58 protein-coding genes and 1 pseudogene (1 of these 59 running past the window's edge) are annotated in these 54215 nt (G+C 68.2%); 35 read left to right on the top strand and 24 right to left on the bottom strand.

All coding sequences use genetic code 11. The features are described 5' to 3' along the window. Positions 1-156: 156 nt before the first annotated feature. The gene (locus ACFQI8_RS04165) at positions 157-636 is read right to left on the bottom strand and encodes a PUA domain-containing protein (protein WP_390242982.1); all 480 of its coding nucleotides are present in this window, start codon (positions 634-636) and stop codon (positions 157-159) included. A 119-nt stretch (positions 637-755) separates the two neighbouring features. Here ACFQI8_RS04165 and ACFQI8_RS04170 point away from each other — a divergent pair, with 119 nt between their 5' ends. Then, on the top strand, positions 756-923 hold the full coding sequence (locus ACFQI8_RS04170; protein ID WP_390243762.1) for a hypothetical protein: 168 nt from the start codon (positions 756-758) through the stop codon (positions 921-923). Positions 924-1015: 92 nt separating this feature from the next. Next, positions 1016-1927 carry a DUF7847 domain-containing protein gene (locus ACFQI8_RS04175; RefSeq protein ID WP_390242983.1) on the top strand — a complete coding sequence of 304 codons (912 nt, stop codon included), beginning with the start codon at positions 1016-1018 and terminating at the stop codon, positions 1925-1927. 10 nt (positions 1928-1937) lie between these two features. Here ACFQI8_RS04175 and ACFQI8_RS04180 read toward each other — a convergent pair whose 3' ends face one another. After that, positions 1938-2435 (bottom strand): LabA-like NYN domain-containing protein, encoded by a 498-nt coding sequence (locus ACFQI8_RS04180; protein WP_390242984.1) that lies wholly within the window; start codon positions 2433-2435, stop codon positions 1938-1940. A 390-nt stretch (positions 2436-2825) separates the two neighbouring features. Between ACFQI8_RS04180 and dapA the strand changes: the two genes are divergently transcribed. The 11 genes from dapA (at position 2826) to psmA (ending at position 11887) form a co-directional block, all read left to right on the top strand. Next, on the top strand, positions 2826-3740 hold the full coding sequence (gene dapA, locus ACFQI8_RS04185) for a 4-hydroxy-tetrahydrodipicolinate synthase (RefSeq protein WP_390242985.1): 915 nt from the start codon (positions 2826-2828) through the stop codon (positions 3738-3740). Further along, entirely contained in the window at positions 3737-4543 is an 807-nt protein-coding gene (dapB, locus tag ACFQI8_RS04190; protein WP_390242986.1) for a 4-hydroxy-tetrahydrodipicolinate reductase, read from the top strand. Before dapA ends, dapB begins: the two co-directional genes overlap by 4 nt. After that, complete coding sequence (locus tag ACFQI8_RS04195; protein WP_390242987.1) at positions 4540-5382, top strand: 2,3,4,5-tetrahydropyridine-2,6-dicarboxylate N-succinyltransferase; 843 nt, start codon at positions 4540-4542, stop codon at positions 5380-5382. Before dapB ends, ACFQI8_RS04195 begins: the two co-directional genes overlap by 4 nt. Then, positions 5379-6626 carry a diaminopimelate decarboxylase gene (gene lysA, locus ACFQI8_RS04200; RefSeq protein WP_390242988.1) on the top strand — a complete coding sequence of 416 codons (1248 nt, stop codon included), beginning with the start codon at positions 5379-5381 and terminating at the stop codon, positions 6624-6626. The genes ACFQI8_RS04195 and lysA overlap by 4 nt, the downstream gene beginning before the upstream one ends. Positions 6627-6646: 20 nt before the next feature. Continuing rightward, positions 6647-7513 carry a diaminopimelate epimerase gene (gene dapF / locus ACFQI8_RS04205; protein WP_390242989.1) on the top strand — a complete coding sequence of 289 codons (867 nt, stop codon included), beginning with the start codon at positions 6647-6649 and terminating at the stop codon, positions 7511-7513. Beyond that, positions 7510-8607, top strand: a complete 1098-nt coding sequence (locus ACFQI8_RS04210) for a M20 family metallopeptidase (RefSeq protein ID WP_390242990.1) — start codon at positions 7510-7512, stop codon at positions 8605-8607. The genes dapF and ACFQI8_RS04210 overlap by 4 nt, the downstream gene beginning before the upstream one ends. Positions 8608-8657: 50 nt before the next feature. Beyond that, positions 8658-9212: a BGTF surface domain-containing protein gene (locus ACFQI8_RS04215; RefSeq protein ID WP_390242991.1), complete on the top strand. Its 555-nt coding sequence runs from the start codon at positions 8658-8660 to the stop codon at positions 9210-9212. A gap of 118 nt (positions 9213-9330) precedes the next feature. Further along, positions 9331-10026: an RNase P subunit p30 family protein gene (locus ACFQI8_RS04220; RefSeq protein WP_390242992.1), complete on the top strand. Its 696-nt coding sequence runs from the start codon at positions 9331-9333 to the stop codon at positions 10024-10026. Beyond that, positions 10010-10633, top strand: coding sequence for a class I SAM-dependent methyltransferase (locus ACFQI8_RS04225; protein WP_390242993.1), 624 nt, complete (start codon positions 10010-10012; stop codon positions 10631-10633). Before ACFQI8_RS04220 ends, ACFQI8_RS04225 begins: the two co-directional genes overlap by 17 nt. A gap of 9 nt (positions 10634-10642) precedes the next feature. Beyond that, on the top strand, positions 10643-11122 hold the full coding sequence (locus ACFQI8_RS04230) for an Rpp14/Pop5 family protein (protein ID WP_390242994.1): 480 nt from the start codon (positions 10643-10645) through the stop codon (positions 11120-11122). A 6-nt stretch (positions 11123-11128) separates the two neighbouring features. Further along, complete coding sequence (gene psmA, locus ACFQI8_RS04235; protein WP_390242996.1) at positions 11129-11887, top strand: archaeal proteasome endopeptidase complex subunit alpha; 759 nt, start codon at positions 11129-11131, stop codon at positions 11885-11887. Positions 11888-12106: 219 nt separating this feature from the next. Here psmA and ACFQI8_RS04240 read toward each other — a convergent pair whose 3' ends face one another. From ACFQI8_RS04240 to purH, 5 genes are all read right to left on the bottom strand, one after another. Then, complete coding sequence (locus ACFQI8_RS04240; RefSeq protein WP_390242997.1) at positions 12107-12460, bottom strand: helix-turn-helix transcriptional regulator; 354 nt, start codon at positions 12458-12460, stop codon at positions 12107-12109. Between the two features lie 25 nt (positions 12461-12485). After that, on the bottom strand, positions 12486-13238 hold the full coding sequence (locus ACFQI8_RS04245) for an NRDE family protein (protein WP_390242998.1): 753 nt from the start codon (positions 13236-13238) through the stop codon (positions 12486-12488). Positions 13239-13304: 66 nt separating this feature from the next. After that, complete coding sequence (folP, locus tag ACFQI8_RS04250; RefSeq protein WP_390242999.1) at positions 13305-15833, bottom strand: dihydropteroate synthase; 2529 nt, start codon at positions 15831-15833, stop codon at positions 13305-13307. A 125-nt stretch (positions 15834-15958) separates the two neighbouring features. Further along, positions 15959-16384 carry a universal stress protein gene (locus tag ACFQI8_RS04255; RefSeq protein WP_390243000.1) on the bottom strand — a complete coding sequence of 142 codons (426 nt, stop codon included), beginning with the start codon at positions 16382-16384 and terminating at the stop codon, positions 15959-15961. A 246-nt stretch (positions 16385-16630) separates the two neighbouring features. Beyond that, on the bottom strand, positions 16631-18208 hold the full coding sequence (gene purH / locus ACFQI8_RS04260) for a bifunctional phosphoribosylaminoimidazolecarboxamide formyltransferase/IMP cyclohydrolase (protein ID WP_390243001.1): 1578 nt from the start codon (positions 18206-18208) through the stop codon (positions 16631-16633). A gap of 189 nt (positions 18209-18397) precedes the next feature. Between purH and purB the strand changes: the two genes are divergently transcribed. The 8 genes and pseudogenes from purB to ACFQI8_RS04300 all read left to right on the top strand — a co-directional run bounded on the left by purB (position 18398) and on the right by ACFQI8_RS04300 (position 25476). Beyond that, positions 18398-19789: an adenylosuccinate lyase gene (gene purB / locus ACFQI8_RS04265; protein ID WP_390243002.1), complete on the top strand. Its 1392-nt coding sequence runs from the start codon at positions 18398-18400 to the stop codon at positions 19787-19789. A 325-nt stretch (positions 19790-20114) separates the two neighbouring features. Then, complete coding sequence (locus ACFQI8_RS04270; RefSeq protein WP_390243003.1) at positions 20115-21188, top strand: glucose 1-dehydrogenase; 1074 nt, start codon at positions 20115-20117, stop codon at positions 21186-21188. Next, complete coding sequence (gene gfcR / locus ACFQI8_RS04275; RefSeq protein ID WP_390243004.1) at positions 21185-21817, top strand: transcriptional regulator GfcR; 633 nt, start codon at positions 21185-21187, stop codon at positions 21815-21817. Before ACFQI8_RS04270 ends, gfcR begins: the two co-directional genes overlap by 4 nt. Before the next feature lie 83 nt (positions 21818-21900). Beyond that, entirely contained in the window at positions 21901-22245 is a 345-nt protein-coding gene (locus ACFQI8_RS04280; protein ID WP_390243005.1) for a glutaredoxin family protein, read from the top strand. Positions 22246-22413: 168 nt separating this feature from the next. Then, complete coding sequence (locus ACFQI8_RS04285) at positions 22414-22980, top strand: DUF7110 family protein (protein WP_004043858.1); 567 nt, start codon at positions 22414-22416, stop codon at positions 22978-22980. A 137-nt stretch (positions 22981-23117) separates the two neighbouring features. After that, positions 23118-24095: a phosphoadenosine phosphosulfate reductase family protein gene (locus ACFQI8_RS04290; RefSeq protein WP_390243006.1), complete on the top strand. Its 978-nt coding sequence runs from the start codon at positions 23118-23120 to the stop codon at positions 24093-24095. A gap of 121 nt (positions 24096-24216) precedes the next feature. Further along, positions 24217-24627: pseudogene (locus ACFQI8_RS04295) on the top strand (phosphoadenosine phosphosulfate reductase domain-containing protein); the annotation flags it as partial. Between the two features lie 138 nt (positions 24628-24765). Then, positions 24766-25476, top strand: a complete 711-nt coding sequence (locus tag ACFQI8_RS04300) for a diphthine--ammonia ligase (protein WP_390243007.1) — start codon at positions 24766-24768, stop codon at positions 25474-25476. A 41-nt stretch (positions 25477-25517) separates the two neighbouring features. Here ACFQI8_RS04300 and ACFQI8_RS04305 read toward each other — a convergent pair whose 3' ends face one another. Next, positions 25518-26486, bottom strand: a complete 969-nt coding sequence (locus ACFQI8_RS04305) for a sugar phosphate nucleotidyltransferase (RefSeq protein WP_390243009.1) — start codon at positions 26484-26486, stop codon at positions 25518-25520. A gap of 113 nt (positions 26487-26599) precedes the next feature. Between ACFQI8_RS04305 and ACFQI8_RS04310 the strand changes: the two genes are divergently transcribed. Then, entirely contained in the window at positions 26600-26899 is a 300-nt protein-coding gene (locus ACFQI8_RS04310) for a transcriptional regulator (protein WP_390243011.1), read from the top strand. Between the two features lie 9 nt (positions 26900-26908). Here ACFQI8_RS04310 and ACFQI8_RS04315 read toward each other — a convergent pair whose 3' ends face one another. From ACFQI8_RS04315 to ACFQI8_RS04335, 5 genes are all read right to left on the bottom strand, one after another. After that, complete coding sequence (locus ACFQI8_RS04315) at positions 26909-27754, bottom strand: HNH endonuclease (protein ID WP_390243013.1); 846 nt, start codon at positions 27752-27754, stop codon at positions 26909-26911. Positions 27755-27823: 69 nt separating this feature from the next. Further along, the gene (locus ACFQI8_RS04320) at positions 27824-28507 is read right to left on the bottom strand and encodes a type 1 glutamine amidotransferase domain-containing protein (protein ID WP_390243015.1); all 684 of its coding nucleotides are present in this window, start codon (positions 28505-28507) and stop codon (positions 27824-27826) included. A 114-nt stretch (positions 28508-28621) separates the two neighbouring features. After that, positions 28622-29188, bottom strand: coding sequence for a hypoxanthine/guanine phosphoribosyltransferase (hpt, locus tag ACFQI8_RS04325; RefSeq protein WP_390243016.1), 567 nt, complete (start codon positions 29186-29188; stop codon positions 28622-28624). 167 nt (positions 29189-29355) lie between these two features. Further along, positions 29356-29757 carry a hypothetical protein gene (locus ACFQI8_RS04330; RefSeq protein ID WP_390243742.1) on the bottom strand — a complete coding sequence of 134 codons (402 nt, stop codon included), beginning with the start codon at positions 29755-29757 and terminating at the stop codon, positions 29356-29358. A 263-nt stretch (positions 29758-30020) separates the two neighbouring features. Further along, entirely contained in the window at positions 30021-30359 is a 339-nt protein-coding gene (locus ACFQI8_RS04335) for a MarR family transcriptional regulator (protein ID WP_390243018.1), read from the bottom strand. 480 nt (positions 30360-30839) lie between these two features. Between ACFQI8_RS04335 and mbhE the strand changes: the two genes are divergently transcribed. The 7 genes from mbhE to mnhG are packed head-to-tail and all read left to right on the top strand — an operon-like array spanning position 30840 to position 37048. Next, complete coding sequence (gene mbhE, locus ACFQI8_RS04340; RefSeq protein WP_390243019.1) at positions 30840-33245, top strand: hydrogen gas-evolving membrane-bound hydrogenase subunit E; 2406 nt, start codon at positions 30840-30842, stop codon at positions 33243-33245. Further along, positions 33242-33715, top strand: coding sequence for an MnhB domain-containing protein (locus tag ACFQI8_RS04345; protein WP_390243020.1), 474 nt, complete (start codon positions 33242-33244; stop codon positions 33713-33715). Before mbhE ends, ACFQI8_RS04345 begins: the two co-directional genes overlap by 4 nt. Continuing rightward, a complete protein-coding gene (locus ACFQI8_RS04350; RefSeq protein ID WP_004970950.1) occupies positions 33712-34053 on the top strand; it encodes a sodium:proton antiporter in 342 nt (113 codons plus the stop codon). Before ACFQI8_RS04345 ends, ACFQI8_RS04350 begins: the two co-directional genes overlap by 4 nt. Next, the gene (locus tag ACFQI8_RS04355) at positions 34050-35747 is read left to right on the top strand and encodes a complex I subunit 5 family protein (RefSeq protein WP_390243022.1); all 1698 of its coding nucleotides are present in this window, start codon (positions 34050-34052) and stop codon (positions 35745-35747) included. The genes ACFQI8_RS04350 and ACFQI8_RS04355 overlap by 4 nt, the downstream gene beginning before the upstream one ends. After that, entirely contained in the window at positions 35747-36349 is a 603-nt protein-coding gene (locus ACFQI8_RS04360) for a Na+/H+ antiporter subunit E (RefSeq protein ID WP_390243023.1), read from the top strand. Before ACFQI8_RS04355 ends, ACFQI8_RS04360 begins: the two co-directional genes overlap by 1 nt. Then, positions 36342-36635 (top strand): MrpF/PhaF family protein, encoded by a 294-nt coding sequence (locus ACFQI8_RS04365; protein WP_004970953.1) that lies wholly within the window; start codon positions 36342-36344, stop codon positions 36633-36635. Before ACFQI8_RS04360 ends, ACFQI8_RS04365 begins: the two co-directional genes overlap by 8 nt. Continuing rightward, positions 36632-37048 (top strand): monovalent cation/H(+) antiporter subunit G, encoded by a 417-nt coding sequence (mnhG, locus tag ACFQI8_RS04370; protein ID WP_390243026.1) that lies wholly within the window; start codon positions 36632-36634, stop codon positions 37046-37048. The genes ACFQI8_RS04365 and mnhG overlap by 4 nt, the downstream gene beginning before the upstream one ends. Before the next feature lie 15 nt (positions 37049-37063). Here mnhG and coaBC read toward each other — a convergent pair whose 3' ends face one another. From coaBC to ACFQI8_RS04385, 3 genes are all read right to left on the bottom strand, one after another. Then, positions 37064-38224 carry a bifunctional phosphopantothenoylcysteine decarboxylase/phosphopantothenate--cysteine ligase CoaBC gene (gene coaBC / locus ACFQI8_RS04375; protein WP_390243028.1) on the bottom strand — a complete coding sequence of 387 codons (1161 nt, stop codon included), beginning with the start codon at positions 38222-38224 and terminating at the stop codon, positions 37064-37066. Positions 38225-38311: 87 nt separating this feature from the next. After that, a complete protein-coding gene (locus tag ACFQI8_RS04380; protein ID WP_390243030.1) occupies positions 38312-39091 on the bottom strand; it encodes an FAD-dependent oxidoreductase in 780 nt (259 codons plus the stop codon). A 77-nt stretch (positions 39092-39168) separates the two neighbouring features. Further along, positions 39169-40155, bottom strand: a complete 987-nt coding sequence (locus ACFQI8_RS04385) for a DUF7551 domain-containing protein (protein ID WP_390243032.1) — start codon at positions 40153-40155, stop codon at positions 39169-39171. Positions 40156-40275: 120 nt separating this feature from the next. On the opposite strand from ACFQI8_RS04385, the gene ACFQI8_RS04390 reads away from it, so the two are divergent. The 3 genes from ACFQI8_RS04390 to ACFQI8_RS04400 all read left to right on the top strand — a co-directional run bounded on the left by ACFQI8_RS04390 (position 40276) and on the right by ACFQI8_RS04400 (position 43988). After that, positions 40276-40812 carry an SRPBCC family protein gene (locus tag ACFQI8_RS04390; RefSeq protein WP_390243034.1) on the top strand — a complete coding sequence of 179 codons (537 nt, stop codon included), beginning with the start codon at positions 40276-40278 and terminating at the stop codon, positions 40810-40812. Between the two features lie 85 nt (positions 40813-40897). Then, positions 40898-42235 carry a Trk system potassium transporter TrkA gene (gene trkA, locus ACFQI8_RS04395; RefSeq protein WP_390243036.1) on the top strand — a complete coding sequence of 446 codons (1338 nt, stop codon included), beginning with the start codon at positions 40898-40900 and terminating at the stop codon, positions 42233-42235. Positions 42236-42383: 148 nt separating this feature from the next. Further along, entirely contained in the window at positions 42384-43988 is a 1605-nt protein-coding gene (locus ACFQI8_RS04400) for a TrkH family potassium uptake protein (RefSeq protein ID WP_390243038.1), read from the top strand. 33 nt (positions 43989-44021) lie between these two features. On the opposite strand, the gene ACFQI8_RS04405 is transcribed toward ACFQI8_RS04400, so the two are convergent. The 4 genes from ACFQI8_RS04405 to gatC all read right to left on the bottom strand — a co-directional run bounded on the left by ACFQI8_RS04405 (position 44022) and on the right by gatC (position 48041). After that, positions 44022-45683: a TrkH family potassium uptake protein gene (locus ACFQI8_RS04405; protein WP_390243040.1), complete on the bottom strand. Its 1662-nt coding sequence runs from the start codon at positions 45681-45683 to the stop codon at positions 44022-44024. Then, complete coding sequence (locus tag ACFQI8_RS04410) at positions 45683-46363, bottom strand: potassium channel family protein (RefSeq protein ID WP_390243042.1); 681 nt, start codon at positions 46361-46363, stop codon at positions 45683-45685. Before ACFQI8_RS04410 ends, ACFQI8_RS04405 begins: the two co-directional genes overlap by 1 nt. A 128-nt stretch (positions 46364-46491) precedes the next feature. Beyond that, the gene (gene gatA / locus ACFQI8_RS04415; protein WP_390243044.1) at positions 46492-47763 is read right to left on the bottom strand and encodes an Asp-tRNA(Asn)/Glu-tRNA(Gln) amidotransferase subunit GatA; all 1272 of its coding nucleotides are present in this window, start codon (positions 47761-47763) and stop codon (positions 46492-46494) included. Then, a complete protein-coding gene (gene gatC, locus ACFQI8_RS04420; RefSeq protein WP_390243046.1) occupies positions 47763-48041 on the bottom strand; it encodes an Asp-tRNA(Asn)/Glu-tRNA(Gln) amidotransferase subunit GatC in 279 nt (92 codons plus the stop codon). The genes gatA and gatC overlap by 1 nt, the downstream gene beginning before the upstream one ends. A gap of 262 nt (positions 48042-48303) precedes the next feature. Here gatC and ACFQI8_RS04425 point away from each other — a divergent pair, with 262 nt between their 5' ends. Both ACFQI8_RS04425 and ACFQI8_RS04430 read left to right on the top strand, forming a co-directional pair. Next, positions 48304-49260, top strand: coding sequence for a transcription initiation factor IIB (locus tag ACFQI8_RS04425; RefSeq protein WP_390243743.1), 957 nt, complete (start codon positions 48304-48306; stop codon positions 49258-49260). Between the two features lie 90 nt (positions 49261-49350). Then, the gene (locus ACFQI8_RS04430) at positions 49351-49833 is read left to right on the top strand and encodes an NUDIX hydrolase (protein WP_390243047.1); all 483 of its coding nucleotides are present in this window, start codon (positions 49351-49353) and stop codon (positions 49831-49833) included. 39 nt (positions 49834-49872) lie between these two features. Here the strand turns inward: ACFQI8_RS04430 and ACFQI8_RS04435 are convergent, their stop codons facing one another. The 3 genes from ACFQI8_RS04435 to ACFQI8_RS04445 are packed head-to-tail and all read right to left on the bottom strand — an operon-like array spanning position 49873 to position 51808. After that, a complete protein-coding gene (locus ACFQI8_RS04435; RefSeq protein ID WP_390243048.1) occupies positions 49873-50964 on the bottom strand; it encodes an asparagine synthase C-terminal domain-containing protein in 1092 nt (363 codons plus the stop codon). Beyond that, positions 50964-51647 (bottom strand): PHP domain-containing protein, encoded by a 684-nt coding sequence (locus tag ACFQI8_RS04440; RefSeq protein ID WP_390243049.1) that lies wholly within the window; start codon positions 51645-51647, stop codon positions 50964-50966. The genes ACFQI8_RS04435 and ACFQI8_RS04440 overlap by 1 nt, the downstream gene beginning before the upstream one ends. An 8-nt stretch (positions 51648-51655) precedes the next feature. Beyond that, on the bottom strand, positions 51656-51808 hold the full coding sequence (locus ACFQI8_RS04445; RefSeq protein ID WP_390243050.1) for a hypothetical protein: 153 nt from the start codon (positions 51806-51808) through the stop codon (positions 51656-51658). Between the two features lie 62 nt (positions 51809-51870). On the opposite strand from ACFQI8_RS04445, the gene purL reads away from it, so the two are divergent. Continuing rightward, positions 51871-53979: a phosphoribosylformylglycinamidine synthase subunit PurL gene (purL, locus tag ACFQI8_RS04450; protein WP_390243051.1), complete on the top strand. Its 2109-nt coding sequence runs from the start codon at positions 51871-51873 to the stop codon at positions 53977-53979. 48 nt (positions 53980-54027) lie between these two features. Here the strand turns inward: purL and ACFQI8_RS04455 are convergent, their stop codons facing one another. Next, on the bottom strand, positions 54028-54215 hold the 3' portion of the coding sequence (locus tag ACFQI8_RS04455) for a quinone oxidoreductase family protein (RefSeq protein WP_390243052.1). It continues 784 nt past the right edge of the window; the window shows 188 of its 972 coding nt (coding positions 785-972); the start codon falls outside the window, past its right edge; it ends in the stop codon at positions 54028-54030.

Raw genomic sequence — 54215 nt, forward strand, 5'->3', positions numbered from 1 at the left:
TGGGCCTGCAACAGAACAGTGTACGAACAGATGATGACGGCGCTGTATCCCCGCCCTACTGCGCTACTCGGGCTACGCCCTGCGTTGCTCGTTGAGGACGGGGGCTTAGCGCCTGCATTCAGCTAAAATCAGCTTCCGTCGCCCACCTCCGCTCTTCTACAGCTCGTCCGCGCCCTCGCGGACGCGAACCGCCATCCCCGCTTGGAAGTCGCGCATCGCGTCCGCGGAGAGCTCCGCGCGACCGACGCCCAGCAGGTCGCCCTCGGGGCCGACGACGCACACCTCGTCGCCCGAGCGAACCACGGGGTCGGCCTCGGTGACGAACTTGGCGAACGCGTTCTTGCCGTCGCGGACGAACGGGACCGACTCGTCGCCGACGCGGACGACGTAGGCGTCGCCGCCGAGCTCGTCGTAGAGGCGGCGACCCCCGGCGACGCCGAGGGTGAACCGCCCGTCGGTGCCGTAGGAGGTGACGCGGTCGCCCCCGACGTACACCTGTCGCGGGCGGCCGCTCCGCGAGCGTGAGAGCTCGACGTCCGCGTCGGCCGGGAACAGCGCGTCGCCCGCGCCGGCCCCGAACTGGTAGTCGGCGACGACCCGGAGGTCGTCCAAATCGGTCGCGTGGCCTTCGGTCATACTCCGCCCTTTGCCCCGCCGGCTAAAGTGGGTCGCGGTCCCGTCCGACCGCGTGCGCCGAGCTACCACGCACGCCCGAGACGGAAAGTCCTAAGTACGGGACTGACCGCCCTCGGAGTATGTCCGTGGACGTTCGACTCGCCGCCGTGGGAACCGCGCTACTGCTCGGGAGCAGTATGCTTCTCACGCAGACGGCGCTCGACTGGCGGCTCCCGACGGTGCTCGCCGCCATCGCGGCGCTCGGCGCGGTCGCGACCGTCGCTCGGCTGGCGACGCCGACGGCCTGATTCTCACTCGCGGGCCGGCCGCGACCCCGACCCCGACCACGCCGTATCTCGACCCTCACATTTTACGTATTAGCGTGTCGACAGGTCGAGGTATGGCCGCGATTAGCTCCCTCCAGACCGCCCTCCGAGGCATCCGGTCGAACCCGGTGTTGTTCCTCGGCGGCCTCGCCTTGGGCCTCCTCACGCTCCCGCAACTCGCAACGCAGTTGGCACAGATACCGTTCGTCCCGACCGTCCTCGCGGCGGTGACGTTCTTCGTCACGCCGTTCGTCGCCGCCGGTCTCTACGGCATGGCCGACGAGGCGGTCGACCGCGGGCCCGGAGACTCGACCTCGCTGTCGACGCTCACCGTCGTCGGCCGCGAGAAGTACGTCTCGATGCTCCTCGCGAACATCGTCCAACTCGGCATCGTCCTCGCGTTCGGTATCCTGTTCGTCATCGTCGCGGTCGCCATGGCCGTCTCGGTCGGTGTCGGCGGCCTCGCAGCGGGCGGAAGTGACCTCGCCCTCGGCGGCGGCCTCCTCGTCGGCATCGCCGTCCTCGGCCTCCTCGGACTGGCGTACCTCGTCGTCATCTTCCTCGTGCAGTTCTACCCCGTCGCGGTCGTCGTCGGCGACGCGGGCGCAATCGAGTCGTTCGGCGAGAGCTACCGACTCGTCCGGAACAACGTCGTCGCCTCGCTCGGCTACTCCGTCATCCGGTTCGTCGTCGGCCTCGTCGTCAGCATCCCCGCGACCGGCTTTATCGTCTTTCGGACGGTACAGAGCGTCCAGCAGGTACAGAACGCGGCGGACCCGGCGGCGATGCAGGCCGGCCTCGGCTTCTCGCCGACGGAAATCGCCGCCGTCGCCGCCCTCTCGCTGGTGACCCAGACGATTCTCGCGACGTTCCAGTACGCCTACGCGGTCGCGTTCTTCGAGGCCCACGACGCGGGGACCGACGGACCGACCGGGACGGCCGGCCCCGACCTCGACGGCGACTCGGCGATTCCGCAGTTCGAGTAGTCGGTCGGAACTACAGCAGGAACGTCTCTTTTCGCTCCGAGAGGTCGATGAACGTGTCCGCCGCCGCGACGAGTTCCTCGGCGGTGGACTCCCTGAACGCCATCACCTCGACGCGGACGCCCTCGTGGCGGAGGTGGGTACAGAGCCGCTCGAAGTCGCCGTCGCCCGAACAGAGGACGACCGTGTCCACGTGGTCGGCGAGACTGACCGCGTCGAGCGCGATGCCGAGGTCCCAGTCGGCCTTCTTCGAGCCGTCGCCGAACGTCTTGATGTCCTTGATTTTCGTCTCGAAACCGATGTCGACGAGTGCATCGAAAAAGCTCCCCTCGTCGGGCGAGTCCGCACGGATGACGTAGGCGATGGCGCGGGTGAGCGCGCGGCCCGCCGTCCCCTTCTGGAGGAGCGACGAGTAGTCGATGTTCTGCGAGTACAGGCTCTGTGCCGTGTGGTAGAGGTTCTGCGCGTCGGCGAGGATGGCGACGCGTTGGTCGGAGTGTATCTCGGTCATTCGTACGACGCTTGGGCGGCGCGGGCTAATAACCGTCCGGGGAGAGGGCGATGCGGTTGACGGGAGTCCATCCCCGTGGCGGAGAACCGGACGGAGAGCGCCGCGAAGCGCGCCTCAGCCCGCCCGTTCGCTCCGGCAGGACCTGCAGACGACGCAAGTTATATTATCCTTCCGGCACCTGCATCCGGTGTGAACAACGCGACGCGGCCCTCGCAGGTCACCACGCCTTCGACAGCGTCGCGTGCCGCTTTCTTTTCGAAAAAACGTGCGTACTGAATCGCTCGTTGCGGGAGTAGCGACCCCGTCTCGGGCGGCCTTCGGCTGACGCACGTTCCGGTCACACGACCGATATCGACGCTTCCACGACCGTCACCATACCCACCAACCACAATGACATCACTCGACTTCCGCGGCGTCTATCCCGCGATGACCACGCCGTTCCACGAGGACGGCAGTATCGACTTCGAACAGTTCCAGGCCGACGTGCGACGCCTCGAAGCGGCCGGCGTCGACGGCATCGTGCCCGTCGGCTCGACCGGCGAGTCGGCGACGCTGTCTCACGACGAACACGTCGAAGTCGTCGAAGCGGCCGTCGAGGCCGTCGATGACGTGCCCGTCATCGCCGGCTCCGGCTCGAACTCGACCCGCGAGGCGCTCGAACTCTCCCGGCGCTCCGCCGACGCCGGAGCCGACGCATTGCTCCTCATCTCGCCGTACTACAACAAGCCCGAGCAGGCCGGTCTCGTCGACCACTACCGGACCATCGCCGACGAAATCGACCTGCCGCAAATCGTCTACAACGTCCCCGGCCGCACCGGGAGCAACATCCTGCCCGAGACGGCCGCGACGCTCGCCGAGCATCCGAACATCACCGCCTACAAGGCCGCAAGCGGCGACCTCGGCCAGATTTCGGAGGTCGTCGAGCGGACCCGCGACGAGGAGTTCGCGGTGCTGTCCGGCGACGACGCGCTCACGCTCCCGATTCTCTCGGTCGGCGGCGCTGGGGCCATCTCGGTCACGGCGAACGTCGAGCCCGCCCGCGTCGGCGCGATGGTCCACTCGGCGCTACAGGGCGACTACGAGCGCGCCCGCGGCATCCACCACGACCTCGCCCCGCTGAACCGTCACCTGTTCGCCGAGACGAACCCCATCCCGGTCAAGGAGGCCATGGAGATTCGGGGCTACGGCCCGGCGCGCCTGCGCCCGCCGCTCACCCGACTCACGGAGGACAACACTGAGGAACTGCGCCGCCTGCTGTCCGACCTCGAAGCCGAACAGGCGGTTCCGGGAGGTGCGGGCGAGTGACGGTCTCCGTCGGCGTCACCGGCGCGACCGGCCGCATGGGCGGGGAAGTCCTCGCCGCGGCCGCCGACCGCGACGACCTCTCTGTCGCCTTCGCGGTCAGTCGCTCGCCCGGTGCGTCAGTCGAAGGAGTCGCCGTCGCGGACGCGGCCGACTTCGCCGACCTGCTCGCCTCGCACGCCCCCGACGTCGTGGTCGACTTCACCGGCCCGGCGTCCTGCATCGAGTACGCGTCGGCCTGCGCGGCGGCGGGCGTCGCCTTCGTCACCGGCACGACCGGCCTGAGCGAAGGCGGCTTCGACGCGCTCCGCGAGGCCGCGTCCGAGGTGCCGGTGCTGTACGCGTCGAACTTCTCGCGCGGCATCGCGGCGCTCCGCCGGGCCGTCCGCGAGGCGGTCCCCGCCCTCGACGGCTACGACATCGAACTCACGGAGACGCACCACAACGCCAAGCGCGACGCACCGAGCGGGACGGCACTGACCCTCCTCGACGACATCGACGAAGCACGTTCGTCGGTCCGTCAGACGCGGTCTGACGACATCGACGACGTGCGCGGTGCGTCCCCGCGCGTCCACGGCCGCGAGGGCGAAGCGCCCCGAACCGAGGGCGAGGTCGGCGTCCACGCTCGCCGGGCGGGGGATATTGCCGGTGAGCACGAGATATTACTGGCTGGAAATCACGAGTCTCTTTCACTGACGCACCGCGCGGGGTCGCGGGGGGTGTTCGCCGCCGGCGCGCTCGACGCCGCGGCGTGGCTCGCCGACCGCGACGCCGGGTGGTACGACTTCACCGAGGTACTCGAATGAATCTGGAATCCGACGTACGAGACCTGTGGCAGCGATACGACGACGGCGACGTCGACGCCGAATCGGCGACCGTCGACGACCTCGACACGCTCGACGCGTTCCTCGACGCCCTCGAAGCGGGCGAGGTGCGCGCCGCCGAGAAGACCGGCTCCGATGTGACCTCGTGGGCGGCCAACGAGTGGGTCAAACGGGGCATCCTGCTCAACTTCGGCCTGCGCGAGACGCTCCCCCGCGAGTACGGCGACGTCCGCTACCACGACGTGCTCCCCCTGCGCGACACCGAGGACCTCGGCGACCGCGGCACGCGCAACACCCCCGACGGTACCGCCATCCGCCGCGGCGCGTACCTCGGCTCCGACTGCATCATGATGAGCCCCTCGTTCGTGAACGTCGGCGCGCACGTCGGCGACGGCACGCTCGTGGACTCCTGTGACACCGTCGGCTCCTGCGCGCAGATCGGCGCGAACGTCAAGCTCGGCGCGAACACGCTCATCGGCGGCGTGCTCGAACCCGTCGAGGACGCACCGGTCGTCGTCGAAGACGGCGCGGCGCTCGGCGCGGGCTGTCGGGTCACCTCCGGCTTCGTCGTCGGCGAGAACTCCATCGTCGGCGAGAACACCCTTCTGACGCCCCGCATCCCCGTCTACGACCTCGTCGACGAGGAGATTTACTACGGCCACCTGCCCGCGAACCGCCGCGCCTTCACGCGGTTCGTGGAGTCGTCGCTCGGCGACCACGACCTGTTCGCCGGCGGCGCGTACAAGCCCGCGGTCGTCGCCCTCGACATCGAGGACGACACCCTCGACGCGACCCGTCGAGAGGAGGCGCTGCGCGAATGAGCGGCGGCGGGCCGGCCGTCCGGCGGCTCTCGGACTGGGACCGCGAGCGCCTGCTGTCGCTCGCCGACGAGTTCGGCTCGCCGCTGTACGTGACCGACCTCCGTCGCGTCCGCGAGAACTGTCTCCGACTCCGCGAGGCGTTCCCCGAGGCGCACGTCAGCTACGCCGTCAAGGCCCACGCCGGGCGAGCGGTGCTCGAAACCGTCCGCGAGGCCGGCGTCGACGCCGAGTGCGCCTCCGCGGGCGAGGTCGAACGCGCCCTCGACGCGGGCTTCCCCGGCGAGCGCGTCCGATACACGGCGGTCAACCCGCCGGACGCCGACCTCGACCACGTCGTCTCGCGCTGGGAGTCGAACCCCGAGATGACCGTCACGGTCGGCGCGGCGGACACTATCGACCGCCTGCGCGAGCGCGGCTTCGACGGGCGGCTCTGCCTCCGGGCGAACCCCGGCGTCGGCGCGGGCCACCACGAGAAGGTCCGCACCGGCGCGCACGCGAAGTTCGGCATCCCCATCGACCGCGTCCCCGACCTCGCCGCCGACGTGCGCGAGGAGTTCGACCTCGTCGGCGTCCACGCCCACGCGGGAAGCGGTATTTCCGGCGACGACCTCTCGGCGCACCGCGAACTTGTCCGCCGGATGGGCGACCTCGCCCGCGAGGTCGGCGACCTCGAATTCGTGGACGTGGGCGGCGGCTTCGGCGTCCCCTACCGCGAGGACGAACCGCCGCTCGACCTCAACTCGGTCGCCGACGCGACCCGCGAGGCGCTCGGCGAGGTTGACGCCCGACTCGCAATCGAACCCGGCCGCTACGTCGTCGCCGACGCGGGCGTCCTCCTCTCGGAAGTCAACACCGTGAAGGACGCCTCCGAGACGACCGTCGTCGGCATCGACGCCGGCATGACGACGCTACTCCGACCGGCGATGTACGACGCGTACCACGCGATTTCGAATCTCTCTCGGCCCGACGCCGACCCGGTTTCGACCATCGTCGCGGGCCCCGTCTGCGAGACGAGCGACGTGTTCGCCGACGGCCGCGACCTCCCCGCCCCCGAGCGCGGCGACTGCCTCGCGCTCGGCAACGCGGGGGCGTACGGCTACGAGATGGCCAGCACCTACAACTCTCGACCGCGCCCCCCGGAAGTCGTCCTCGACGCCGACGGCCCCAGACTGGCCCGTCGGCGCGAGACCCTCGACGACGTCACCGCACTCGAACGAACCGCACCCGAGCACATCCCCAACTGACCAAGCACCCACACAGAACCATGAGCGTACTCAACACCGTTCCCTTCGAAAAGTTCCACGGCACTGGAAACGACTTCTTCGTCGTCGACGCAGACGACCCGGTCCCGGACCGCCCCGCCTTCGCCCGCACCCACTGCGACCGCGAGGCCGGAATCACCCTGAGCGAGAGCGAGCGACGCGGCGCAGACGGCGTCCTGTTTCTCGCGCTCGAATCGCGCTACGACCCGCCGCGGGTCGTCATGACGCTCGTCCAGCCCGACGGCTCCGTCGCCGCCATGTGCGGCAACGGCGCTCGCGTCGCGGCCGCGTGGGCCGCCGAGCGAACCGGCACGAACGAGGTCATGATAGACACGCCCGCCGGCACCCGCCGCGCGAGCCTCGACGGCACCGACGTGACCGTCGAGATGGGCGTCCCCTCGTTCGCGCCCCGGGACGTGCCGCTCGCGGCCGACGACGAACTCGTCGAGACCGACGTCGAGGGACTGACCGTCACGGTCGTCAACACGGGCGTCCCCCACGCCGTCGCCTTCGTCGACGACGTGGACGACGTGGACCTCGAATCGGTCGCGCCCGCGGTCCGTCACGCACCCGTGTTCCCGGAGGGCGCGAACGTCACGCTCGCCTCGCCCGACGGCGAGGGTGGCTTCCGACAGCGCACCTTCGAGCGCGGCGTCGAAGGCGAGACGCGCTCTTGCGGCACCGGCGCGGTCGCCGTCGTCGCGGCCGCGAAGCGACTCGGGCGCGTCTCCGGCGACGACCCCGTGACCGTCTCCCCGCCGGGCGGCGCGCTCTCCGTGACCGTCCCCGACGAGGGCTCGGCGCTCCTCGGCGGCCCGGCCGTCTACGAGGGCGACGGCCGAGCCGACATCGTCTTCCGCGAGCGATGAGCGGCGACGCCGACGGGTTCGACCCCGTCGCGTTCCTCGAACGGGCCGTCCCCGTCGCGTCGAACGACGACGTGAGCGAGATGCGCGAGCTACTGGTCGAGACGCTCGAAGCCGAGGGTGCCGACCCGACCGTGGACGACGCCGGCAACACCGTCGCCTCGAAGGGAGCGACGGAGCCGGCGACGCACCTCGTCCTCAACACGCACATCGACACCGTCTCGCCGCACGTCCCGTACGAACGCGAGAACGGCGTCATCCGCGGGCGCGGTTCCTGCGACGCCAAAGGCCCGCTCGCGGCCCTGCTGTCGGCCTTCTTCGCCGCCGACCCCGGGCCGGACAGCCGGGTCACGCTGGCCGTCACGCCCGACGAGGAACTCCTCTCGACGGGCGCGGCCGCTCTCGACGTGGACGGTGACATGTACATCGTCGGCGAGCCGACCGGCCTCGACGTCTGTACGGCCGCGAAGGGCCGGTTCGAGGGGACGGTCTCGCTGTCGGGGGTCGCCGCGCACGCGGCCGAACCGCAGTCGGGGAGCAACGCCGTGGACGCGCTCGCGTCGGTCCTCGACGCCCTCCGGTCGTTCGACGACGACCGCGAGGCACACCCCGACCTCGGGCCGGCGACGCTGACGCCGACGATGGTCGACGGCGGGGCGAGCTCGAATCAGGTGCCCGCCGACTGCCGACTCGTGGTCGACCGCCGGAGCGTCCCCCCGGAGACGGCCGACGGCTTCCGCGACGAACTCGAATCGACGCTCCGGACCGCGGTGCCGGACGACGTGGGCGTCGATTTCGCGCTCACCGAGCGCCCGACGCCGTTCCTCGAAGCGTTCGCGACCGACCCCGACCACGAGCTCGTGACGACGCTCGCGGCGGCCTCGCGAGACGCCGGCGGACGGGCGGACGTCCGACCTTTCACCGCCGCGACCGAGGCCTCCTACTTCTCTCCCGCGCCCGTCGTCGTCTTCGGACCCGGCCACCTCGCCGACGACGAGGGCGCGGTCGCGCACGCCGAACGAGAGTACGTGCGCACCGACGACGTGCGGACCGCGGCCGCCGCGCTCGAAGCCGCGGTCGCCGCAATCGTCGCCTAAGTGTCGGCTAATCACAACGTACTTGTTGTCCGAACGATACGTTCCGGACGATGCGCCCTCCCCACCTCAGCGTCGCTCTCCTCGTCGTGGTCGCCCTGTCGCTGTCCGGCGTCGCCGCGGCCGACAGCGGCACCGTCATCGACCACGCGGGCGACGAACTGACGCTCGACGCGGTCGACGGCGAGCACGTCCACGGGACGACCCCGTACGCGCCCGGGACGCTCATCGGCGTCCGCGTGAAGTCCGTCGGCGACACCCATCCGTTCCTCGTCTCGAAGGCCGTCCGCGTCGATGAAAACGGAACCTTCGACGTGACGTTCGACCTCTCGGAACTGTCGCGACTCCGCGGCGGGCCGGTCCAGGTCTCGGTTCGCCGTGACCAACAGACCATCTACGAGGAGAACGCCACACTCGTGACGTACGACATGCCCGAGAACTCGACGCTGACGCCCGACGTCGGAGAGGCCGACGCGACGGCCGAAACGGCGTCCTCGCCGCCCGCGACGAGCGATTCGCCGTCCGGAATCGAAATTCCCGGATTCGGCGTGGGCGTCGGCGTCGCCGCGCTCGTCGTCGCGTCGTTCGTCGTCGCCCGCGGCGTCTGAGCGCACGGTCCCGCGTTCGCCTATTCTCCATGCTCTCACGTTCGCCCGTTCGCTCGCGCCGACCGCCCCGCCGACCCGGAACGCAACGCCCTTTTCCCACCCGCACCTGAGTCGGCCTATGTACGAGGCGGTCTACGCACACCCCGACGGCGAGAGCACGGTCAGTCGCGTCGCCGTCGCCGCCGGGCGGTACGACTACGACGGCGTCGTCGTCCGCGCGCTCGACGCCCGCCCCGACTACGACCGCCTCCGCGAGGCGCTCGACGTGGACCTCGTCGACGCCGTCGAAATCGACGCGTCCGACCCGGAACGAGCCAGCGGCGCGGTCGGCAACTACCGGCCACAGCGCGAACTGCTCGTCCTCCGCGGGGGGACGAACGCGCTCAATCGATTCGCCGTCGAACAGCCGCGAATAGACGTGCTCTCCCGGCCCATGGCGGGCGAGGGCAACTTCAACCACGTCCTCGCCAAGGCCGCCCGCGACAACGGCGTCCGCGTCGAGTTCGACTTCGGGCCGGTGCTCCGAAGCGACGGGGGGACCCGCGTGCAGGCCATCTCGGCGCTCCGGAAGCTCCGCGAACTCGTCGAGTACTACGACGCGCCCTACGTCGTCTCCGCGACCCCGTCGTCGCATCTCCAACTGCGGAGTCCCCGCGAGTTGGCGGGGCTGGGCGAGGTCATCGGCTTCGACCGCGAGCAGGTGCTCGACGGCCTCCGCGAGTGGGGCCGCCTCGCGGCGCGCAACCGCGAGCGCACGTCCGAGTCGTTCATAGCCCCCGGCGTCAAACGGGGACGATATGAAGAAGACGATTGAGGAACACGCCGCCCGCTTTTCCCACATCGCCGCGGAGTACGACGACTCCCAAGACAGCGACGAGTACCGCGCGTGCGTCTCGCTCGTCGTCCACTACGCCGACCCCTCCCCCGAGGACGTGGTGCTCGACCTCGGCACCGGCACGGGCGCTATCGCCCTCGCGCTCGCCCCCGACGCGAAGCGCGTCGTCGGCCGCGACATCAGCGAGGGAATGCTCGAACAGGCCCGCACCAAGGCCGCCGAGGTCGGCATCGAGAACGTCGCGTTCGGCGAGGGCCGGTTCCGCGACCCCAACGTGGGTGACGAACAGGTCGACATCGTCGTCACCAACTTCGCCATGCACCACCTCTCCGACGAGGAGAAACGCGAGGCCATCGACGTCATCGCCGCCCTCGAACCGCGGCGGTTCGTCCTCGGCGACGTGATGTTCTTCGGGACGCCCGACCCTGACGAGCCGTTCTACTCGCCCGAGGTGGACGACCCCGCGACCGTCGGCTTCCTCGCCGACGCGCTCACGGACGCCGGGTTCGTCCTCACGGCCGTCGAATCGGTCCACGAGCAGGTGGGCGTCCTCGTCGCCGAGCGAGCGCCGACCGCCGACGAGTGAGCTGAGCCGATGAAGCACCTGCCCAAACACCTCCGACCGCGGCGACGATATCTCGCCGTCGAAATCGAGACGTGGCCCGACGCCGACCTCGCCCGCGGGCCGTTCCAGCGCGAACTCTGGTACGCCGCGCAGAACCTCTACGGCGACGCCGGGAGCGCCGACGCCGACCTGACCGTCCTCGGGTTCGACTCCGCCGACGGCATCGCCGAGACTATCGTCCGCGCCCGGCGCGGCCACGTCGAGGAGGCCCGCGCCGCGCTCGCCTGCATCGACGCCGTCGGCGGCGACCCGGTCGGGGTGAGAGTGCGAGGCGTCTCGGGGACAGTGCGTGCCTGTTCGGAAAGGTATTTACACGGCCGGGCCGGAATTTCCGAGGAGAGAACCGTCGTGTTCGAGAACGACTCCCGAACCGCCGTCGTCCGCGACTCACTCTTGGACGTCGGCGGTTCGGACGGGTTCACGGGCGCGACGCAACTCGATTTCGAGTGATATTCCATGCAGGGACAAGCGCAACAACAGGCGTACGACCGCGGGATTACGATCTTCTCGCCGGATGGTCGACTCTATCAGGTCGAATACGCTCGCGAGGCCGTCAAGCGCGGCACCGCGAGCATCGGCGTTCGAACGCCCGAGGGCGTCGTCCTCGCGGCTGACAAGCGCTCTCGCTCGCCGCTGATGGAACCGACGAGCGTCGAGAAGATTCACAAGGCGGACGACCACATCGGTATCGCGAGCGCCGGCCACGTCGCCGACGCCCGCCAGCTCATCGACTTCGCCCGCCGCCAGTCGCAGGTCAACCGCCTCCGCTACGGCGAACCCATCGGCATCGAGACGCTGACCAAGGAAGTCACCGACCACATCCAGCAGTACACGCAGGTCGGCGGCGCGCGCCCGTTCGGCGTCGCGCTCCTCATCGGCGGCGTCGAAAACGGCACGCCCCGCCTCTACGAGACGGACCCCTCGGGGACCCCCTACGAGTGGAAGGCCGTCTCCATCGGGGCCGACCGCGGCGACCACCAAGAGCACCTCGAAGAGAACTTCCGCGACGACCTGACCCTCGACGAGGGCATCGAACTCGCCCTCGAAGCCATCGCCTCGACCAGCGACGAGGGCACCGCGCCCGACGGCGTCGACGTGGGGACCGTCTCCGCGGAGTCCGAGCGATTCGTCGAACTGTCCAACGACGAAATCGAGAGCTACCTCGAAGCCAACGACCTGTTGGCGACCGAGGACGACGAACAGACCGAAGAGTAAGCCGCGTCCCGCGGTTCCCGTTCTCGTTTCCGGTTCCCGCGCGTTCTTCTCCGACCCCCGCCCGGCGAGCGACCGCGTCGTCGCCGCGGACGCGACGGGGAGCGGTCGCGTCGCTCACGGGCGGAACACGAGGCCGGAACGGAAAACGGAAAACGAACAACCGAAACAGAACCGGAAACGCGGTCGTCTATCGGGCCACGAAGGGAGACTGCGCGCGGTTCAGTACTCCTCGTAGGCGAGGTTCATGAGCCACTGCGAGAAGGCGTTGCTGTTGGCGTTAATCTCCTCTTCGCCGATGAGCGGCGAGAGCATGTCGCCCGCCATCAGCATCGAGAAGTCGAGGTCGCGCGCGGCCGGTTCGAGGTAGTAGGTGGTGTGGCCGCTGTAAACCGTCTCGGTCCGCTTGATGAGACCGAGCGACTCAAGCACCTCGGCGATGCGGCTCCCCTTCCGGGAGGAGATGTCGAGTTCTTTCCAGAAGTCGCTCTGGTGGATGCCGCCCGACTCGCGGATGAGTTCCAGTCCCGCGTGCTCGTCGGAAGAAAGGTCTTGCTCGGCTTCGCTCGCGCTCATACCACCTACACGTCGTGCGAGCGGTTTAATCCTGACGTTCGACCGGTTCGAAGGCGGTCTGACACGGCGGGCCGTCGGCGAATTCGTACGCGAATTCCGCCTCGCCGAGCGTGATGACTGACGACGAGCGCGTGCCGAACCGACCCGCCGGGTCGTGGACGCAGACGCCGAAGTCGTGGTCGGCGAGCGCGGCCTTCGCCCGCTCGCGCCACGCCGTCACCGATTCGCTCGGCTCGGGCTGGAGGGCCTCCTCAAGTCGCCGGGCGTTGTCGGCCTGCGTCTCGCCCACCTCGGGGCGTCGCTCGGGGACGAACCACGAATCGGGCGTGCCGACGTTGACGACGACGCGGACGCCGGGGTCGAAGTTCCGAACCGACAGGCTCCCGTCCCACTCGAAGAACAGCGCGGCGGTCTCGTCGGCGACGACGAGGTTGAAGCCGTCGTAGGTGTCGTCCTCGACCGCGTGCTCGACGAACCGCGCGGCGTCCTCGGCGGTCTCGTGGCGGAGCGCGTCGCGGACGAGGTGGCCCCGGGAGCGCTCGCCGCCGCCGTCGACCTCGACCCAGCGGTTCGTGATGCCGACGAAGACGCCCGCGTCGTTGTAGCCGACCCACGTCCCTCCCGCCTCGGCGTCCCGCGGCGCGACGATACCGGGACCGTCGCCGTTGTCCCACCGCCGGGGCGGTTCGGCGGGTCTGCCGAGGAGTTCGTCGCGGTTGGCGGCGACGACGACCGGCGCGTCTTCGAACACCTGCCACGCGAGGATGAGTGTGCACACGAGGTGGGAGTAGGCACTCGGCGCAGAAAAACACCGGTTTCACCCCGACGCGCCGAGTGTTGGTTCTCAGTCTTCGCGCTCGGCGTCGGCTTCGAACCGGCTCGGGTCGCGCGACGCGAGCGCGACGTTCACGGCGGCGACGTTCTCCGGCACGTCGTGGACGCGGACGATGTCGGCCCCGCGGTCGGCGGCGATGGCCGTGCCCGCGACGGTCGCCGCGAGGTTGTCGCCGGGCTTCTCGCCGACGAGCGAGAACATCGACTTGTGGGAGTGGCCGACGAGAATCGGACAGCCGAGCGCGGCGAACTCGTCGGTTCGCCCGAGGAGTTCGAAGTTCTCGGCCTTCGACTTCCCGAAGCCGAGACCGGGGTCGACGATGAGGTTCCGCCGCGGGATGCCCGCCTTCTCGGCGAGTAACACCAGTTCGGTCAGTTCGTCGATGACGTCCTCGACCACGTCGTCGTAGTCGACCTCGCGGGTCGGGTCGACCGGCGCGTCGATGCTGTGCATCACGATGACCGGCGCGTCACGCTCGGCCGCGAGGAAGCGCATCTCGGGGTCTTCGAGGCCGGTCACGTCGTTGAGGATGTCCGCGCCGGCGTCGAGGGCGGCCTCGCCGACCGCGGCCTTCCGGGTGTCTACCGACACGAGCACGTCGAGGGCGGAGATGGCCTCGATGACGGGCGCGACGCGGCGAATCTCCTCGTCGACGGGAACCTCGGCCGCGCCGGGGCGGGTGCTCTCGCCGCCCACGTCGATGATGTCCACGCCGGCGTCGACCATCGCCCGCGCCTGCTCGACGGCGTCGTCGATGTCGTAGAACTCCCCGCCGTCGTGGAAGCTGTTCGGCGTCACGTTCAGAATGCCCATGACGGCCGTGCCGTCGTCCCACGGGTAGTCGCTGGCTTCGTCGTGGCCGGCGTCGCCAGCGTCGTCAGCGTCGCCGGCACCGCCAGCGTCGCCGCCCTCGTCGGCGGCGTCAGCCGAGTCGAAGTCGAGCGTCTCGCGAATCTCCTCGCCGACCCCCGCGAGCGCGTACGGCCGGGCTTCGAGGCCCGCCGTCAACCGCTCGAACTGGTCGAGCGTCCCGGTCAGGACCACGTCGACGAGTTCCCCGCCGAACTCGTGGCCCGAGACGGCGCAGTCTCCCCCGACCGACAGCAGTTCCTCGCGGAGCACCCGGGCCTGTCGGCGCTGGACGCGAGTGTGAACCGTTCGGTTGACCGCCCGCTTCGCGCGCTCGGTCCGGTCGGCGGCGTCGGCGACGTTCGCGCGTTCGAGGGTCCGACGGGCGTCGTCGAGCGTCCGGTGGGCCTTCGGGACGACCGCCCGCGTCCACGTCGTGCGGGCCTCGGCGACGACGTACAGCGAGCCGACGACGAGCACGCAGTCGTCGGGGTCGGCGCGGGCGCGCGCTCGGTCGAGCGCCGAGGCGACCGCGCCGCCGGTCTCGACTGCGGGGCCGTCGAGTCGCTCGAAGACTGACGACAGTATCTCGGGGTCTTCGCCCCGCGAGATATCCGCCTTGCAGGTGACGACCGACGCGACCTCCGGGAGCGCCTCGACCATCTCGCCGTGGTCCTTGTCGTGCATCGCGCCGTAGACGAGGTGGAGGTCGTCGTAGTCGAACTCGTCGAGGACGGTGGCGACCTGCGCGCAGGCGTCGGGGTTGTGCGCCCCGTCGAGGACGACCGTCGGCTCCGTGCCCATGACCTCGAACCGACCCGGCCAGTGGGCGTTTCGGAGGCCGCGGTGAATCGCCTCCGCGCCGATGTCGGAGCGGACCTGCCGGGCGAGCGACACGGCGATACCGGCGTTTCGCGCCTGATACGCGCCCAGAAGGGGTATTCGAACGTCGAGCGTCTCGGCGTCGGTCTCGACGGTGACGGCGGCCTCCTGGTGGTTGACGCGGCCGCCGTAGGAGGCGCGAACGTCGGCGTCGGCGTCGCCGACGGTCAGCACGTCGCCGACCTCCTCGCGGATGACCGACAGCGCCTCGCCGGTCGCCCCGGTCACGAGCGGCGCGTCGGCGGGCGCGACGGCGGCTTTCGTCTTCGCGATTTCCGCGACCGTGTCACCGAGGACGGCGGTGTGTTCGAGCGAGACGTTGGTGACGGCGCTGGCGACCGGGTCGACGGCGCTCGTCGCGTCGAGTTCGCCGCCCATCCCGACTTCGAGAACCGCCACGTCGACGCCCGCGCGGTCGAAGTACCACAGCGCGAGTGCGGTCACGGTCTCGAAGAAGGTCAGCGGCTCGCCGTCGGCGGCGCGCTCGACGAGGTACGGCTTGGCTTCGGCCACGAACGACGACAGCGCGGACTTCGGAACCTTCCGGCCGTCGACGCGGATTCGCTCCCGCACGTCGTCGAAGTGCGGCGAGGTGTAGAGGCCGACGTGCGCGCCCGACTCGCGCAGTATCGCGTCGACCATCCGGGCGGTGCTTCCTTTGCCGTTCGACCCCGCGACCTGCACGAACGACACGTCTTCGTGGGGGTTGCCGAGGTGAGAGAGCAACCGCCGAATCGACTCGGTCCCCGGCTTGACCTGAAACCGCCGGAGGTCGAAAAGGAAGTTCACCGCCTCGTGGTACTCCATACGCGTGAGAAACCGGACGGTGGGCTTAGGCCTAACGCTCGACATCACTCCTGCGGCACGAGGCCGACCTCCCGAGCACCCGAGCACCCTCAGTCCGTCACCGGAGCGCCCCTGACGCGCCCGGTTCAGTCGATGTGGACGACGAGCACCGGACGCTTGGCGTTCTCGATGACGCGCTCGGTGACGCTCCCGAGCGACGTGAGCTTGTCGCGGCCGGTCCGCCCGTGGGTCCCCATCACGACCACGTCGACGCCGTGTTCGTCGGCGTAGTCGAGGATGACCTTGTGCGGGACGCCGTCTCGAACCGCCGTCGTCGCCGCGGTCTTCCCCTCGCACTTCGCGGCGCACCGCTCGACCGCATCGACCGCGTCGTCGCGGAGCGACTGGATGACGGCGTCCTGTTGGTCGCCGCCGGCGGCGAGGTACACCCGCTGGTCGACGACCGACAGCACGTGGACCGTCGACTCCGCCCCGGCGAGTTCGAGCGCGTGCTCGATTGCCTGCATCGTCCCCTCGCTCCCGTCGGTCGGCACCAGGATGTGTTCGTACATAGCTCTGTGTTCGTCTCGCCGACACTTGAAGGGACACCGTCGGTGTTAGGTCGTGGGAACGGGTCGCGGGTCGGGTCCGAAAGGGCTGTCACGAGTTTCAGGCACGACTCGTGCCTGAAACGCCGATGCACTCGCATTGCTCGCGCATCAAGCGTTAGGCCCTCTTTCGCTCCGCTCAATCGTGCCTAAAATCGCGTGAGACTCACTTCGTTCGTCTCACTGACTTCCGGCACTCCTTCACGCTGTTCAGTCGTGCCTGAAGCACCGTTGGCCGGTGAACACCATCGCAATCCCGCGCTCGTCGCACGCCTCGATGACCTCCTCGTCGTTCACGGACCCGCCGGGCTGGATGACCGCCTCGATACCCGCGTCGGCCGCCTTCTCCACGCCGTCCGGGAACGGGAAGAACGCATCCGACGCCATTACGGCACCCTGCGCGTCCTTGCCCTCGGCGTGTTCCTCGGCCTTCATCGCGGCGAGTTCGACCGCGTCGACGCGGGAGACCTGCCCCATGCCGACGCCGACCGTCTCGGTGCCCTTGGCGAAGAGGATGCCGTTGGACTTCACGTGCTTCAGGACCTTCCACGCGAACAGCATCGTCTCTAACTGCTCGTCCGTGGGTTCGGTCTCGGTGACGACTTCGAGGTCGTCGAGGGTCGGCGTCCAGAGGTCGCGCTCCTGGACGAGTCGCCCCCCGACGAGCGCCTTCTCGGTGTAGGTCTCAGTCCGGTCGCCGAGTTCGCCCACATCAAGGACGCGGAGGTTCTTCTTTTCGGTCAGCACGTCGAGCGCGTCGTCGGTGTAGCCGGGCGCGACGACGACTTCCTTAAACGAATCGACGATGAGTTCGGCCGTCTCGGCGTCGCACTCGCGGTTGAGCGCGACGATGCCGCCGAAGGCGCTCATCGGGTCGGTGGCGAGGGCGTCGGCGTAGGCCGCCGCGAGCGTGTCGGCGGTGGCACAGCCGGCGGGGTTCGTGTGCTTGATGACCGCCGCGGCGGGCTCGTCGAACTCCTTGATGATGTTGAGCGCGCCGTCGGCGTCGTTGTAGTTGTTGTACGACAGCCCCTTCGCGCCCTCGTTGAGCTGGGGCGCGCCGACGACCGACGCCTCGTCGCACGTCTCGTCAACGTAGACGGCGGCGTCCTGATGGGGATTCTCGCCGTACCGGAGCTCGTCGTAGCGGTCCTCGGAGGTGACGCGGCGCTCGGGGAGGCCGGCGTCCACGTCGCCCTCGACGGTGACGGAATCGTCTTCGACCGTCACGCGGTCCTCGGCGAACCAGCGGACGGCGCGCGGGTAGGCCTTGAACTCGGCGTCGTAGAGGACGCGGGATTTGAGGTCGTCGGCGTCGTCATCGGTGTACACCGGGACGGCCTCCTGTGTCACGATGGGGCCGGCGTCGACCTCCTCGCCGACGACGTGGACCGTACAGCCGGTCGTCTTGACGCCGGCGTCGAGGACCTGTTCGTGGGCGTCCATGCCGGGGAACGCGGGGAGGAGCGACGGGTGGACGTTGAGCGTCGTCGGCGCGGCGTCGAGGAACGTCGAGGTGAGCACGCGCATGTAGCCGTCGAGACAGACGATATCGAAGTCGTACGCCGCGAGGGCGTCGAGGATGCGCTCCTCGTGGGACTCGCGGGACTCGTCGTCGCCGCGTTCGACGACTTCGCTGGGGATGCCGCGTTCGTCCGCCCAGTCGAGGACGGGCGCGTCGGCGCTGTTCGAGACGACGACGCCGAGTTCCGCCCCGCCGGGGGCGCGGTCGGCGACGTTGCGCAGGTTTCGTCCGCGGTTGCTCGCGAGACCGGCGATGGTGACCATGTGAGAATGGCGACTCGCGGCCCTCAAAGTGGTTGCGGTCCTCGACGGTCGAGTATCCTCGATTGTGTATATGTCGGCCCAGACTCGACCGCAGACAGGGGTTGAGTACGCACACTTGTGCGCAAGCATCGCCTCCGCGACGGCGACGAACCCCCAGCGTTTAACCGCCCCCATCGTGACGGCTCAGACATGACCGACGCCGACCGGCACGACCCGCTGTACGCGGTGTCCCCGCTCGACGGGCGATACGCCTCTCGAACCGCACCCCTCGCGCCGCACGTGAGCGAGGCCGCGCTCATGCGCGCCCGCGTGGAAGTCGAAGTGGAGTACCTCCTCGCGCTCGCCGACCTCGACGCGACGCCGCTTTCGTTCTCCGAGGCCGAGCGCGCCGACCTCCGGGCGCTCTACGAGGAGTTCGACGCCGACGACGCCGACCTCGTGAAACGGCTCGAAGTCGAGGGCGCGGAAGGCTTCTCGGCGACGAACCACGACGTGAAGGCCGTCGAGTACTTCATCCGCACCGAGACCGCCGAGTCGGTCCACCCGTGGATTCACTTCGGCCTCACCTCCGAGGACGTGAACAACCTCGCCCAGCGCCTCATGGTGAAGGGCGCGGTCGAGGAGGTGCTCGTGCCCGAACTCCGCGACACGCGAGACGAACTCGTCTCGCTCGCACAGGAGTTCCGCGACGTGCCCATGCTCGCACGCACCCACGGTCAGCCCGCGACGCCGACGACGTTCGGCAAGGAGATGGCCGTCTACGCCGCCCGCCTCGGTCGGACGCTCGCCCGCGTCGAGGCCGCGACCGACGACCTCGCCGGCAAGCTCGCGGGTGCGTCGGGGGTCTACGCCGCCCACGTCGCCGCCTACCCCGACGTTGACTGGCGGGCGTTCTCCCGCGAGTTCGTCGGGTCGCTCGGCCTCGACCACACCGCGCTCGCCACGCAGGTCAACCCCTGCGACGACCTCGCGGCGCTGTTCGACGCCGTCCGCGGCGTCAACAACGTCCTCGTCGACCTCGACCGCGACGCGTGGCTGTACGTCTCCGACCGCTATCTGGGACAGGAGGCCGTCGAGGGCGAGACCGGCTCGTCGACGATGCCGCACAAGGTCAACCCCATCGACTTCGAGAACTCCGAGGGCAACCTCTCGAAGGCCAACGCGGACCTGACGTTCCTCGCCGACTACGTGACGACCTCGCGCCTCCAGCGCGACCTCTCTGACTCCACGGTCAAGCGCAACGTCGGCGCGGCGTTCGCCCACTGCCTCATCGGCTACAAGAAGACCCAGACCGGTCTCGGGAAGGTCGTCCCGAACGAGCGGGTCATGCGCGACGAACTCGACGACACGCCGGCCATCATCGGCGAGGCCGTCCAGACGATTCTCCGCCGCGAGGGCGACACGCAGGCCTACGAGCGGGTGAAGGAACTCACCCGCGGCCGCGAGGTGACCCTCGACGACTTCCACGACCTGTTTGCGGACCTCGACGTGGACGAGCAGACCCGCGAGGAACTGCTCGCGCTCACGCCCGCGACGTACGTCGGTCTCGCGGACGAACTCGTCGACGACGTCGACAACTGAACCGTCGGTCGGGTCGCCGGGTCGGCAGGCGACCGCCCGGCGAAGCGACACGCTCTCTGTTCTGCGGTCGGCCGAACGCGTCGCTGAGGCGAGCGACTGTCAGGAGAAACCCAAGACCGCCTCAGAAGCCGACGGGCACGGGATATCGGCTTCGGCGCGGTTCGGGCACGGGTTCGGAGAGCGCCGGCACGGTTGGGCTGGACAGGCTGGTCCGCGCGATGCGGTGCGTCATGGGCTGGTGTGACGACGCTGGGCGCTCACCGTGGCTAAATTATTTACTCATCATAGAATAAGTCTTTTGGTGGGGTGGGACGTTGGTGGATGTATGAAAGCAATCGCCGTCGAGCGCGGGGAAGACAAGCCGGTCGTCATCGAGAAGCCGCGACCGGAACCCGACGCCGGGGAGGCGCTCGTCCGGACGCTTCGGGTCGGCGTGGACGGGACGGACCACGAGGTCATCGCCGGCGGCCACGGCGGGTTCCCGGAGGGCGAAGACCACCTCGTGCTCGGCCACGAGGCGGTCGGCGTCGTCGTCGACCCGAACGACACCGAACTGGAGGAAGGCGACGTCGTCGTGCCGACGGTCCGCCGGCCGCCGGCGTCGGGGACGAACGAGTACTTCGAGAAGAACCAACCCGACATGGCTCCCGACGGGATGTACGCCGAGCGCGGTATCGTCGGCGCGCACGGGTTCATGTCCGAGTACTTCACGAGCCCGTCGAACTACCTCGTTCGCATCCCGCGCTCGCAGGCCGAACTCGGCTTCCTCATCGAACCCATCTCCATCACCGAGAAGGCGCGCGAGCAGGCCTACGCGAGTCGGTCCGCGTTCGACTGGAACCCCTCGTCGGCGCTCGTCCTCGGCAACGGGAGCCTCGGGCTCCTGACGCTCGCCATGCTGAAGGCCGACGATAAGGGCTACGAGAGCCTCTACTGCCTCGGTCGGCGCGACCGCCCCGACCCGACTATCGACGTCATCGAGAAACTCGGCGCGACGTACGTCGACTCCCGCGAGACGCCGGTCGAGGAGGTTCCGAGCGCACACGAGGGCATGGACTTCATCTACGAGGCGACCGGCTTCCCCAAACACGCCATCCAGTCGGTGCAGGCGCTCGCGCCCAACGGCGTCGCCGCGCTCCTCGGCGTCCCGAGCGACTGGAAGTTCGAGGTCGACGCCGGGGCGTTCCACCGCGAGATGGTCCTCCACAACAAGGCGCTCGTCGGCAGTGTCAACTCCCACGTCAAGCACTTCGAGGCCGCGACCGTGACGTTCACAAAGCTCCCGCGGTGGTTCCTCCGCGATTTGGTCACCGGCGTCCACCCGCTTTCGGAGTTCGAAGCAGCATTCGAAGACGACGACACCACTATAAAAACCGCCATCGAATTCGGTACTGTATGAAGAACGTCGACGACCTCATCGCCAGCGCGGCTGAGCTCGCGGACCGCGGCCTCTCGAAAGGCGAGATTGCCGACGAGTTGAACGTCTCGCGCGAGACGGCCAGTTGGCTTGTCGAACGAAGCGGCGCGGCGACCGAACCCGAGCCCCGTGCGGAGCCCGACGGCCCCGACGACATCCACGTCGACTGGAACGCCATCGGCAGTGGCGGCAAGCGACTCACCTACATCGGGCGCGCGCTCGCCGACCTGCTCATGGAGACGAACGGCGAGGCCGACGTGACCGTCGGCATCGAGAAGGCGGGCGTCCCCCTCGCGACCTCCGTCTCGCGCGAGCTCGAAACGACGCTCGGCGCGTACTCGCCCGCGAAACACCAGTGGGACGAAGGCGACCTCGAAGACCTCGGCGGCGGGTTCTCCCGGAACTTCTCGCCCGTCGAGGGCCGCAAGTGCTTCATCGTCGACGACACGGTGACGAGCGGCACGACGCTCCGGGAGACCATCGACGCCATCCGCTCCGAGGGCGGCGAGCCGCTCGCGTGCGTGGTCATCGTCGACAAGCAGGGCGTCGAAGAGATAGACGGCGTCCCCGTCCACTCGCTTATCAACGTCGTCCGCGTCGGCGAGCAGTAAGCCGCCGTCTCGGTCGCACGGCTCGACGGTTCCGATGTGACCGCGACGCAACTCCTTTGTCCGCCCGGCCGCTAGCTGGGTGCATGACGTTCCAACCGGAGAGTTTGGACCCAGAGGAAGTACAGACCCGCGTCGACGAGGCCGTCGCGGACAACCGCGTCGTCCTGTTCATGAAGGGCAACCGCCTGATGCCGCAGTGCGGCTACTCCGCGAAGGCGGTCGACCTCATCTCCCAGTACGTCGACGAGTTCGAGACCGTCGACGTGTTGCCCGCGCTCCCGCACTACCGCGAGGCGCTCAAGGGGAAAAGCGACTGGGAGACCATCCCACAGACGTTCGTCGACGGCGAGTTCGTCGGCGGCAGTGACATCCTCGAAGAACTCGACGAGCGCGGCGAACTCGAAGCGGCGCTGACCGGCGCGAACTGACCGCCGGGACCGCACCCGACAGACCACCCGACAGCGGCCGGACGGCGACTTTCCGTCTCTCGACTAACGAGAAGGGGAGGCCATATAAGCCTCGAACTCGTACATCCACGCAGGTATCGCCATCCGGGTGCGCCCGCACCGTGGCTCTCGTCGATACCGAAGCCAACAATGTCAGGCCGCGTATATCGACTCCATTCGACGTTGGAACTGCCACTCGAAGACGTGATGGACTACTTCGAAAACGACCCAGAACTGCCGCCTGAGGTCGAGAACGTAGACATCACCCGCCGAAACAACACCCTCATCATCAAAGCCGTCTCCGCCGACGACAACCTCAGCAAGTACACGCCGACGGCCCAGTTGAAAGCGAGCGTGACGGAAAACCGCGTCTACGAAGAAGAGCCCCCCCGAGCGGGAGCGCCCAACTGGGGAGATGAAGAAGAAGAGGAGATTCCCTCCGAGCTCGTCGAGTTCGCCTGCTTCAAAGGCGACCTCGAAACCGTGCTCCAGAACACGGCGCTCCAGTATCCGATGTTCCTCGTCCTCCGCGAGATTGCGATGCTCTCGGAGAAGGGGACGCTGACCGCCATCACCGAGGAGAGCGACGAACTGCAGGCGACGCGCATCGTCGAGGGCGAGGTGCGTGCCGCCTCCGTCGAAGTCGTCGAGAACCCACAGCAGAACGGCTCGTCGGACAGCGGAATCAACTGGCGCGACAACAAGTTCATCTCCTAACCGCGTCGTATCTCCCCATCTCGTCACCGCCGAATCGCGTGAGCCAGCGGCCCAAATCGTGTTCGGCGGTATCACGGCGCACGCGACTGCTCGGGCAAAAAGCATTTACACTATCTAATTAGATGTAATTACACACCATGTCGGAAGCCGAAGCCTTCCCGGACTACCTCGACGTCGACTACACCGACGGCGAGGGAGAGACGCCGGAGGACTACCCGAGTATCGAGGACAAAATCGAGAAAGCCATCGAGGTCACGAAGCAGGGACTCGAACAGTACGAGAACCCCGCCGTGATGTGGACCGGCGGGAAGGACTCGACGCTCACGCTCTACTTCATCAAGGAGGTCGCAGAGCGCTACGACCTCGAAGTGCCGCCGGCGGTCTTCATCGACCACTACCAGCACTTCGACGAGATTATGGACTTCGTCGAGCACTGGGCCGACGAGTGGGACCTCGACGTCATCTGGGCGCGTAACGAGGACGTCGGCGCGTACGTCGACGAACACGGCCTCGAACCCGGCGACGACATCCCGGTTTCCGAACTCTCCGAGCACAACCAGCACCACGTCCGCGAGATTCTCGAGTACGAGGAGGAGACGTTCCCCTTCCTGCTCGACACCTACGTCGGCAACCACCTGCTGAAGACCGTCGCGCTCAACGACACCCTCGAAGAACACGACATCGACGGCGTCATCTCCGGCGTCCGCTGGGACGAACAGGAGGCCCGCGCCGACGAGACGTTCTTCAGCCCCCGTCACGACCCCGACATCTACCCCCCGCACGACCGCATTCAACCCATCCTCCAGTTCGAAGAGAGCGCCGTCTGGGACGCTTTCTGGTACTTCGCGGTCCCCGACACCGTCGAGAACTACCCCGAGGACGGCTACGTCCCGACGAGCGACACCGACCTCCCCGAGGGCGTCACCCAAGAGGACGTGCCCGTCTCGCCGAAGTACTTCGCCGGCTTCCGGAGTCTCGGCAGTGAGGTCTCGACCGACAAGTCCGCCGAGGAACCGGCGTGGCTACAGGACATGGAGAACACGACCGAGCGCGCGGGCCGCGCCCAGGACAAAGAGGACCTGATGGAGCGCCTGCGCGACCTCGGCTACATGTGACGACGGTCGATATCTAACGCGAACGTCGCCACGCGCTCACTTTTTCGCGGCCCGCTTCGAGAGCGACTGTGACCGTCCCACAGCGGAAACAGCGATATTCTCTCCGAGCGATTTCTGTTGTGTGGCTCACACGTTCCACGACTCCCTCGACGTCGACTACGACGACGGCCGCGAGGAGACCGCCGCGAACTCCCCGACGCTGGAAGCGAAACTGGAGAAGGCGGCCGCGGTGACCGCGACTGCCCTCGAACAGTACGAGCGCCCGGCCGTCATGTGGACCGGCGGGAAAGACTCCACGCTCGTCCTCTACGTCGTCCGCGAGGTCGCCGCCGACGCGGGCGTCCCCGTGCCGCCGGTCGTCTTCATCGACCACTTCGAGCACTTCGACGAGACCGAGGCGTTCGTCCGCGAGTGGGTCGACCGCTGGGGCCTCGACCTCGTCGTCGCCCGCAACGAGGACTTCGCGTGCCTCGGCGCGTCGCCCGGCGACGAGATTCCCGTCTCCGACCTCGGCGCGAGCGCGGAACGCGAGGGCCGCGCGCAGGACAAAGAGGACCTGATGGGTCGGCTCCGCGATTTGGGGTACGTGTAGCCTCACGCCAGTCACGCAGACGCGGGTGGACCGCGCGAACACCGTAGCGCCTATCTTCCCCAACACGCTATCTCCTCCATGACAGCCGAGTGGGTCAGCCTCTTCTCCGGCGGAAAAGACTCCTCGTGGGCGCTCTACCGCGCGCTCGAAGAGGGGTTGAACGTCACCCGCCTCCTGACCGTCCACCCCAGCGACGACTCGTATATGTACCACGTCCCGGCGACCGATCTCGCCGCGCTCGCCGCCGAGAGCACCGGCATCGAGCTCGTGGAGGTCCACCCCGGAGACCTCGAAGCGACCGACGCCGCCGACTCCGGCGCACAGGGCGACGCCGAACTCGAACCCCTCGAAGCGGCGCTGTCGGAGCTCCAAACCGAGTTCGACCTCGCGGGCGTCACCGCCGGGGCCATCGAAAGCGAGTTCCAGACCGACCGGATTCAGGCGATGTGCGACCGCCTCGGAATCGACCTGTTCGCCCCGCTGTGGCAGGAAGACCCCCGCGAACTCGGCGACGCCATGCTCGCGGCGGGCTTCGAAATCACCATCATCCAGGTCGCGGCCCACGGCCTCGACGAGTCGTGGCTCGGTCGGACGCTCGACGCCGACGCGCTCGACGAACTGGAGACGCTCAACGAGCGGTACGGCGTCCACATCCTCGGCGAGGGCGGCGAGTTCGAGACGCTCGTCACCGACGGCCCGCACATGGACCGCCCCATCGAACTGGAGTACGAAACGGAGTGGGAGGGAACCCACGGCAGGCTCCGCATCACCGACGCGTCCCTCGGCTGAGAAAAAGAACCCGCGTCCGCGGCTCGGACCGCGGAACCGTGTTACTGGCCGTTCGTCAACCGCGAGTGCGCCCCGATGAGGGCGTTCGAGAGGTCGAGGCTCTCGATGTGGGTCTCCTCGTCGACGATGGAGTTCTTGAGCTCCGCGTTTCGGATGACTGCCCCGGGGAAGACCACGGACTCTTCGAGAACGGAGTCCTCGATGACCGCGTCGGCCATGACGTGGACGTTGGTGCCGACCTCCGTGTTCGTGAGCGTCGCCGACTCGTGGATGTAGTTCTCGCCGCCGAGGTACCACGCCACGGCGTCGAGATAGCTCTGGGGCGTCCCGATGTCGAACCACGCGTCGTCGAACGTGTAGGCGAACAGGTCGCCGTTCTGCTGGAGCCACTGCATGAACCAGCCGGGTTCGTCGGGGTTGTTGTCGCCGGAGAGGTACTCGCCGAACTTGGGGAGGTCGCCCGCCGGGATGGCGTAGCAGGCGATGGAGACGAGCGTGCTCTTCGGGTCTTCGGGCTTCTCCTGGAAGTTGATGACGCGGTCGCCGTCGAGTTCGACGAGGCCGTAGGCCTTCGCGCGCTCTTTGTCGCCCACGTCGTAGGCGGCGAGACACGGCGCGTTCTTCTCGTAGAAGAAGTCCACGAAGTCGCCCACGTCGAAGCTGATGAGGTTGTCGCCCGCGATGACGACGAGGTCCTCGTCGACCTCCTCGCGGTCGATGAGTTGGGCGAGCGCGCCGACGACGCCGAACTTCTCGTCTTCTTCGCTCGTGTCTTCGACCGACAGCGTCGGCTTTTCGAACGACGATTCGTTGATGTACTCCTCGAACGCGCCGGCGAAGCGCTCGTTCGTGCTCACGAACACCTCGGAGACCCGGTCGTCGGCCTCCAAGTCTTCGAAGATGGTGTCGATGACCGTCTTGTCACCGACCGGCAAGAACATCTTGGGTCGGTGTTTGGTAATCGGCCACAGACGCGTCGCGTACCCACCGGCAAGGACGACTGCCTTCATATCCTCAAATCCCACCACGTGGACAAGGCCTTTTTGCATCCTCTCTATATTGCTGACATTTCTGGGCGGGAGGCGGCGCAAGGGATTTTCCCTTCGACTCCCAACCCAGCGGTATGACAGCACGGGAGTCCGACACGACGGCCCGCCAGCGCATCGCCGACGCCCTCCGCGACGCCCCCGCGACAGCCTCCGAACTCTCGGCGAGCGTCGGCGTCTCGGTGTCGTCGGTGTACGGCCACCTCCAACACGTCGCCCAAACGGTCCACGGGGAGGACGGCGAGCAGTTCCTCGTCGCACCGCCGGAGTGCGAACACTGCGGCTTCAACGCCTTCGACGACCCCGTGAACTACCCCTCGCGGTGCCCGGAGTGCCGAAGCGAGGGCATCGAAGAGGCCGTGTTCAAAATCGAATAACGGGACCGGTCAAAACGACGCGATGGTTCGGTTGTGGTAGTCGAGAAACGCGGAACCGAGGTCGTGGTCCTCGCGAACAGAGAGCGAAGCGCCGTCTACCTCGCGCTCGTAGGCGTGAGCGATGGTGTGCGTCTCGGGGTCGACCGCTATCATGCCGTAGTCGAAGTCCGCGTGGTGGTCGGGACAGAGGACGAGGAGGTTCGCCTCGACGTCCGGGCCGTCGTGAGGCCGACCGAGCGGTCTGAGGTGATGCGCTTCGGCGTATCCGTCGTGCACCCCTCGGCGACGACGCTCCCCACAGACTTGGCACGTGTGGGAGTACCGCGCTTTCAACTCGGTCGCGAGCGCCGTGTTTCGAATGATTCGGCTCCGCGTCGTCTCGGTGCGTTCCGCGGGCGTGAGGTCTGCCGCGGCTTCCTCGTCGTCGACTCGCTCCCGCGTCTCGTGACGGCGGCGGAGCACGAATCGATAGACATCCCTGTCGTCGCCTTCGAACGGGCCGCACGCGAAATCGACGACTTCGACTTGCCCTTGGTACTCCCAGTCGGCCTCCCCAGATTCCCGATGGAAGAAGAATATCGGTAACGGGTGGCGTTTCGCCCGCGAGAGAAACTTGTTTCCGCCGGTGAGCGTCTGGTCACCGGTCTGTCCCTCTCCGATGTACGTGAACTCGCCGCCGGTTACGTCGTCGCCGTACGGCCCGGTGTCGCTCGAAAAGAGACGGAGATACCGTTGGTCGTCGTCGTCGTAACAGATCTCGATGCCCCGTCCCGTCATTCCGCGGTCGAACCGCGAGTTGAGTTCTGACCCGCTCAACCGTTCACCGGGTTCGAGCGAGAGCGTTGCGAGTTCCACACCGGTTCGGACGACCGAGCGACGAAAAAACGTTCTCCTGCGGCGGGGGTGCCGCCCGGATAGGTCCGACTAGTTCGCGTCTAACTCGTCCAAGAGCGTCTGGGCCGCCGCGGCCGACGAGCCGGGGCCGCGCGCGGTGATGAGATCGCCGTCGACGGTGACGCTCGTGTCGCTGTCGAGTTCGGCGTCCCAGACGCCGCCGGCGGCCTTCACCTCGTCTTCGACCCAGTAGGGAAGCTTCCGGCCGTCGGGCATCAGGTCGTCGTCGTCGACGATGCCCTCTTCCCACTCGTTGGGGAAGCCGGTGACCTCGCGGCCCTCGACGAGGAACGAGCCGTCGGCCTCGCGGGTGAACCCGAAGATGCCGACCGCGTGGCAGACGACGAGCGCCTTCGAGTCGTCGCCGGCGACCGCCTGCAGGAGCGCCTGTCGGGCGTGTCGGTCCTGGTTTACGTCCCACGCGGTCCCGTGACCGCCGGGGAACACCACGGCGTCGTACTCGTCAGCGTCGACCCGCGCGATCGGTTCCGGGTTCTGCAGTCGCTCGTCGTTCTCGTGGACGTCGACGACGCGCTCTGCGAGTTCCTCGCCGACCTCGTCGGGGTCGACAGAGCGCTCGTCGACGACCGGCACGCCGCCCGTCGGCGTCGCAACGGTCACGTCCACGCCGGCGTCGGTCAAGCTCGTAAGCGGCTCGATGCACTCTTCGCCCCAGTAGCCGTCTTCGCTGACGATGAAAAGCGCCGATGTCATCGCTCCCGAGTACGGTCCGGGCACAAAAAGGCCCCGCGGAGGCGGAAATCCGCGAGAGAAGGCGATGCGGCCATGACGCCGCGGCCATGACGCCGCGGCCGCGTCGGTGTCAGGTCAGTCGTCGCCGTGCTCGTCGACGACGACGACTTCGCCGTCTTCGACGGTCACGTTGATGAGCGTCTTGACGTGGTGTTCCGAGTCGTCGAGCTCGTTCGGGCCGGCCTTCTTGATGATGGCGACGGTGTCGACGACGTCCGCGCCGATGTGGTCGAGGGCGTCGAGGACGGCCTTCATCGTGCCGCCGGTCGAGAGCACGTCGTCGAGGACGAGGACGCGGTCGCCCTCGTTGACGTCGTTGATGAACATGTCGCCCTCGGAGTAGCCCGTCTGCTGGTGGAGCGACACCTCGCCGTCGAGGCCGTACTCGCGCTTGCGGATGACGACGAGCGGGATGTCCGTCATCAGCGAGACGGCCGTCGAGATGTGGATGCCCATCGCCGCGGGCGTGACGATTTTGTCGACGTTTTCGAGGTTCGCCTTGCGGATGATTTTGATGACGATCTCGCGGAGGAGCCCCGGCTTCAGCATCGGAACGCCGTCGCTGATGGGGTGAACGAAGTACTCGTAGTCTCCTTTTTCGATGATCGGCGCGTCGAGAAGGGACTGCCGCAACTGGTCCATGACGCTCGTTTCCCCGGTTAGGCATAAAATGTGGCGGTTCGAAGGCTCTCGGACACGTCGACCCACGCCGTACGGTATCTCCTCTCGTGTGATAGACGGCGACGAGCGCGGCCGCTCTCGGTCCAGCCCTGATTCACGGGCCGGAGTGCGGCGCTTCGAAGAGGCGGTTACACCCCGCCGAGAAGCTGTGACGCGGTCTTCACGAGCGGCTCGACGCTCTCGTCGGGTTCGACGAAAAGCAACATGCCGCGGCCGCCGCAGTAGACCTGCAACACGCCGTAGCCGTCGCGTTCCTCGAAGCGGTACTCGACGCTGTTCTGTACTGGGCTCAGCCCGGAGAACAGCCCGCGTTCCATGAACTCGCGCCGAGTCTCCTCGGCGAGCGAACTCAGGTGCGCCACGAGTTCGTCGCGGCTCCCGAAGTCCGCTCGGACGGTTTCGCCGACGTGAAACAGGTCGAACGCCGTCGCACCGTAGACGGCGACCAGTGAGACTGCCCCCTTCGCAGTCCCCCGGAGCGCGTCCATCGCGACCTCGCTGTCGGGTCCCGGTCCGTTGACCGATACCATCCGTGACGGGTCGATTATCATTCGTTTCCCCCCCTGCCCTGACGCTGCGCGTCTCCCTGCCCGGAGCGCGCGCCTGGACGTGTCATGAATTTCAGATTGTCAGTTGTTGCTATAAATGTAGAGGTGGAATTTCTCGCGTTGAAAAACCGGTTTTCAGTCCGGGTCAGACGTCGTTTAGCACCCGGTGCGGAGAGAAACGACAGCGAAGCGGGGCTCGACAGGCCGCAACGGACGCGACAGCCACGGAGGCGGACGGTCGGTCGTCAGTCGATTCCGGACTCGGCTCGCTCGCTCGAGAACGCGGGCGTCGAGCGGACCTCGGTCCGGAACCCCTCGACCGAAAGCGAGACGACCGCCTCGCCGAAGTCGCAGTCGTAGCGGCGGCGGTGCGTGCCGTCGTCGCGGACCTCGGTCGCCGAACTGACGAGCCCGCACTCGCACAGCCGGTCGAGCCGCCGGTACACGGTCGGAAGCGAGAGGTCGAGCGTCTCACCGAGCTCCTTGGCGGTGCGGGACTCGCGGCGGAGCGCCACGAGCAGTGCCCTGGACTCGGTGTCTCCGAGTATATCCAGGAGTTCGTCGCTCGACGCACGTCCGTCCATCTCTGATGAAAGCCTCCGAATGAGCGTATAAAGTAGTTGCGCCCCTGCGACAGCGACCGCCTTCAGCGCGGTCGAGCGGGGCACCAGAGGGCCGAATCGGGGATTCCGATGACTATGACAAGTGTATCTCTGATGTGGACACCTCGCGTGCGGACGAAGACGGCTGACAGCGGGACCGCCTCCCTCACAGACGACGCGGTGGAGTCGCGACGCTCGCCAGTCAGACGACCGCCGCGACGCGTGAGCACAGCGCCGACCGAGTCGCGCGCGGACGAATCACCTGCCGGCGCGACAAATATTCTCGAACGGCTGAATGTACTCTAAGACGTAGTATGGTCGTCTGAGGATATAAATTCCGCCCTCACGTAAAAATCATGAAGCTGAGAAATCCGAGAATAAACCGACCGACCGTCCCATTTCGGGACCGGACAACCAACGGGTTTGACAACACCTAAGTCGGCGCTTCCCGCAATTTCCCCCGTGCAACCCACACCGGAAGTCGTCCTCGCGGTCGTCTTCTTGCCGTTTCTCGCCGCGGCGTTCACCCCGGTAGTGTATCGGGTCTTGGGTGAGCGCACGGCGTACTTCGCGGCCGCCGTCGCGCTGGTCACGCTCGGCCTCGTGACGGACCAGTATCTCGCGGGGGCGCACGGAACCGTGTCGTTCGACTGGATTCCCTCGCTCGGAATCTCGCTGGCGTTTCACGTAGACGGGTTGGCGCTTCTCATCGCCTTCCTCGCCAGCGGCGTCGGCGTGCTCATCCTCACGTATTCGGGAGGATACATGCACGGCGAACCGGGCCAGGCGAAATACTACGCGACCCTGTTGGCGTTCATGGGTTCGATGCTCGGCGTCGCCCTCGCGGGCGACCTCGTCGCCCTGTTCGTCTTCTGGGAGCTGACGAGCCTCTCGTCGTTCATCCTCATCGGCCACTACACCGGCGAGGAAGCGTCTCAGTACGCCGCCCGGAAGTCGATGCTCATCACCGTCTCCGGCGGCCTGTTCATGCTGGTCGGCTTCCTGCTTCTCGTTTGGGCGTCCGGCCAGACGGGAGCCATCGAGGGAACGACCTACAGCATCCCGCTTTTGGTCGAGCACGCGGACGCGATTCGCGAGGTTCTGACGACCTCCGGCCTGCTCGTTCCCGTGCTCGTCTTCGTCGGTCTCGGCGCGGCGACGAAGTCCGCACAGGTGCCGTTCCACGTGTGGCTTCCCAACGCGATGGAGGCTCCGACGCCGGTCTCGGCGTTCCTCCACTCCGCGACGATGGTCAAAGCCGGCGTCTACCTCGTCGGCCGATTCCGCCCGCTTTTCCTCCCCGAGGACGCGGCGGTGCTCGGCGAGTGGACGCTCATCTTCGCCGTGCTCGGCCTGCTGACGATGACCGTCGCGGCCATGCTCGCGGTGAGCGCGACCGACATCAAGGAACTGCTCGCGTACTCGACGGCCTCGCACCTCGGCCTCATCATCGCCGCCTTCGGCTTCGCCAACAGCTACGGCGCGGAGGCCGGCGCGTTCCACATCCTGAACCACGCGAGCTTCAAGGCCGCGCTGTTCATGGTCGCGGGCATCATCGCCCACGAGGCCGGCACGCGGAACATCGACCGCCTCGGCGGGCTCCGAAAACACCTGCCCGTGACGGCAGTCATCGCGGTCGTCGCGTCGCTGTCGATGGCCGGGGTCCCGCCGTTCAACGGCTTCTACTCGAAGGAACTGCTGTTCGAATCGACGTACTACGCCGCCGAACACATGGGCGGCGTCGCGTGGGTCTTCCCGGTCGTCGCGGTGTTCGGGAGCGTCTTCACGTTCCTCTACTCCATCAAGTTCGCCTCGCTGTTCTTCGGCGACGAACCCGACGGACTGGGCCACGTCCACCGCCCACCGGTGGCCATGCTCGTCCCGCCGGCGATTCTCGGTGCGCTCGTCCTCGCCATCTCCGCACAGCCGAACCTCTTCATCGAGGGGCTCATCGGCGACGTGTTCGGGAGCGTCGTCCCCGGCGAGGCGCACTCCTTTTCGGTCCACTTCCCGACCGAACTGACCCCGTACGTGATTATGAGTATCGTCACCATCGCCGTCGGTGCGGCCGCCTTCCCGTTCTACGACCGCATCCACGACGCCATCAACGCGGCCCTGCGCGGTCCCGTCCGCGCGAACTGGTGGTACGATAACTTCGTCGAGGGGCTGACGACGACGAGCGTCGCCGTCACGCCGAAGATTCAGACCGGCCTCCTGCGCACCTACACGACGTGGGGACTCTTCGGCTTCGTCGCGCTCGCGCTCGGCGGCTACGCCGCCGCCGGCGTCTCCCTGCCCGGCTTCGACGAACTCAGCGTGTCGATACCCATCGTGCTCGTGCTCCTCGTCGCGCTCGTCGCCGCGTTCGCGGTCGACGTCGCGCCGTCGCACGTGGCCGGGGTCCTGACGCTGTCTATCGTCGGCTTCATGGTCGCCATCTTCTACATCCTCGCGGACGCGCCCGACCTCGCGTTGACCCAGTTGGTCGTCGAGACGCTGGTGTTGGTCATCTTCCTGCTCGTCTTGGACCGCCTGCCGGCGTTCTACGGCGACGCGCCGGACCGACTCGTCTCCGTCCGCGACGGCCTGCTATCGCTCGCCGTCGGCGGCACGGTGTTCCTCACCGTGTTGCTGTCGACGAACGCCTCGCCCGACCCGCGCTTACAGGAGTTCTTCGTCTCCCGGGCGGGCGTCCCGGCGGAACACGGGCCGTTCTTCGCGGACTACGGCGGCGGGTCGAACATCGTCAACGTCATCCTCGTCGACTTCCGTGGGTTCGACACCATGGGCGAGATTTCGGTCGTCGTGATGGCGTCGCTCGCCATCCTGACGCTGATTCGCATGCGAACGCGAGGTGAGAGCCAATGAACGGCTCGTCCGGTCGGACGACCGTCATCTCGCGGACCGTCGCGCGCATCGTCGTCCCCATCATCCTGGTGACGGCCATCGCCCTCCTGTTCCGCGGACACAACCTCCCCGGCGGGGGCTTCATCGGGGCCGTCCTCGCGGCCGCCGCGTTCGCGCTCGTCTACATCATCTTCGGGCTGGAGTTCATCCAGCGGGAGGTGCTCGCCATCAAACCCGACGGCTCGGAGCAACACCGACTCGTCGAGACCTACCGCTGGATGGCCTCGCTCGGCCTCGCAATCGCCGTGGCGTCCAGCCTCGCCCCGCTCGCGTTCGGCGCGCCGTTCCTGACGCAGGGCGTGCTCTTCGTGGAGCACCTCCCCCTCTACGGCGAACTCGAAGTCGCGAGCGCGTTCGCCTTCGACCTCGGCGTCTTCTTCGCCGTCGTCGGCGGCCTGCTCACCATCGTCGCGGAGGTCGGTAACGAATGATTCAGTTCTTCCTCGCCGCCACGCTCGGCGTCCTGTTCAGCATCGGCACGTACCTCGTGCTCCGACGCGACGTGGTTCGCGTCGTCTGGGGTATCAGCATCATCAGCCAATCGGCCAACGTCTACCTCGTCACCATGGGCGGGTTCGACGGGCTCGCGCCCATCCTCTCGGGCCACGGCGCGAGCGGTCCCGCACCCTCGGACCCCATCGTGCAGGCGCTCGTCCTCACCGCCATCGTCATCGGCTTCGGGACGACCGCCCTCGCGCTCGTCTTGACCTACCGGGTGTACGAGGAACACGGCACAATCGACATGTACGAACTCGGAGGGAGCAGATGAGCACGCTCGTCATCGCACCGCTCCTCGTGGCGCTCGTGACGGCAATCTTGACGCTTCTCACGCGCCCGAGTGACATACTCCAACGGACGGTCAGCCTGCTCGGCGGCGTCGCCTACCTCGTCGCCGTCGCCGCCCTGTTCGACGCCGTGGTCCTGCCGCTCGGCGGCGAGTCGACCACGCTCGTCTATCAGGTCTCGAACTGGGGCGCGCCGTTCGGTATCACGCTCGTCGCCGACGCCCTGTCGGTGTTCATGCTGGCGCTCACCGGCTTCGTGTCGCTTCTGACGCTCGGCTACTCCATCGCGTCGGTCGGCTCGTTCGGCCAGCGTCTCAGCTACCACACGCTGTTCCACTTCATGGTGGTCGGCGTCACCGGCTCGTTCCTCACCGGCGACGTGTTCAACCTGTTCGTCTGGTTCGAGGTGATGCTCATGTCGAGCTACATCCTCGTGCTGTTTTACTCCGGTCGCGAGCACACCCGCGCGGCGCTCAACTACGTCGTGCTCAACCTCATCGGGAGCGCGGTGATGCTCGTCGCCATCGGCGGTATCTACAGCACAACCGGGACGCTCAACATGGCCGACATCGCCCGGCGACTGGCCTCGCCCGGTGCCTACGAGGTCTCCGTCCTGCCGGTGCTCGGCCTGTCGGCGGTGCTGTTCTCGGTGTTCGCGCTGAAAGCCGGCCTCGCGCCCTTCCAGTTCTGGGTGCCCGCGGCCTACCGCGCCGCGCCGTCGCCGGTGACCGCGATGCTCGCCGGCGTCGTAAAGAAGGTCGGCGTCTACGCCATCGTTCGGCTCTACTTCACTATCTTCGCCGCGGCGTCCATCGACCTCGACTTCCTCGGCATCACCGGGGAGTCGTTCCTCGGCTTCTTCGGCCCGGTCATGTTCGCCATGGCCGCGGTCAGCATCGTCCTCGGCGGCATCGGCGCGGTCGGTCGCGACGACGTGGACGGCATCCTCGCGTACTCCTCTATCAGTCAGGTGGGCTTTATCGTCCTCCCGCTGGCGGTGGCCGCGACCGCGCCGTCCGAGGCGGTTCGGGCGCTCGGCGTGACCGCCGCGCTGGTCTACGCGTTCAACCACGGCATCGTCAAGAGCCTGCTGTTCCTCGCGAGCGGCACGCTCAAAGACGCCGTCGGGAGCGACCGGCTCTCCGACCTCGGCGGCCTCGCCGACAGAGCGCCGGTGCTCGCGGCCGGCTTCCTGCTCGGCGCGCTGACGCTCATCGGCGTCCCGCCGCTTTCGGGCTTCTTCGGGAAGTACCTCGTCTTCCAAGCGGCCGCGGAGGCGTTCGCCGCGGGCGCGGCCGGCGCGGGACTCGCGCTCGCGGTCGCGCTCGCCGGCGCTATCTTGACCATCGCCTACTACACCCGCGCGTGGAACGCGGTGTTCTGGGGTCGCCCGAGCGACCTCGTCGACGCCGCGCTCCCCGAGCGCTGGTCTGTCGGCTCCGGCGACGCGGCGATGACCGACGGCGGTGACGGCGGCCTCAAACGGCTCGAACTCACCACGCAGGTGACCGTCGTCGTCGCGCTCGCGGTCGCCGCCATCGGCTTCGGTATCGGCTTCGAGGCGCTGTTCGGTGCCGCGGACGCCGCGGCCCGCGCCGCCCTCGATACGAACGGCTACGTCGACGCCGTGATGCACGGTCCGGGCGTCGGCTTCGAATCCGGCGGGGGTGGCCACTGATGAGCCGCCGCTGGCCGGTTTCGGGGCTCGTCTTGGCCGTCCTCTGGCTGTTCGTCCGCGGCGTCGAACTGACGCCCCAGCGCCTGCTGGAGGAGTTCATCATCGGCCTCGGCGTCGGGATGGGCATCGCCTTCTTCTTCCGGCGGTTCTACGGCGACGAAGCGCCCGTCACGCGGAGCCTCCGCGTCGCGCCCTACGCGGCGCTGTACCTCGCGACGTTCCTCTGGGAACTCCTCACGGCCAACGTCGACGTGGCGGTGCGGACGCTGTCGCCGTCGATGCCCATCGACCCCGCCGTGGTCGAAGTGCCGCTCCGCGTGCGGACGCCGCTCGCCATCACGACTATCGCGAACAGTATCACCCTCACTCCGGGGACGCTGACCATGGACTACGACGACGAAACCAACTCGCTGTACGTGCACAGCATCGACGGGAGCGACCTCGACGGCATCCTCGAACCCATCCGCCGCTGGGAGGACTACGCGCTCATCATCTTCGACGAGGAACTGAAACCGGGCGACCCCGCGCCGCAGGCCGGGGTTCGCCCCGCGGACGGCGGCGACGCGCCCGCCGCCGCGCCGGGAGGTGAGCAACATGGCTGAGCCCGCGTACCTCGCGTGGATGGACACCGTCCTCTTCGCCGGCCTCGCGCTCGCCGCGGGGCTGACGCTCCTCGTGAGCTACCGCGTCATCCGCGGGCCGACGGTGCCCGACCGCGTCGTCGCGCTCGACACCATCGGGACGAACGTCGTCGCCATCGCGGCGCTGTACGCCATCTGGAGCCAACAGGGCTACTTCGTCGGCGTGAGCCTCGTGCTCGCCATCATCGGCTTCATCAGCACGATTACCGTGGCTCGGTACGTCACGGAGGGGGACATCATCGAATGACCGCCGCAGAAACCGCGGCCGCCGCGACGGCCGGTCCCGTTCGCGCGGCGCTCGTCATCCTCCTGACGCTCGTGGGGAGTTTCTTCCTCGTCGTCGGGACCATCGGCCTGCTCCGGTTCCCCAACGTCTACAACCGGATGCACGCCACCTCGAAGGCGACCACGCTGGGGGCGGCGTCCATCGCGCTCGCCGCGACAGTGTACTACCTGCCCAACGGCGACGGACTGATGGCGCTCGTCACGGTGGTGTTCCTGTTCCTCACCGCGCCGACGGGCGCGCACATGATTTCGCAGGCCGCCCAGCGCATGGGCGTCCCGTTCCTCGACGGGGTCACGTGGCCGAGACAGCCCACGTCGGTCGACGCCGACGGTGCGGATGGCACCGACGCCGACGCCGCACGCGGCGACGACTGACCCCCGCCCGAGTTCTTATTTTTCGAACTCGCCGGCTAGTTCGACAGCGACGCGAGCGCCGAGTCCGTCTTTCGACCCGACGTACTCGCTCGTCTCGTCGGCGCGGACGACGAGCGCGCGGGTCTCGTCCGCGCCCATCACGGAGGCGTCGTTGGCGACGACAAAGGCGAGGCCGACGCGGTCCATGATGCGGCGGGCCTCGCCGACCATCGCCTCGTCGTCACCCGTCGTCTCGGCCTTGAAGCCGACGATGGCGAGGTCCGGATGTGACTCGCGGACGGTGTCAATGAGCTTCGGCGCGGGTTCGAGGTCGAGCGTGCGCGCCTCGCCGGAGCGAATCTTCTCGTCGGCCGCCTCGACGGTGAAATCGGAGATGGCGGCCGCGGAGACGAGCGCGTCGGCGTCGGCGTCGACCGCGGCCTCGACGGCCTCCACCATCTCGGCGGCCGACTCGACGGCCAGCACGTCGGCGTAGTGGACGTCGTCGCCGTCGTGGACGAGCGTCACGTCCGCGCCGCGAATCGCGAGCGCGCGGGCGACGGCGCGGCCCGTGCGACCGGAGGCGCGGTTCGAGAGGGTTCGGATTGGGTCGATGGACTCGGTCGTCGCGCCGGCGGTGACGACGACGGATTTTCCGGCGAGCGTCTGTTCTGTCGTCGCGTTCGCCACGCCGGTGACGATGGCCTCCTCGGTGGCGATTTTCGCCTTCCCCTCCTCGATGCGCGGGTCGACGAACTCGACGCCCCACGACCGCACCCGCTCGATGGCGTCGAGGACGCCGGGGTGGTCGTACATGGGCTCGTGCATCGCGGGCGCGACGACGACCGGGACGCCCGCGCCGAGGGCGGTGGTCGCGGTGGTCGTCACGGGGGAGTCGTCGATGGCGGCGGCTATCTTGCCGACCGTGTTGGCCGTCGCGGGCGCGACGAGGAACACGTCGGCCCAGCCGTCGCGGCCGCAGAGTTCGACGTGTTCGACGCGGCCGGTAATCTCGGTCACCACGTCGTCGTCGGTGGCGAACTCGACCGCCCACGGGTGGACGATTCCCGTCGCGGCGTCGGTCATCACCGCGCGGACCGACGCGCCTCGGCGGCGGAGTTCGTGCGCTAACTCGACGACTTTCACGGCCGCGATACTTCCCGTCACCCCGAGCGCGACGTTCACACCTTCGAGCATTCACTCGTCTCTGCGCCCGCTACCGGTTAAAAGGATTCGCGTCCACGTGGGGTGGTCTCGGGCCGCACCCGCGCGAATCGGTGTCGGTTACTCGTCGAGTCGCCCGAGTTCGTCGTCGACGAGGCTCGGGTGGGTGCGCTGGGGCTCGTCGTGCGGTTCGGCGAAGAACTCCCGCATGACCTCGCGGGACTCACGCTCGCGGCGGTCGCGCTCGTCGGCGTCTATCTCCTCGCAGGCCGGCGGCACCTCGCGGCCGCGGTCGGTGAAGTAGCCGGTCGGCGTGACCCAGTCGTTGTAGAACGCCGTCCCCGAGTCGTGGACGAGCGTGATGGCCGTCTCCGCGGCGTCGCCGGCGGCGACGACCGCCTGGTGGTAAATCTCGGTCAGCCGCCCCGCGGCGTAGATGCCGGGGACGGCCGTCCGCCCGAGGTCGTCCACGTCGACGTAGGTCTTCGAGCCGGCGACCCGGAGGTCGACGCCCGTGTCTTCGAGATACGACGCGTCGGACCACGAGGCCGCGACGACCCGCGACGCCTCGACGCGTTTCTCGCCGTCGTCGGTCTCGACGGTCGCGCGGAACAGCGGGTCCCCGTCGTCGCCGAGCACGTCGAGGTCGGTCACGCGACCCGCCAGTCGGTCCGCGCCGTTTCGGTCGGCCTGCTCGGCTAGCAGGTCGGTGAACAGTCGGCTGTTGACGCCAGCCGGGAAGCCGGGGACGTTCTCGAGGTGGGCGTTCCGTCGCACGATTGGCTCGCCGTCGTTGACGACGAGGGCGTCGAGGTCGGCGCGCGCGAGGAACGTCGCGGCGGTGAGGCCCGCGACGCCGCCGCCGACGACGAGCGCGTCTCGTGGAGTCGTTTCGCTCATGTCGTGCGATAGCTCGGCGGCGAGTAAAACCGTACGGATGTGGCCGAACTCTGCCGAACTCCGCGGTGCCCGTCGCGCTACGGCCGCGTCGACGCGCCGGTATCGTTGAGCCAGCGGTTCTCGACCGCCTCGACGCTGACGAGCCCCGCGGAGCCGCGCTCTCGCCCGCCGTCGCCTTTCGGCGACATCCAGACCCGGAGCCGCCAGCGGCCGTCGGAAAGCGCCTCGCCGTCGAGAAAGCGCACGGTTCGCTCCGGAGCCCGGCGGAGGAGGGCCACGGCAATCGGAAGCGTCGGAATCCGGCCGGTGCGCTCCGCGAGCGCGTAGTCCCCGAAGGTGAGTTGCCACGTCCGAGAGCTGTCGTCGCCGTCGGTCCGAGCATCCGTTCGGGCGTCGGTCCGAACGGCGGGTCCGGCGTCCGCATCCCGCGCGCCGCCCGCCTCGGCGTCGGGAATCGGACGCACCGAAAAGCCCTCGACGAAGCCGACGGTTTCGAGATGTCGAAGCGTCGCGTCCACGGGGTTCGGCGTCGCAGTCGGGCAAAACAGGTCCGCGGCCGCCTCGACGACCGCCCGCCGCTCGGCCGCCGAGAGGCGGACGTCCAGTTCGCTCATCAGGCACCACACCAGCGTCAGACAGAAATCGTCGCGGTCGTCGACGACCTCGGCCAGCGTGAGGTACGTCTCCATCGCGGCGGTCTCGGCCTCTCTGTAGCCGAGTTCCGACAGCGACTCGAACAGCGCGCCCGCGGTGTCGTGGCAGAACGCGCTGTAGCGGGCGTACTCGTCCGACGATGCCTCGGTGGCCGCCCGCGGCGGCCCCTCGGACACCTCGTAGACGAGCGGGTCGTCGTACGGGATGTTCGGGTCGTATCGCCGGAGCGTCGCCCGGTAGTCCCGCGTCAGTTCCGCGGCCTCCCCGGCGGCGCGCCGGTCCGGAAACCGTCGGCCCGTCGCGGCCGGGGGCTCGGCTCCCGTGCGGCCGCACACGACTGCGTAGTCCCCGTCGGAACGCGACAGAGCCCGAATCTCGGCTCTGATGTCTCGAAGCGTCCCCCCCACCATATCGGTTGTATGTCGGCGCACCGACCGATTATAGGTTGCGATTGCGACGCCGGGTCGGCACCGCGGGCGGGCCCGACGCGGCCCACAAGCCTTTGGTCCCACCGACCCCATTCGACGCTCGTGGACGAGATAGCCGTCAGCACCGTCGTCTACCTGCCGCCCGAGGAGATATACGAGTTTCTCGTCGATTTCCCGGGGTACGCCGACTACTCGAAGCATCTGCGGGACGTGCGACAGTCGGGCGACGGGTCGCCGGGGACGCGGTACGCCCTGTACTTCTCGTGGTGGAAGCTCACCTACACCGCCGAGTCGAAGGTGACCGACGTCACCCCGCCGACGCGAATCGACTGGACCATCACCAAGGACGTACACGCCGTCGGCCGCTGGCGGGTCGAGAAGCTCGACGACCTGCCGGCCGAGGCCCCCGCTGACGCCGACGCCGCCTGCCGCGTCTTCTTCGAGGTCGAGTACGACCCAGACAGCGTCTCCGCCGGCGATATCGACCTCCCGCGGTTCGTCTCGCTCGGGTGGGTCATCGACAAGGTTCGGCCGGTGCTCCAGAAGGAGGCGGAGCGAATCGTCGAGCGAATCGTCGCCGATATCGAGGGACGGCCGCGGCGTGTTGAACTCACGATACACGCGAAACCGGGGCCGTGAGCGGCGTTTCGTGGGCGATTCCTGAAGGGAAATGCACATACGCGCCCGCGGACCAACACAGGGGTATGATAGGGGCTGGTCTCTGGTGCGCGTGATAATCATCGGTGCCGGACAGGTCGGGTCGTCCATCGCGGCCGACCTCGACGAGACCCACGAGGTCGTCGTCATCGACTGCGACCCGGAGCGCGTCGACGAACTGAACTACTCGCTCGACGTGCTCGCGCTCCACGGCGACGGCACGTCCGTGGACACGCTCGAAGAGGCCGGCGTGGAGCGCGCCGACATGGTCATCGCCTCGACCGACGACGACGAGACGAACATCGTCGCCTGCGCGACCGCCAAGGCCATCTCGAACGCCTTCACCATCGCCCGCGTCAAGAACACGGAGTACCTCCGGACGTGGCAGCGCTCGGAGAAGGCGTTCGGCATCGACTTCATGGTCTGTACGAACCTGCTCGCCGCGGAGTCCATCGTCCGCGTCGTCGGCCTTCCCGCCGCGCGCGACGTGGACCCCTTCGCCGGCGGACAGGTCCAGATGGCGGAGTTCGAAGTCGGCGAGGAGAGCCCCGTCGCCAACCAGACCGTGAGCGAGGCCGACCGCTTCGACTCGCTGACGTTCGCGGCCATCCTCCGCGACGGCGAGGTGACGATTCCCCGCGGCGACTCCGTCATCGAGCCGGGCGACCGCGTCGTCGTCATCGGCAGTCCCAAGAGCGTTCAGGGGTTCGCGAGCTCCGTCTCGCCGGACGAGCCCCCGGGTACCGCCGAGGAGGTCGTCATCGTCGGCGGGAGCGAAATCGGCTACCACGTCGCCCGCCTGCTCGAAGAGCGCGGCTTCAAGCCCAGACTCATCGAACACGACGCGGAACGCGCCCGCGAGCTCGCGGAGATGCTCCCCGGAACCATCGTGATGGAGAGCGACGCCACCGACGTGGACTTCCTCGAACGCGAGTACATCGGTGACGCCGACCTGCTCGTGGCGGCGCTCGACTCCGACGAGAAGAACCTGCTCGTGTCGCTTCTCGCCGCTCGACTCGGCGTCGAGCGCACCGTCGCCGTCATCGACACGACGCCCTACGTGGAGCTGTTCGAGGCCGTCGGCGTCGACGTGGGCGTCAGCCCCCGCGAGGTCGTCGCAGAAGAGATAACCCGGTTCACCCGCGAGGGCGGTGCGGAGAACGTCGCGCTCATCGAGTCGAACAAGGCCGAGGTGCTGGAAATCGAGGTCGACACCGACAGCGTCCTCGCCGGCAAGCCGATTCGGGAGTCGGTCGCGTCGCTTCCCGAAGGCGTCGTCATCGGCGCGATAACCCGCCGCCGCGAGCTCATCACCCCCCGCGGCGACACCGTCATCGAACCCGGCGACCACGTCGTCGTCTTCGTCGATAGCTCTGTCATCGACGACGTGACCCCGAACCTGTGAGCCGGGCGGCCGGCGTACGGTCACCCCGTTAACTCCGTTCGTCTCCGTTCGACCCCGTTCGGCGGCCGAGCCCCCCGCGTCACGCTGTCGCGCGCCGACTGCGAACCCGAACACGGAAGAACCCGGCGTTCGGTACGTTAGTCCACGGATGAAATTGCGGGTCGATTACAGAGCCAGCCTGCGTCTCGTGGGGACCGTCCTGAAATATCTCGCGGTCCCGCTTTGCTTCCCGCTCGTGGTCGCGCTGTACTACGGCGAGTCGGTGCTCCCGTTCGTCGTCACCATGGCCGTCACGGTCCTCGTCGGCACGGCGCTCGAACGGCTCGCCGACGAGCCCGATATCGGTACCCGCGAGGGCTTCTTGATGGTCGCGGTGACGTGGTTAGCGGTCACGATAGTCGGTGCGATACCGTTTCTCATCGAGGCCCACGGCGTCCCCTTCGCCGCGTCGCCCATCCACCCCGAATCGACGCTCGGCAACCCGGTGAACGCGCTGTTCGAGACGATGAGCGGCTTCACCACGACCGGGGCGACGGTGCTCGGCGACATCTCGTTTAACTCCCACACCCGCGGCATCATGATGTGGCGACAGCTCACCCAGTGGCTCGGCGGGATGGGTATCGTCGTCCTCGCGGTCGCCATCCTCCCCGAACTCTCCGTCGGCGGCGCACAGCTGATGGACGCCGAGGCACCCGGCCCCGGCATCGAGAAACTCACCCCGCGCATCGCCGAGACGGCCCGCGCGCTCTGGGGCGCGTACCTCGGTCTGACCGTCCTCGAAATCGTCCTCCTCTACGGCCTGTACGTCACCGGCGACGCCCCGAACATGGACGTGTACAACGCTATCGCCCACGGGCTGACGACGATGCCGACCGGCGGGTTCTCGCCGGAGGCCCGGAGTATCGAGGCCTTCTCGGCGGCCGCGCAGTGGGTCGTCGTCCCCTTCATGGTCGCCGCCGGGACCAACTTCGCGCTCTTCTGGCACGTCCTCACGGGCGACCCGAAGCGGCTGTTCCGCGACACCGAGTTCAAGTCTTACCTCGGCGTTATCGGCGTCGTCTCGGCCATTCTCGCCGGAGTTCTCTTCTTCGGTGACGGACTCATGTCCGTCGCGCCGGCGGGCGAGACGTACGACCAGCTCTACCTCGAAGGCATCCGCACGGCCATCATCGGCAACGTCGAGCCGGCGGTTCGCCAGTCGGTGTTTCAGGTCGTCTCCATCGTCACGACGACGGGCTACGCCAGCATCGACTTCAACGCGTGGAGCGCGCCGGCGCAGTACGCCCTGCTGTTCGCGATGTTCATCGGGGGCTCCGGCGGGTCGACCGGCGGCGCGGTCAAAATCGTCCGCTGGTACGTCATCGTGAAGTCGCTCCGCCGAGAGCTGTTCACGACGGCCCACCCCGAGGCGGTCCGCCCCGTCAGGCTCGCGGGGCGCGCGGTCGACGAGCGGGCCATCCGCGGCATCTACGCCTTCACGCTCCTGTATCTCGTGTTGTTTTTCGTCTCGACGGGCCTGCTCCACCTCGACGCCGCGCGCATCGGCTTCGACGTGAGCATCCTCGAAACCATGAGCGCCGTCGCCGCGACCCTCGGGAACGTCGGGCCGGGCTTCGGCGTCGCCGGCCCGATGGGGAGCTATCTCGACTTCTCCAACGGCTCGAAACTGTACATGGTGCTTCTCATGTGGGTGGGCCGACTGGAGATTCTCCCCGTGTTAGTCATCTTCACGCCGGAGTACTGGCGGCGGTAGCGTCGGGGCGCGAAACACCGGTTCGGCGGCCCTTCAGGGGTTCACCCCGTAGATGGCCGACCGGGCGAACACCAACACCGGGATGATTTCGAGGCGGCCAATCCACATGTTAAACAGGAACATCGCCTCGGCCCACGGGTTCATCCACGGGCCGGTGATGCCCGTCGAGATGCCGACGTTCCCCTGTGCGGACGCGACTTCGAACAGCGCGTCGGCGTAGGTGAACTCCGGCCCGGCGAGGTTCACGAGGAGAACGCTCGACCCGACGAGGAGCACCACCCAGAGCATCGAGACGATAGCCGCCTCGGAGAACTCGCGGTCCATCTCGGTCCGCGAGAGTCGACGGCCGTTTATCTCGATGTTGACGACCGCGCTCTCGGGGAGGAAGACGCGGGAGAACTGCCAGCGGATGCCGCGGGAGACGGTGTAGCCGCGGATGATTTTGATGCCGCCGACGGTCGACCCCGCGGCCCCGCCGAGCGTCATCGCCCCCGACAGGAGAACCTTCCCGCCGTCGGACCACTCGCCGAGCGGCGCGGCCTGAAAGCCGGTGCAGGTGAGCGCGCTCACCCAGTGGAACGCGGCGTCGCGGACGGCGTCCGACTCCGGTCCGCCGACGACGCCGGCGAGTCCGAAGTAGTCGGCGGTCTCGACGAACGCCGTGCCCGCGGTCGCCGGGAGGCTGACGAGGTTCTGGACGGCGAGGGCGACCGCGCCGACCGCGAAGAGGACCAAGAGCCAGCGCGTCTGGAGGTCGCTCCAGAGGCGGTCGATATCGCGGTGTTTCAGGATGGCGTAGTGGACGGGGAAGGCGATTGCGCCCAGCGCCATCACGGGGAGCAACACCGTCTCGATGAGCGGCGAGTTATACGTGCCGATAGAGCCGTCGGTGACGGCGAATCCGCCGGTCGAAAGCCCCGTCATCGCGTGGTTGAGCGCCTGCCACGCGACCTCCCACAGCGGGAGCGCGGCCCCGTAGTCGCTGGCGCGAATGGCGACGAAGAGGGCGGCCACCGACAGGAGCGTGTAACCGAGGAAAATCTTCCAGACGGTCCGGACCGTCGAGACGACGCTCGGGTGAATCTTCTCCTCTCTGGCCTCGCCGCGGTACAGGGCGTAGCTCCCGCTCCCGGGCCGCGAGAGGATGGAGACGGTGAGGACGATGACGCCCACGCCGCCGACCCACTGGATGAGCGAGCGCCACCACTGAATCGTCCGCGGGAGCGACGGCTCGTGGATGCCCATCGTCAGGCCGCTTCCGGTCCAGCCGCTCATGCTCTCGAACAGGGCGTGCAACGGGTCGCGGAAGTAGACGAGACTCGACTGTGCGTAGTCGACGCCGGCGGGGACGAGCGCCGTGAAGACGCTCTGGGGGGCGAACTGCGCCGTGAGGAAAAACGGGAGCGACCCGAACGCGGCGGTGGCGAACCAGCCCGCGGCGGCGATTATCATCCCGTGTTTCATCCGGGGCGCGGGGGCGTTCGCGAACGCCTTCCGCGCGCCCAGTCCGACGAACGCCGTCGCACCCCCGGCGGTGAGGAACGCGACCGCGGCGTACCACTCGCGGAAGCCGACCGCGACGAGGACCGTGGCGGTCATCAGGGCGGACTCCATGACGAGAAGCGACCCCACGTCCCGGCCGATGACCGCGAGGTCGGCGGGCCACCCCGAGACGGTTCGTCCGCGGCGGGGCATCAGTGGTCCTCGTAGTGGCCGAACACGTCAGTCACCTCGGGCGTCGCACCCTTCGCGGAGTAGACCGTCAGGAGGTCTCCCGACCCGATAGCGGTGTTCCCGCGGGGGGTCACGGGGTCGTCGTCGCCCTCGCGCTCGACGGCGACGATGAGGGTGTCCCCGTCGAGGAGATTCTCCTGTGCGGCCTCCTGAATCGTCATTCCCGTAATCGGCGCGTCCTCCTCGACGCGGATTTCGAACACTTCGGCGTGCTCGCCGATGCGCATGTAGTCGACGATGGAGGGGCGTTTGACCGCGCGGTAGAGGTACTCCGCGATGAGCCGCTGGGGGTTCTCCATCGTGTTGACGCCGATTTGGCGGTAGAGGTTCATGTGCTCGGGGTTGTGGACGACCGAGACGATGTCGGGGATCTCGAGTTCCTTCGCCAACAGACAGACCATGATGTTTGTCGCGTCCTTGTCGGTCGTCGTGATGATGGCGTCGGCGCGGTCCGCGCCGGCCTCGTCGAGCGTCTGTTTGACCGTGGCGTCGTCGTTGAGGACGAGACAGTCGAACGTCGCGGCGGCCGCCTCGGCTTTCACCTCGTCGCGCTCGACGACGACGACCTCGTTGCCGCCCTCGGTGGCGATTTCGATGAGCGGCGTGCCGATGTTGCCCGCGCCGACGACGATGATGTACATGACGTTCCGGCGTGCGTATCGGGTGGTGGAAAAACTATCGGCATGGCGTTCCGCCCCTCGAGAACGGACTGCAGGAGAGAAAGCCTACTGCTTCGGAACTAAGCCCCCGGAAAACCCCCGCGACCGACTCAGTTCTCGACCGCGGACGCGGCGCGGACGATGGTCTCCTCGCCGAACTTGGGGCCGATGAGCTGGAGGCCGACTGGGAGGCCGTCGGTCTCGCCCGCCGGAACCGAGATAGCGGGGAGGTTCGCGAGGTTCACCGGGACGGTGTTGGCGTCGGCGAGGTACATCTGGAGCGGGTCGTCGAGGCTCTCGCCGAGTTCGAACGGCGGGACGGGCATCGTCGGCGACGCGACGACGTCGACGTCCTCGAACGCCTCGTCGAAGTCCTGTTTGACCCACGCGCGAGCGTCCTGTGCCTTCGCGTAGTACTTGTCGTGGTAGCCCGCGGAGAGCGCGTACGTGCCGAGGAGGATGCGGCGTTTGACCTCGGAGCCGAAGCCCTCCTCGCGAGCGCGGGCGAACGCCTCGTTCCAGTTGCCGTCGTCGCCGCCGGACGTACCGTAGCGGACGCCGTCGAAGCGAGCGAGGTTCGACGACGCCTCGGACATGGCGATGACGTAGTAGGCGGCGACGGCCTTCTCGACGGAGGGCATGCTGACCTCGCGGTACTCCGCGCCTTGTGCTTCGAGTTCGTCGAGCGCGGCCCAGAACGCCGCTTCGACGCCGTCGTCCGCGCCCTCGACGAACTCGGTCGGGACGCCGATGGTGAGCCCTTCGACGTCGCCGTCGGCGGCCGCGGCGTAGTTCGAGTCGGCACCGGCGTCGCGGGTCGTGCCGTCGCGGTCGTCGGGGCCGGCGATGACGTCGAGGAGCGCGGCGGCGTCCTCGACGGTCGGCGCGATTGGGCCGATCTGTTCGAGGGAGTTCGCGTAGGCGACGAGGCCGTAGCGCGAGACGAGGCCGTAGGTGGGCTTGATGCCGACGACGCCGCAGAACGCGGCGGGACAGCGGATGGAGCCGCCCGTGTCGGTGCCGAGCGCGAGGTCGGCCTCGCCGGCGGCGACGGCGGCCGCGGAGCCGCCGGAGGAGCCGCCGGGGACGCGGGACTCGTCGACGGGGTTCTTCGTCGGCCCGAACGCCGAGGTCTCGGTCGTCGTCCCCATGCCGAACTCGTCCATATTGGCCTTGCCGACGATGGTCGCGCCGGCGTCCTTCAGGAGCTCGACGACGGTCGCGTCGTACGGCGGGACGTAGTCTTCGAGCATCGCGGACCCGCAGGTCGTCCGCACTCCCTCCGTAGAGATGTTGTCCTTGACGGCGACCGTCTTGCCCGCGAGCGGGCCGTCGTCGGAGCCGTCGAGCGTCGCTTTCGTGATGAAGGCGTTCAGCGACATTACGACACCCGCGGGCCCTTGAAGTAGCCGTCTTCGGTCTCTGCGGCGTTCGAGAGCGCCTCCTCTTGGGTGAGGCCTTCGTGGACCTCGTCGGGGCGCATCACGTTCACCAGTTCGTCTTCGCGGTCGACTTCGGGAACCTCGTCGAGGGCGTCGAAGTAGCCGAGGATGTCCGCGAACTGCGCCGCGAACTCCTCGACCTCGTCCTCGTCGAGGTCGACCCGCGCCAACTCGGCGACGTGTCGAACCTCGTCGGCGTCGACGGGCGTATCGCTCATGTATCGGAGGTGACGGAGACCGGGAGTAAGAGTTTCGGTGTGGGTCGTTTCGTCCGGTCCCCGGCGCGAGCCCGGCCGGGCGAGACCACCGGCGAGGCGGCCGAGACCGACCGTGTGAACCCGACGCATTCCGTCCTCCCGCCGCCGTCAGATATAAGTAACGAGCCTCAATACGAATAGACGGAGAACGACCGTTCCCAGTTGCTTCTCTCGCACACAAATGACAGAAAGTGTCCGACGTTTCACGACCGGCAACGCGCGCGTGCGCAAAGAGAATACGAACGATACCGAGCAGACCGACACCGAGCGGGAGCAGACGCTCTCGTGTCCCGAATGCGGCTCCGAGAGCCTCGTCTCCGACACCGAGCACGGCGAGACGGTCTGCGACGACTGCGGCCTCGTCGTAGAGGAGAACGAAATCGACCACGGCCCGGAGTGGCGCGCGTTCAACTCCTCGGAGAAAGACCAGAAGTCCCGCGTCGGCGCGCCCACGACGAACATGATGCACGACAAGGGGCTGTCGACCAACATCGGCTGGCAGAACAAAGACGCCTACGGACGCTCGCTGTCGTCCCGCCAGCGCGAGAAGATGCAACGGCTTCGCACGTGGAACGAGCGGTTCCGCACCCGCGACTCCAAGGAGCGCAACCTCAAGCAGGCACTCGGCGAAGTCGACCGCATGGCCTCCGCGCTCGGCCTCCCGGACAACGTCCGCGAGACCGCGTCGGTCATCTATCGTCGCGCGCTCGACGACGACCTGCTCCCGGGTCGTTCCATCGAGGGCGTCGCCACGTCGGCGCTGTACGCCGCCGCCCGCATGGCCGGCACCCCTCGCTCGCTCGACGAGATTACGAGCGTCTCGCGCGTCGAGAAGGACGAAATCGCCCGCACCTACCGCTACGTCGTCCGCGAGCTGAAGCTCGAAATCAAGCCCGCAGACCCCGAGCAGTACGTCCCGCGGTTCGCCAGCGACCTCGGTCTCTCCGACGAGTCCGAGCGGCGCGCCCGACAGCTCTTGAAGAACGCCAAAGAACAGGGTGTCCACTCCGGTAAGTCGCCGGTCGGCCTCGCCGCCGCCGCCGTCTACGCGGCCTCGCTTCTCACCAACGAGAAGGTGACCCAAAACGAGGTCTCCGAGGTCGCCAACATCTCCGAGGTCACCATCCGCAACCGCTACCACGAACTGCTCGAAGCCGAAGAGCAGGTTCAACTGCCCTAACTCGGCCGGTCTGTTCGTCCGTTTCGTCCCGCTTCGTTCCGTCTCGCCTCGTTCCGCAACAGCCATGCCGCTCGCTCCGGAGCCACAGCCATGGAGACGACGCGACATTTCACTTCGACCGTGTACATCGTCAACGACGGCGCGGTGGCCCTCCACCGACACGAGCGCCTCGGTATCCGCATCCCGCCGGGCGGTCACGTCGACCGCGACGAACTTCCCCACGAGGCCGGTCTCCGCGAGGTCCGCGAGGAGACGGGTCTCGACCCGGAACTCGTCGACGACACCGAATCCGTCCCCGCGCCCGCCGGCCAGACGCTCCCGCAACCCCGCCAGCAGATGCTCTACGACATCAACGTCCACGGCGACGGCTCGGTCGGTCACCAGCACATCGACCACGTCTTCTACGCCCGCGTGGACTCCCGCGACATCGACCCCGCGCCGGGCGAGGCCGACCCCGAGGTCTGGGCGTGGTACGACGAGTCCGACCTCCGCGAGAGCGACCTCGACCCCGACACCGTGCAGTTCGCGCTGGAGGCTATCGAGGTCGTGTGCGGGGACGAAACGGAGCGCTGAGTCGAGTCGGACTGACGCCGGAAACCGAACGGAACCGGCCTACTCCACGAGCGATTCGACGTACTGCTCGACGTGGTTCTCCATCCGTCGTTTGAACCCCGCCCGCCGCGCGAGCCGGTCGAGTTCGCGCGAGGCGTAGGTCCCGTACTGGACCGCCTTCTTGTCCGCCTCGGCGACCGACTCGGGGAGCACGCCGCTCGCGGCCTCCCTGAGCGCGACCTTCCGCCGGTCCCCGTCGACGAGTAACGCGCCGGGAAGCGGGAGCGCCGCCGCAACCACGCGGTCGTGGAGGAGCGGCGCGACGGGTTCGACCCCGGCGGCGCGGAGGACGAGCAGGTCGCGTTCGAGCTGGTCGGGGAGCGTGAGAATCAGCTCGCGGGCGGCCCCGCGGACCGTCTCGGCCTCGACGCGGGGGTCGTCGGGCGCTTTCTGAACTTTCGCGTAGCCGCCGAACAGTTCGTCAGCACCCTGGCCGACCGCGAGGCGGTCGTAGCCGTCTTCGGCGACTCGCTCGGCGAGCAGGTACAGGGGGAGGACGATCTGCACGTCCATCGGGTTCGTCCGGCCGAGCGCGGCGACGATTTCCGGGACGGCGCGTTCGAGCGCCTCGTGGGTGAGTTCGACCACCGAGAGGTCGCGGTTCATCGCGGCGGCGGCCTCGCGGGCGGCGGCGACGTCGTGAGAGCCCTCGAAGCCGGCGACGTAACACGGGGCGTCGGGGACGCCCGACGCGACGACCGCGGAGTCGACGCCGCCGGAGAAGGCCACGGCGAGGCCGTCGTCGTCGACCGACTGGACCGAATCGAAGACGGCTTCGCGGACGCGTTCGAGCGCGGCGTCGCGGTCGGTCGCGGCCGGCGGGTCGGGAAGCGACCAGACGCGTTCGTCGTCGCCGGCGGCCGCGTCGGCCGTCTCGCGGGCGTGGCCCGCGGGGACGGCGACCGGGTCGTCGAGGTCGCGGTGGTCGAACGACCACGTCGCGGGGTCGGCGCGCTCGGAGAAAATCGGCTGGCGACCGAGCACGTCGCGGACGAGTCGGCCGTCGAGTTCGCCCGCGAAGCCCGCGGTTCCGGGAAGCGGGTCGCGCTCGGCGAGGGCCTGCCGGACGAGGTGGGGGGACGCGCCGCGCATCAGAACAGGTCCGTCAGGGCGTGTTTCAGGCGTCGGGTCGCGCCGCCCGCGGCCTGTCGGAACGAGATGCGCCACGGGGTCTTGTTGCCGACGACGCTGGTTCTCCCCTCGGCGACGGCCGAGAGGATGGCGTCGGCGCTCCGGGTGTCGGTGCCGACCTCGGTGACGGCCTGTCCGACCATCTCCGCGATGTGGGCGTCGCTCCCGGCGGTCATCGGGAGGTTCCGGCGCTTGGCGAACCGCTCGGCGCGCTGGTTTGCGATGCCGGTGAGGAGCCGCGAGTTGTAGATTTCGATGGCGTCGGCGCTGGCGAGTTGCGGGCTGGAGATGTGCGGCGCGACGCCGTGACGCGACTTCTGAAACGGGTGCGGGATGACGGCGATGCCGCCGGCGTCGCGGATGCGGTCGAGCGTCTCATCGTACGACAGCCCCGCGGGAATCAGCTCCTCGACGCCCAAGGCGAGGACGTGGCCCGCGGCGCAGGTGACCTCCATCCCCGGGATGCCGACCAGCCCGTAGTCGGCCGCGAGCTCCGCGGCTTCGAGGCTGGCGTCTATCTCGTCGTGGTCGGTCACGGCGAGGGCGTCCAAGCCGACCGCGACCGCCTGTTCGAGGAGGTACTCGATTGGGTCTCGCCCGTCGTAAGACAGAGACGAGTGCGAGTGCAACTCGACCGATAACACACCGTCATCTAACGATGGAGGCTAAAAAAGCGCCCCGGTCCCGGTGTGATTGGCGTGTGGACCTCACGCACGGTGTCGGCGGCTGGCGAATCGGAGCGCCCCGTCGCCGCCGTACACGCCCGCGTGAGTCGGATGCGGACGGCGACGGCGACTTCGACCATGTTTTGAGCACGTTTGTGCATATAGAAAGGGTTTACAATGTGCGTTCTGACCATACCAGTGAATGACGCTTTCCGACGCGGACCGCGACCTCGTCGTCGCCGAGCTCGGTCGAGACCCGACGCCGGCCGAGGAGATACTCTTCGAGAACCTCTGGAGCGAACACTGCGCCTACCGGTCGTCTCGCCCGCTTCTGTCGGCGTTCGACTCGGAGGGCGACCAAGTCGTCATCGGCCCCGGTGACGACGCGGCGGTCGTCGCTCTGGACGACGACACCTACATCACGCTCGGTATCGAGAGCCACAACCACCCCTCCTACGTCGACCCCTACGACGGCGCGGCCACGGGCGTCGGCGGCATCGTCCGCGACACCCTCTCGATGGGCGCGTACCCCATCGCGCTCGCCGACTGCCTCTACTTCGGCGACTTCGACCGCGAGCACTCGCGGTACCTCCTCGACGGCGTCGTCGAGGGCATCGCCGACTACGGCAACGCCATCGGCGTCCCCACCGTGACCGGGTCGGCCTCCTTCCACGAGAACTACGAGGGCAACCCCCTCGTCAACGTCGCCTGCGTCGGCCTCCTGTCGGCCGACCGCCTCGTCACGGCCGAGGCGCAGGCGGCGGGCAACAAGCTCGTCCTCGTCGGCAGTTCGACCGGCCGCGACGGTCTCGGCGGCGCGTCCTTCGCCAGCGAGGACCTCGCGGAGGACGCCGAGACCGAAGACCGCCCGGCGGTGCAGGTCGGCGACCCCTACACGGAGAAACTGCTCATCGAGTGCAACGAGGCGCTCATCGACGAGGCTCTCGTCGAGTCCGCCCGCGACCTCGGGGCCGCCGGCCTCGGCGGCGCGTCCTCGGAACTCGTCGCCAAGGGCGGCTTCGGCGCGGACATCGACCTCGAAAAGGTCCACCAGCGCGAGCCGAACATGAACGCCTTCGAGATTCTCCTCTCGGAGTCCCAAGAGCGCATGTGCTACGAGGTGACCCCCGAGAACGTCGAGCGCGTGCGGGAACTCGCCGCGCGCTTCGACCTCGGGAGCGCCGTCATCGGCGAGGTCGCCGAGGGCAACTACGTCTGTACCTTCGACGGCGAACCCGTCGTCGACGTGCCCCCGGAGTTCCTCGCCGAGGGCGCGCCGATGAACGACCTCGACTCGGTCGAACCCGAGTCGGCGGCGCGCGACCTGCCCGCGTTCGACCTCGAAGACGCGTTCGAGGCGGTCGTCGCCGACCCCAACACGGCGTCGAAGCGCTGGGTCTACCGCCAGTACGACCACGAGGTCGGCCTGCGGACCGTCCGCCGGCCCGGCGACGACGCGGCGCTCCTCGACGTGCCCGAGGCCGACACGAAACTCGCGTTCACCGGCGGCGCGGACCCCAACTGGACGACCGCCGCGCCCTACGACGGCGCGCGCGCGGTCGCCTTCGAGAACGCGACCAACCTCGCCGCGAAGGGAGCGTCGCCCCTCGCGACCGTCGACTGCCTCAACGGCGGCAACCCCGAGAAGCCCGACGTGTACGGCGGCTTCAAGGGCATCGTCGATGGCCTCGCCGACATGTGCCGAGCGCTTTCGGTCCCGGTCGTCGGCGGCAACGTCTCGCTGTACAACGACTCCGTCTCCGGCCCGATTCCGCCGACGCCGACGCTGGCGATGGTCGGCAAGGCCGACGGCCCCTCGCCCGGCCTCTCGCTTTCGGGCGAGGGCGACCTGTTCCTCGTCGGCTTCGACGGCGGCGCGCTCGGCGGCTCGGCGGTCCTCGAACACCTCGGCGGCTCCGACGCGTTCCCCGCGCTCCCGGAGGACGCCGACGCCGCGACCGCGGTCGAGACGATTCGGGCCGTCGCGGCCGACGACGCCACGGTCGCCGTCCACGACGTGAGTCACGGCGGCCTCGCGGTCGCGCTGGCCGAGATGGTCACCGACGACGTCGGCGCGGACGTGTCCGTCTCCGACGCCGTCTCGCTGTTCGAGGAGACGCCCGGTCGCGTCGTCGTCGAGACGACAGACGAGGCCGCACTGCGCGACCTCGCGGGCGACGTGCCCGTCGTCGAACTCGGGACGACGACCGACGACGCGACGCTCTCGCTCGCGGTCGACGGCGACGAGGTCGCCTACGGTGCGGGCGACATCGCCGACCTGCGCGACGTGCTCGCCCGCGAACTCGACTGAACCGAAATCTGAACTGCAAAAACGCGGTCCCGCGTCGCACCGCCCCCGCTACGGTTCGAGGACGACTTTCCCGCTACTCTTTCTGGCTTCGATGTACTCGTGGGCCGCCGCGGCGTCTTCGAGGTCGAACGTCTCGCCGACGACCACGTCGAGTTCGCCCGCGGCGAGCAGTTCGGACAGCTCCGGCACCGCGCCGAGAATCGACTCGGGGCGCTGTTGCATCGCGCTCCCGAGGT

Origin of the sequence: Haloferax chudinovii (genome assembly GCF_042663345.1) — an archaeon.
GTDB lineage: Archaea > Halobacteriota > Halobacteria > Halobacteriales > Haloferacaceae > Haloferax > Haloferax chudinovii.

Coding starts and splice junctions, on each gene's coding strand:
- ACFQI8_RS04175 (WP_390242983.1), top strand. CDS start 1,016: ATGGCCGCGATTAGCTCCCTCCAGACCGCCCTCCGAGGCATCCGGTCG.
- gatC (WP_390243046.1), bottom strand. CDS start 48,041: ATGAGCGATACGCCCGTCGACGCCGACGAGGTTCGACACGTCGCCGAG.
- ACFQI8_RS04285 (WP_004043858.1), top strand. CDS start 22,414: ATGTCAGGCCGCGTATATCGACTCCATTCGACGTTGGAACTGCCACTC.
- ACFQI8_RS04255 (WP_390243000.1), bottom strand. CDS start 16,384: ATGTACGAACACATCCTGGTGCCGACCGACGGGAGCGAGGGGACGATG.
- ACFQI8_RS04400 (WP_390243038.1), top strand. CDS start 42,384: ATGAAATTGCGGGTCGATTACAGAGCCAGCCTGCGTCTCGTGGGGACC.
- ACFQI8_RS04180 (WP_390242984.1), bottom strand. CDS start 2,435: ATGACCGAGATACACTCCGACCAACGCGTCGCCATCCTCGCCGACGCG.
- ACFQI8_RS04305 (WP_390243009.1), bottom strand. CDS start 26,486: ATGAAGGCAGTCGTCCTTGCCGGTGGGTACGCGACGCGTCTGTGGCCG.
- hpt (WP_390243016.1), bottom strand. CDS start 29,188: ATGGACCAGTTGCGGCAGTCCCTTCTCGACGCGCCGATCATCGAAAAA.
- coaBC (WP_390243028.1), bottom strand. CDS start 38,224: ATGCTCGAAGGTGTGAACGTCGCGCTCGGGGTGACGGGAAGTATCGCG.
- ACFQI8_RS04290 (WP_390243006.1), top strand. CDS start 23,118: ATGTCGGAAGCCGAAGCCTTCCCGGACTACCTCGACGTCGACTACACC.
- lysA (WP_390242988.1), top strand. CDS start 5,379: ATGAGCGGCGGCGGGCCGGCCGTCCGGCGGCTCTCGGACTGGGACCGC.
- gfcR (WP_390243004.1), top strand. CDS start 21,185: ATGAAGAACGTCGACGACCTCATCGCCAGCGCGGCTGAGCTCGCGGAC.
- ACFQI8_RS04345 (WP_390243020.1), top strand. CDS start 33,242: ATGAACGGCTCGTCCGGTCGGACGACCGTCATCTCGCGGACCGTCGCG.
- purB (WP_390243002.1), top strand. CDS start 18,398: ATGACCGACGCCGACCGGCACGACCCGCTGTACGCGGTGTCCCCGCTC.
- ACFQI8_RS04350 (WP_004970950.1), top strand. CDS start 33,712: ATGATTCAGTTCTTCCTCGCCGCCACGCTCGGCGTCCTGTTCAGCATC.
- ACFQI8_RS04165 (WP_390242982.1), bottom strand. CDS start 636: ATGACCGAAGGCCACGCGACCGATTTGGACGACCTCCGGGTCGTCGCC.
- ACFQI8_RS04310 (WP_390243011.1), top strand. CDS start 26,600: ATGACAGCACGGGAGTCCGACACGACGGCCCGCCAGCGCATCGCCGAC.
- ACFQI8_RS04330 (WP_390243742.1), bottom strand. CDS start 29,757: ATGGTATCGGTCAACGGACCGGGACCCGACAGCGAGGTCGCGATGGAC.
- ACFQI8_RS04355 (WP_390243022.1), top strand. CDS start 34,050: ATGAGCACGCTCGTCATCGCACCGCTCCTCGTGGCGCTCGTGACGGCA.
- ACFQI8_RS04215 (WP_390242991.1), top strand. CDS start 8,658: ATGCGCCCTCCCCACCTCAGCGTCGCTCTCCTCGTCGTGGTCGCCCTG.
- ACFQI8_RS04410 (WP_390243042.1), bottom strand. CDS start 46,363: ATGTACATCATCGTCGTCGGCGCGGGCAACATCGGCACGCCGCTCATC.
- ACFQI8_RS04335 (WP_390243018.1), bottom strand. CDS start 30,359: ATGGACGGACGTGCGTCGAGCGACGAACTCCTGGATATACTCGGAGAC.
- ACFQI8_RS04385 (WP_390243032.1), bottom strand. CDS start 40,155: ATGGTGGGGGGGACGCTTCGAGACATCAGAGCCGAGATTCGGGCTCTG.
- ACFQI8_RS04300 (WP_390243007.1), top strand. CDS start 24,766: ATGACAGCCGAGTGGGTCAGCCTCTTCTCCGGCGGAAAAGACTCCTCG.
- dapF (WP_390242989.1), top strand. CDS start 6,647: ATGAGCGTACTCAACACCGTTCCCTTCGAAAAGTTCCACGGCACTGGA.
- ACFQI8_RS04225 (WP_390242993.1), top strand. CDS start 10,010: ATGAAGAAGACGATTGAGGAACACGCCGCCCGCTTTTCCCACATCGCC.
- ACFQI8_RS04220 (WP_390242992.1), top strand. CDS start 9,331: ATGTACGAGGCGGTCTACGCACACCCCGACGGCGAGAGCACGGTCAGT.
- psmA (WP_390242996.1), top strand. CDS start 11,129: ATGCAGGGACAAGCGCAACAACAGGCGTACGACCGCGGGATTACGATC.
- mnhG (WP_390243026.1), top strand. CDS start 36,632: ATGACCGCCGCAGAAACCGCGGCCGCCGCGACGGCCGGTCCCGTTCGC.
- ACFQI8_RS04270 (WP_390243003.1), top strand. CDS start 20,115: ATGAAAGCAATCGCCGTCGAGCGCGGGGAAGACAAGCCGGTCGTCATC.
- ACFQI8_RS04230 (WP_390242994.1), top strand. CDS start 10,643: ATGAAGCACCTGCCCAAACACCTCCGACCGCGGCGACGATATCTCGCC.
- ACFQI8_RS04360 (WP_390243023.1), top strand. CDS start 35,747: ATGAGCCGCCGCTGGCCGGTTTCGGGGCTCGTCTTGGCCGTCCTCTGG.
- purL (WP_390243051.1), top strand. CDS start 51,871: ATGACGCTTTCCGACGCGGACCGCGACCTCGTCGTCGCCGAGCTCGGT.
- ACFQI8_RS04435 (WP_390243048.1), bottom strand. CDS start 50,964: ATGCGCGGCGCGTCCCCCCACCTCGTCCGGCAGGCCCTCGCCGAGCGC.
- gatA (WP_390243044.1), bottom strand. CDS start 47,763: ATGTCGCTGAACGCCTTCATCACGAAAGCGACGCTCGACGGCTCCGAC.
- ACFQI8_RS04445 (WP_390243050.1), bottom strand. CDS start 51,808: ATGGTCGAAGTCGCCGTCGCCGTCCGCATCCGACTCACGCGGGCGTGT.
- ACFQI8_RS04430 (WP_390243047.1), top strand. CDS start 49,351: ATGGAGACGACGCGACATTTCACTTCGACCGTGTACATCGTCAACGAC.
- folP (WP_390242999.1), bottom strand. CDS start 15,833: ATGGAGTACCACGAGGCGGTGAACTTCCTTTTCGACCTCCGGCGGTTT.
- ACFQI8_RS04380 (WP_390243030.1), bottom strand. CDS start 39,091: ATGAGCGAAACGACTCCACGAGACGCGCTCGTCGTCGGCGGCGGCGTC.
- ACFQI8_RS04365 (WP_004970953.1), top strand. CDS start 36,342: ATGGCTGAGCCCGCGTACCTCGCGTGGATGGACACCGTCCTCTTCGCC.
- ACFQI8_RS04320 (WP_390243015.1), bottom strand. CDS start 28,507: ATGACATCGGCGCTTTTCATCGTCAGCGAAGACGGCTACTGGGGCGAA.
- dapA (WP_390242985.1), top strand. CDS start 2,826: ATGACATCACTCGACTTCCGCGGCGTCTATCCCGCGATGACCACGCCG.
- purH (WP_390243001.1), bottom strand. CDS start 18,208: ATGGTCACCATCGCCGGTCTCGCGAGCAACCGCGGACGAAACCTGCGC.
- ACFQI8_RS04170 (WP_390243762.1), top strand. CDS start 756: ATGTCCGTGGACGTTCGACTCGCCGCCGTGGGAACCGCGCTACTGCTC.
- ACFQI8_RS04240 (WP_390242997.1), bottom strand. CDS start 12,460: ATGAGCGCGAGCGAAGCCGAGCAAGACCTTTCTTCCGACGAGCACGCG.
- ACFQI8_RS04210 (WP_390242990.1), top strand. CDS start 7,510: ATGAGCGGCGACGCCGACGGGTTCGACCCCGTCGCGTTCCTCGAACGG.
- ACFQI8_RS04280 (WP_390243005.1), top strand. CDS start 21,901: ATGACGTTCCAACCGGAGAGTTTGGACCCAGAGGAAGTACAGACCCGC.
- ACFQI8_RS04405 (WP_390243040.1), bottom strand. CDS start 45,683: ATGCCCCGCCGCGGACGAACCGTCTCGGGGTGGCCCGCCGACCTCGCG.
- ACFQI8_RS04195 (WP_390242987.1), top strand. CDS start 4,540: ATGAATCTGGAATCCGACGTACGAGACCTGTGGCAGCGATACGACGAC.